Origin of the sequence: Xanthomonas sontii (genome assembly GCF_040529055.1) — a bacterium.
Lineage (GTDB): Bacteria > Pseudomonadota > Gammaproteobacteria > Xanthomonadales > Xanthomonadaceae > Xanthomonas_A > Xanthomonas_A sontii.
This window is the reverse complement of the sequence record NZ_CP132342.1, coordinates 448,679-505,315: the sequence shown is the minus strand read 5'-3', so window position 1 is coordinate 505,315 and position 56,637 is coordinate 448,679. Positions and strand designations below refer to the sequence as shown.

The window sequence follows — 56,637 nt, the reverse complement described above, 5'->3', positions numbered from 1 at the left end:
ACGGGGTGATCGCGGTCGACGCGCGGGTGGCGGTGGCGCCGTCGCGGCGCCTGCACAAGGGCCGCGGCCATCCGCGCTTCGCGATCTTCCCGTATCCCAAGGAGTGGGAACGGCGCATCGTGCTCAACGACGGCAGCGCCGCGTTCGTGCGCCCGGTGCGGCCGGAGGACGACGCGCTGTTCCGCAGCTTCTTCGCCCGCGTCACCGACGAGGACCTGCGCCTGCGCTTCTTTCAGGCGGTGAAGCATTTCAGTCACGAATTCATTGCGCGCCTGACCCAGCTCGACTACGCGCGCTCGATCGCGCTGGTGGCGATCGAGCCGCGCAGCGGCGACATGCTCGGCGCGGTGCGCCTGCATGCCGATGCCGATTACGACCGCGGCGAATACGGCATCCTGATCCGCTCCGACCTCAAGGGCCACGGCATCGGCTGGCAGTTGATGCGGATCATGATCGAGTACGCCGGCTGGCTCGGCCTCAAGGTGGTCGAAGGCCAGGTGTTGCGCGAGAACCGCACCATGCTGGCGATGTGCCGGCAGCTCGGCTTCAAGGCCACGCCGGATCCGGACGACGCCACGCTGATGGACGTGGTGTTGCCGGTGGCGCAGCACTGAGGACGGCGCCGCGATGTCGACGTTCTCGCCCAGCGCATTGAAGCCGCGCCACGCGATCCTGTCCGGCCTCCCGGGCGCCGCCTCGCTGGAGATCCTGCTGCGCCCGTTCCTGCACGCCGGCGAGATCGTGGACACCGCGATCCGCCTGGGCGGCATCGCGCTGCCATCGCTCAGGCTCGGCGAGCTGGCCGGCCAGCGCTTCGACTTTCCACGCAACCCGCAGGACGGTTACATCGACGGCGCACTTTACCTGGCCGGCGCGCACCACCCGGTCGATGTCGACACGCTGACCTTCAACCTCTCGCGCGACGGGCAACTGACGCTCGTGGCCAGGGGCGTGTATGCGTTCGATGTCGAAGGCCTGGACGACTTGGGCACGGTCCCCTTTACCCTGGCCGCGCGGCTCAGCACGTGCGCGCTGTGAGCGCGGCGGCACGCCGCGGCGCAGTGGCCTTTTGGCATCGCCGCACGTTGCATGAGGCGCTTCACCACCGCACACGTCGACCTGCCTGCGACACTCGACCCTCGGGAGTTCTTCATGTCGTTCAAGCCAGAGCGCTACACCTCGGTCTCGCCGTATCTCATTGTCGATGGCGCGCAGCGGACCATCGCGTTCCTGGTCGCGGTGTTCGACGCCGAACCCTTGCGGCAGATTCCCGGCGAGGGTGGCCTGCTCGCCCACGGCGAGGTGCGCATCGACGACACCGTGGTGATGTTCTGCGATGCGGTCGAGGGCTGGCCGGCGGTGCCGGCGCATGTGCACGTCTACGTGCGCGATGTGGATGCGACCTACCAGCGGGCACTGGCTGCCGGTGCCACGGCGGTGCAGGCGCCGGTGCAGAAGGACGATCCGGACCGGCGTGGCGGCTTTCGCGACCCAGGCGGCACGACCTGGTGGGTCGGTCAGCAGATCGGCTGAGCGAGCGCAGGCGGCAACACGTCTGACGCCGCTCATCCCTGCGCCTTGCGCCGCACTCGGCACAGGCCGTGCCTGCCGGCGCCGTCGGACGGCACGCGGCAGGCACGGTGTTGCGGTGCTTACTCCAGCTCCTGGTTGCTCACCCCACGCTCGACCGGGTACACGGTCGGCGGTGGCGTGGTGGAGCGCATCAGCTTCAGCGAGGTCTTGCTCTGCTCGCACAGGTTGCCGCCGCTGACGAACACGCCATCCTGGGTGCACTTCCAGTCGTAGAAGTTGGCGATGCCGCCGGCCAGCTGCAGGCTGTAGTCGGTGCTCTTGGCCGCGGCGTCGAACGGCTGTCCGGCCGGGATGTTCTGGAACCAGCGCATCCATTCCTTGGAACCGACCGGCGGCACCTTGTCCGGCGCCTGGAAGGTGGGGTTCATCGGCGAGAGCTGCGGCGATTCGGCGGTCATGTGGCAGCTCATGCAGGAGCTGATCGGATTGTCCACCGGGCCGTTGAGGCGGCCGTTCCAGCCCAGGTGGGTCGGCGGCAGTTCCGGCCTGGCGTTGATCGCCGACTGCAGGATGCGCGGATTGATCCGGGTCTGGGTCGGCTGCTTGTTGGTGTAGTCGTCGCCGGTGTTCTGCGGATCGTTGCCGAACATCACGCCCACCGGCACCAGGTTCTGCCAGCCGGGCTTGCCGCTGACCGCGCCGTTGTACTGGAAGGTGCCGAAGATCCAGCCGGTGCCGGGCACGCGGCTGTCGCGCACGGCGAAATCCATCTGGATCAGCGCCACCTGCTTGAACGCGCGGTCGGCGGACTTGAAGCTGTTGGTGACCCAGGCGTTCCACAGCACCGGGTTCTGCAGGAACGGCACCTGGCTCAGGTCCACGTCGGCGAACAGCGCCTTGCACACCACGGTGCCGTCGCGGAAGGTGTTGGGCTTGGTGGTGAAGCTCGGATCCGGGTTCTGCGGATCCTTCCACACCTGGCCGAAGGTGTAGGCGCCGACATCGTTGTAGATGCCGACCGCGAAGGTCTGACCGGTGGTGAGCTGGGTCGGCGCCAGTTGCTTGACCTGGATTTGCGCTTCCTTGGTCAGCCCATGCACGCCTTCGCGTCCGAGCGGGCCGTAGTGCTGCCAGGGCGCGTGATACCAGCGCCGCACCTTGTTGTTCTGCACGTACCAGTCGCTTTCGACGTTGCCTTCCAGGCAGTAGGCCTTCACGGCATCGGCGTAGCCGCGCCAGGCTTCGAAGTTGTTGCTCAGCGGCTTGGGCAGCTTCTGGAAGAACGCCGGCAACGGGCCGCTGGGCGGTTGCTGCGGATAGTCCTGGCTGAGCTGGAACAGCGGCCCCTTGTACGTAGAGGGCGGCGCGTAGCCGAAATCCGGAAAGCGCCCGGCGGAGGCGGCGCCGCTGGCAAGGGTCAGCACGGTGGCGATGGCGAGAATGCGCGGATGAGGCAGTTGCATGATGGACCTCCGGTCGTGTGCGTCGGTGCGTGCGGGCGATGCCGCGTCCTGTGTCCGGACATCCCCTGGCCCCGGACCGGCCGCACGCCCGCGCTGCTGCGCGGCCGCGGTGAAAGGAGCCCCGTCGCACCAGGGCCGCGCGCAGGCACGGGCGTACGCATCCGCCTGCGCGCGCAGACGAAGCGAGAGACGCGATGGGAAGTGCAGCATCCACCGCCACCGTGGAGACGCGGCGGCGCTGCTGTGGATGCGTGAAACGGCCTAGCGGACCGAAGACATGTCCATGTCGCTCTCCTGACCCCGTGTGGAAGGCAACTGCGTTGAAGACGGTTGTCGCGTCGAGCGTGGGGGAAACGCGCGGGCCCGGCAGGGCAGCATCGGGGGACGAATGCTGCGGGGGCGGCGCCCTGCGGCGGCCGCGATGCCGGGTTGCGCGTCGATCGCCAACCGCGCGTGGGAGCGGGCGTCGGCGTTGCTCGACGCTTCGGACTCTAGCGAGCGCCGCGCCGCCGGTGGTAGACAGTTGCGACCGCCGGCGTCGCCGCGGCGCGTGGCTGACCGGCCGTCGCGCGAACGCGCCTGCAGCAGGTGGCCGCTCGGCACGCAGGCCACAGCCATGGCATGCTGCACGCGGGGCCGCGCCTGGCGGGAGCAGGCGCGGTGGGGACGGTGGACGCACCGGGCACGGCGGCGTCCACCGCGGCGATGCACTTTCTTGCGGTGACGCCATGCGCACGCACGGGACCTTGATTCAGTGGAGCGAGGAGCGCGGCTGCGGCCGGGTGCGCCTTGCCCATCGTGAGACCGAAGCCGAGGTGCAACGCGCGGCGTTTCCTGCCGACGGCATTCCCCCGCGGGTGGGCGAACTGATCTCCTTCGACCTGGAGCACGACGCGCAGGGACGGCCGCGGGCCATGCGGGTGATGCGTCCCGGTCGGGCGCCTGCATCGCCCGCGCGTGCGGCACCGCGTCCGCGTCGCGGTCTCTGGCTCGGCGTGTTGATGCTGCTGGCGGTGCTCGCGATCGCGGCCTACGCGGCGCTGCGCTTCGTGGCGGCACCGCAGGCAAGCCCTGCGGTACCCTCGGCGCCGGTGTCGTCAGCGCCCACCGCGCCCACGACGGCGCCTGCCTTCCACTGCGACGGCCGCACGCACTGCGCGCAGATGACCTCGTGCGACGAAGCGGTGTACTTCCTGCAGCACTGCCCGGGTGTGGAGATGGACGGCAACCACGACGGCGTGCCGTGCGAACGGCAGTGGTGCCATTAGGGGGCATGGTCGGCTTGCGTAAGCCGCTATCCTTTCCAATGAGGCTCAGACTGGGTGCCAATCCAACGTGCGATATCTTGCAGCGATCGATATTCCCGCGGCGTTTCGTCGTGGAAAGTCAGTGGAGCAGTTCCTTGGCCGCAGTGACCAGGGCAAGCAGTGCATTCGTCACCTCGAGCTGCGCCCCTGCAAAGGAGCGATACAGATCTGGGTGCACGACGTCGAGGATATCGGCAGCGAGCTCTATCTGGATCTGTACGACTTCCCGTGCCTCGAACCAGACGGGCCGGAAGCGCCGGTAGCCACATTCGCCGATCCGCAAGGCGCGCTTGCCTATGCACATGCAGCACTGGCGGCCGATACCGGCCGCTGGGTGAATGCAGGCGTCGTACAGTCCGAATACCTCGATTACATCCGGGCAGGCCGGCCGGCCAAATGGCCGCATGCCAGTTGACGTTTTCATCGAACACCGGTGTGGCCTGGCGGGTCGACTTCGATGTCTTTCTCCGCACGCGGCTGCATGCGCCAAGTTAGCTAGTGACTTATGCGGTCGATGCCACACCTCGGGGGTGCGTAGGCGCGATTTCAGCCATCTTCGTCGCGGGTGAACGGCGCCAACCGCAGTTTCACCCGGTGCTCCACGCCGGCCGGGCACTGCCCCGGCGCCGGTCCGCGGAAATAGCTGCGCTGCCAGCCTTCGCGGCTGGCGTCGGAATCGGGCTGTTCCAGGTCGTGCAGGAACTGGCCACGGCTGCGCATCCACGCCTGGTGCTCGCGCTCCAGCTCCGGCGTCTGCGACAACGGCTGCCAGCGCGGTTCGGTCTCGGCCAGCACCCGTCGCTGCACCGGGAAGAAGTGGCAGAACGGCTCGCCGGCCTCGAACCGGACCCGGCCGGGCCGGGTGAACTGCCAGTTCATGGTGAAGGTGTACGGACTCCAGTCGGTCTCGATCAGCCCGGTGAGCCCGGCGATGCCGTCCTTGGGCCGATTCACCGGTGCAGTGACGTACAGGTCCACGCCGGCCTCGGTGCGGAACAGGCACGGCACGTGGAAGGTGAGCACGCCATAGCCGAAGTGGCTGACCGCCGGCGCGTGCGTCCCAGGTGCCGGCTGCACGCGCAGGTCGTCGAGCGCGTTGCCGCCGTTCCACTCGGCCTCGAACGCGCTCTGGCACAGCAGTTCCCAGCCATGCGCGTTGGCGATGTCCAGCGGCAGGCAGCGGTAGGCGTAGCGCTCGGCGGTCTGGTCCATCCACGGCCGCTCGCGCGGCGCAGGGCGCACGTCGAGGGTGTGGCCGTCGAGAACGTGGGCGGTGAGTTTCATGGCGCGTGCAGGACGATGGACCAGCGCCGAGTGTGACGCCAAGCCGCGGCCTTGGCGACCGCGGCTTGGCGGGCGGCGACGCTCAGGCCGCTTCGAAGTCCAGCAGCGCCACGCCGTCGCCGACCAGCTCGCCCTCGCGCACGCGAAAGCTCTGCACGGTGCCATCGGCCGGCGCCTGCAGGGTGTGCTCCATCTTCATCGCCTCCAGCACCAGCAGCGGCGTGCCGCGGCGCACCTGGGTGCCGGGCGCGACCAGCAGGGCGACGATGCGCCCCGGCATCGGCGCGGTCAGGCCGCCGCCTTCCACCGCCGGCTGGTCGGCCTCGGCCACCGGGTCGTGGCGTTCGAACAGGTAGCCGTGGCCGTCGACGAACAGGTGCAGCTGCGTGCCGGCGAACACCGCATCGGCCTGCACCCGCTGTGTGCCGAGAAACGCGGACAGGCGCCCGTCGCGCAACTGGCCGCTCGCCTCGAGCGGCTCCTGCGCCGGCGCGGCGTGGATCCGCCAGCCGCCGGCATGCGCGGTCAGCTGCAACGTGCGTTGCGTTTCGCCGTGCTGCAGGGTCAGCGCACGCGGCGCCGGCGCGCCCAGCCGCCAGCCGTCGCGCAGGTCCCACGGCGAGTGCGGATCGGCAGCCTCGGCCGCTGGCGCGTGCTCGTGCAGTTGCCAGGCCAGCGCCGCCAGGCTCCACAGCGCGTCGGTGGTCGGGACGGGGGTGTCGAACAAGGCGGCGTGCTCGCGTTCGATCAGTGCGGTGTCCAGGTCCGCCTGCGCGAACGCGCTGGTGCCGACCAGGCGCTGCAGGAACGCGGCATTGGTCGACACGCCGACCACCTGGCACGCCGCCAGCGCCGCCTGCATGCGCCGCAGCGCGCGCTCGCGGGTCACATCCCAGACGATCAGCTTGGCGATCATCGGATCGTAGTGCGGGCCGATCACATCGCCCTGCTCGACGCCGGCATCGACCCGCGTATGCGCGTCGGCGGCGGGCAGGCGCAGATGCTGCAGCGTGCCGATCGAGGGCAGGAAACCGCGCGCCGGGTCTTCGGCGTACAGCCGCGCTTCCAGCGCGTGGCCGTGGATCGCCAGTTCGTGCTGGCGCTGCGGCAGCGGCTGCCCGGCGGCCACGCGCAACTGCCACTCCACCAGGTCGGTGCCGGTGATGCACTCGGTGACCGGATGCTCCACTTGCAGGCGGGTGTTCATTTCCATGAAGTAGAACGCGCCATCGGGCGCGACGATGAACTCCACGGTGCCGGCGCCGACGTAGCCCACCGCACGCGCCGCCTCCACCGCGGCCTGGCCCATCGCCGCACGCCGCGTCGCGTCCATGCCTGGCGCGGGGGCTTCCTCCAGCACCTTCTGGTGGCGGCGCTGCACCGAGCAGTCGCGTTCGAACAGGTAGACCAGTTCGCCGTGGCTGTCGCCGAACACCTGGATCTCGATGTGCCGCGGCCGCAGCACGTACTTCTCCACCAGCACGTGCGCATTGCCGAACGCGGCCTGCGCCTCGCGCTGGCAGGCGGCGAGCGCGGCGGCAAAGTCCTCATCGCGATCGACCCGACGCATGCCCTTGCCGCCACCACCGGCGCTGGCCTTGATCAGCACCGGGTAGCCGATGGCCGCGGCCTGCGCGCGCAGGAAGTCCGCATCCTGCTGCTCGCCGTGGTAACCCGGCGTCAGCGGCACCCCGGCCGCCTGCATCAGCGCCTTGGCCGCGCTCTTGTCGCCCATGGCGCGGATCGCCGCCGGCGGCGGCCCGATGAACACCAGCCCGCGCGCGGCGCAGGCTTCGGCGAACTCGGCGTTCTCGGACAGGAAGCCGTACCCGGGGTGGATGGCCTGCGCGCCGCTGCGTTGCGCGGCCTCGAGGATGCGCTCGCCGAGCAGGTAGCTCTCGCGTGCCGGCGCGGCACCGATGTACACGGCCTCGTCGGCCAGGCGCACGTGGCGCGCGTCGCGATCGGCATCGGAGTACACGGCCACGGTGGCGATGCCGAGCTTGCGGCAGGTGGCGATCACCCGGCAGGCGATCTCGCCGCGATTGGCGATGAGGATCTTGTCGAAGGTCGGCAGGTCGGGGGTGGCCATGGTCGGGTGCCTGGAAATGAGGTCAGGGGTGCTGCGGTTGCTGAGCGAGCAGTTGTGCGAAACGCACGTAGCTGTGCGCGATGCTTCTGCCGTTGCCGTTGCCGTTGCCGTTGCCGTTGCCGTTGCCGTTGCTTGGCTCTGGCCTTGGCTGTCGCTTTGGCTTTTGATTTACCGGGTTCCCTTCCGAAGCGGCGGCCATCGCGGGGAAAAACCCCGAAGGGGCGGCGCACAGGGACGTGCGCCGTCCGCGGCAGGGGCAGGATGCCCCTTCCGCGGATCCCTGTGATGGACGCGGACCCGGAGCGCGCAGCGCGGAGGGCGCGAGGCAGGGCGCGCTTTCTTTTGGTTACCTTTTCTTTGCGCGAGCAAAGAAAAGTAACTCGCCCGCAAGGGCGAAAGCCTTTAAAGCTTTTGCTGTTGCTACTGCTGTTGCTTGAAGCTTGTCTATCGGACGAGAACGGCTGTAGGAGCGGCTTCAGCCGCGACACACATGATCGGTTTTGCCTGTCGCGGCTAAAGCCGCTCCTACGATTCAGCGGCCGCCACCCTGGCAGCAAGTGCAAGAGCAAAGCTTTCGCCTGGCGGCGAGTCACTTTTCTTTGCTTGTGCAAAGAAAAGTAACCAAAAGAAAGCACACCCCGCAGCGCGCCCTCCGCGCTGCGCGCTCCGGGTCCGCAGCCACGGCGGGGATTCGCGGAAGGGGCATCCTGCCCCTGCCGCGAACGGCGCACATCCATGTGCGCCGCCCTTCGGGTTTTTCCCCGCCGCGGCTGCCGCGCCGAGGGGACCCGGTAAGTCAAAGGCAGAGCAAGAGCAAATGCAGGAGCAAGAGCAGCAGCAAAAGCGGAGGCCGTCGCAGCGAGCGCGTCCGCGGAGCCGGTCGTGGAGTCCACCGCCGGGCACACTAGCGCCGGCATCGCCAGCGACCACCTGCGTGACCACCGCCGATCCCCGCGCGAACGCGCCTTCCACCCTGAGCGCATGCGCCCGCTCACATCCGGAACACCCCGAACCGGCTCGGCTCCGCCGGCGCGTTCAACGCCGCCGACAAGCCCAACCCCAATACCCGCCGCGTCTGCGCCGGATCGATCACCCCGTCGTCCCACAACCGCGCACTGGCGTAGTACGGATGGCCCTGGCGCTCGAACTGCTCGCGGATCGGCGCCTTGAACGCCGTCTCCTCGGCGTCCGACCACTGCCCACCCTTGGCCGCGATGCCGTCGCGACGCACGGTCGCCAGCACGCTGGCCGCCTGCTCGCCGCCCATCACCCCGATGCGCGCGTTCGGCCACATCCACAGGAAGTTCGGCGAATAGGCGCGGCCGCACATGCCGTAGTTGCCGGCGCCGAACGAGCCGCCGATCACCACCGTGAACTTGGGCACCTTGGCGCAGGCCACCGCCATCACCAGCTTGGCGCCGTCCTTGGCGATGCCGCCGTGCTCGTACTTGCGGCCGACCATGAAGCCGGTGATGTTCTGCAGGAACACCAGCGGAATGCCGCGCTGCGCGCACAGCTCGATGAAGTGCGCGCCCTTCAGCGCCGACTCGGAGAACAGGATGCCGTTGTTGGCGACGATGCCCACCGGATAGCCATGGATGTGCGCGAAGCCGGTGACCAAGGTGGTGCCGTAGCGCGCCTTGAACTCGTCGAAGCGCGAGCCGTCGACCACCCGCGCGATCACCTCGCGCACGTCGAACGGCTTGCGCGGGTCGGCCGGGATCACCCCGTACAGCTCCTCGGCCGGATACAGCGGCGGCTCCGGCGTGCGCAGCGTCAGGGCGGGGGGCGGCTTGCGCCAGTTGAGCTGGGCGACGATCGCGCGCACCCGCGCCAGCGCCTGCAGGTCGTTGTCGGCGAAGTGGTCGGCCACGCCGGAGATGCGTGTGTGCACGTCGGCGCCGCCCAGGTCCTCGGCGCTGACGTCCTCGCCGGTGGCGGCCTTCACCAGCGGCGGGCCGCCGAGGAAGATGGTGCCCTGTTCGCGCACGATCACCGTCTCGTCGCTCATCGCCGGCACGTAGGCGCCGCCGGCGGTGCACGAGCCCATCACGCAGGCGATCTGGGCGATGCCCTGCGCCGACAGGTTGGCCTGGTTGTAGAAGATCCGGCCGAAGTGGTCGCGGTCGGGAAACACCTCGTCCTGCAGCGGCAGGAACGCGCCGCCGGAATCGACCAGGTAGATGCACGGCAGCCGGTTCTGCTGGGCGATCTCCTGCGCGCGCAGGTGCTTCTTCACCGTGATCGGGTAGTAGGTGCCGCCCTTGACCGTGGCGTCGTTGGCGACGATCACGCATTCCACGCCGGAGACGCGGCCGATGCCGGCGACCACGCCGGCGCACGGCACCTCGTCGTCGTACAGGCCCAGCGCGGCCAGCGGCGCGATCTCCAGGAACGCGCTGCCCGGGTCGAGCAGGGCATCGATGCGTTCGCGTACCAGCAGCTTGCCGCGGGCCTGGTGTTTGGCGCGGGCGGCCTCGCTGCCGCCCAGGGCGATGCGCGCCTGGGTGGCGTGCAGGTCGTCGACCACCGCGCGCAGCGCGGCGGCATTGGCGGCGAAGGCGTCGCTGCCGGGTTGCAACTGGGTCTGGATCGCGCTCATGGCAGAACCGTGGAAAGAAGGAAAGGGCAGGCGGCCGATGTGGGAGGGGCTCTTGTCCCCTTTTGCGGGATCAGCCCCGACGCGCTGACGTCGGAACGGCCTTACGGCCGATGCGCGTCCTGCGCGGCATCACTTGGTCCGCTCGAACAACTCGCGGCCGATCAGCATGCGACGGATCTCCGAGGTGCCCGCGCCGATCTCGTAGAGCTTGGCGTCGCGCCACAGGCGCCCGGTCGGATAGTCGTTGATGTAGCCGTTGCCGCCCAGCACCTGGATCGCCTGGCCGGTCAGCCAGGTCGCCTTCTCGGCGGCGTAGAGGATCGCGCCGGCGGCGTCCTGGCGGGTGGTGCGGCCGGCGTCGCAGGCGCGCGCCACCGCGTACACGTAGGCGCGGCAGGCGTTGAGGCCCACGTACATGTCGGCCAGCTTGCCCTGCATCAGCTGGAAGCTGCCGATCGGTTCGCCGAACTGGCGGCGCTCGTGCACGTAGGGCAGCACCACGTCCAGCGCCGCGGCCATCAGCCCCAGCGGGCCGCCGGACAGCACCACCCGCTCGTAGTCCAGGCCGGACATCAGCACGCGCACGCCGCCGCCGACCTCGCCCAGCACGTTTTCGGCCGGCACTTCGCAGTCCTGGAACACCAGTTCGCAGGTGTTGGAGCCGCGCATGCCGAGCTTGTCCAGCTTCTGCGCGGTACTGAAGCCGGGCATGCCCTTCTCGACCACGAATGCGGTGATGCCGCGCGCGCCGCCGCTCGGGTCGGTCTTGGCATAGACCACCAGCACGTCGGCGTCGGGGCCGTTGGTGATCCACATCTTGTTGCCGTTGAGCACGTAGCGGTCGCCGCGCGCCTCGGCGCGCAGCTTCATCGACACCACGTCCGAGCCGGCGCCGGGCTCGCTCATCGCCAGCGCGCCGACGTGCTCGCCGCTGCACAGCTTCGGCAGGTAGCGCGCCTTCTGCGCCGGGCTGGCGTTCTTGCGCAACTGGTTCACGCACAGGTTCGAATGCGCGCCGTAGGACAGGCCGATCGCGCCGCAGGCGCGGGAGATCTCCTCCATCGCCACCACGTGTGCCAGGTAGCCCATCGCGCTGCCGCCGTACTCTTCCTCGACGGTGAGGCCGAGCAGGCCCTGTTCGCCGAGCTTGCGCCACAGCGGCGCGGGGAAGGCGTTGTCGCGGTCGGCCTGCTCGGCCAGCGGCGCGATCTCGCGCGCGGCGAAGGCGGCGACGCTGTCGCGCAGCAGGTCGACCTCCTCGCCCAACTCGAAATTCAACGACGGCATCAGCATGGCGGCAACTCCGGGAATGGCGGGTGGCCGGCGGCGCCTAGAATCGACCCGCGCCGGGCAAGAGCGCCCAGCGTAGCCGGGAACGGCAAAGAAGTGAACAGAAATTCATTAATTGAACTTAGAATCACGCCATGGCCTACAAACGCTCCGCCCTGATGGAAGAACGCCTCGCCGGCAACCGCCAGCGGATCCTGCTGGCGGCGCGCCGGCTGATCGCCGCCGACGGCTTCCGCGGCGCCCCGGTGACCGCGGTGGCGGCCGAGGCCGGGGTCTCCACCGGGCTGATCTACCGGCATTTCCCGTCCAAGGCCGAGCTGTTCGTGGAGGTGCTGACCGCCGCCGTGGAGCACGAGCTGACCATCCTGCGCGCCATCGCCGCCGCACCGGCGCCGGCCGCGCAGCGCCTGCGCGATGCCATCGCCTCGTTCGTGCGCCGCGCCCTGGCCGGCCCCGGGCTGGCCTACGCCTTCATCGCCGAGCCGGTGGAGCCGGAGGTGGACGCCGAGCGCATCCGCTGCCGGCGCCTGCTCGGCGACGTGTTCAAGGGCATCCTGGCCGAGGGCGTGGCCGCGGGGGAGTTTCCCGCGCAGGACCTGGAGGCGGCCGCGGCGTGCCTGGTCGGCGCCTACACCGAGGCCCTGGTCGGCCCGACCGCGCCCAGCCGCGACGGCCCGCGCGACAGCGAGCGCCTGGTCGAGGCGGTCTGCGGGTTCTGCCTGCGCGCGGTGGGCAGCGCCTGAGCGCGACCGGGCGCGCCGCCTGCGCCGAACTGCTGCGATGCAGCACGCATCGCCTGCGATTCCGTGTGCTCCCGGCGTGCCGCGCGGCGCAAACGCTGGCTATACTCGGTCGCGTAGCGGTGGTCCGGATTACCACGTGCCAAAGGGGTGTGATGTGCGGAATTACGACCTCGAATTTCTCAAGCGCTTCTCGATGGTGATCGGCCTGCTGGTGCTGATCACCCTCGGCCTGATCGTGTTCGCGCATTACCTGCAGCGGGCCATCCCGCCGGAGGTGTCGCCGGTGGCGCTCAAGCGCACCGAGGAGCGCATCGCCCCGGTCGGCGCGGTCTACGCCGGCAGCACCGGTGCCGCGGCGCAGGCGGCGGCACAGGCGGCGGCGCTGGCCAAGGCCTCGGCGCAGGCGGCCTACGGCGGCACCACCGACGGCAAGACCATCTTCAACAACCTGTGCACCGCTTGCCACACCACCGGCGTGGGCAAGGCGCCGACGCTGGACCACGCGCATTGGGACAAGCGCATCGCGCAGGGCAAGGAGACGCTCTACAAGCACGCCATCGAGGGCTACACCGGCCCCGACGGCGGCATCATGCCGCCCAAGGGCGGCAATCCCGGGCTGACCGAGGAGCAGATCCACGCCACCGTGGACTGGATGCTGGCCAACCTGAAGTAACCTTGCGCCTCCCGCACGCCACTGCGCCGCCTTCGGGCGGCGCATTCGTTTCCGCGCCCGTCGCGTGCCGGCGCAAACAAGGAGAGTGATCGCATGCGCATGCCGCCGCCATCGTTGTTGTCGTTGCTGCTGCTGGTCGCAGCCCCCGCCGCGCAGGCGCTGACGCCGCCGACCCTGCTGCCGATCGGGCAGTTGCGCCCGGGGCCGCAGGCGCAGGGCGTGGTGTTCGAGGGCGTGGTCACCGCGCGGGTGGAAGCCGGCGGCAGCGGCTACCTGGTGCAGGATGCCGGCGACGACGATCCGTTGACCGCCGACGCGCTGCTGGTGCGCGGCGATGCCGAGCGCAGCCTGGCACCGGGCGATCGCGTGCGGGTGTGGGGCGAACTGGCGCCGCAGGCCGCCGCGTCGGCCAAGGCCGGCACGGCTTTCGTCGGGCGCAGCGTGCTGGAGCAGGGGCATACCGTGCTGGCACGGGCGCAGCCCTTGCCGCTGCAGGTGCTCGATGCGGCGCCGGCCGACTGGTCGGCGCTGGCCGGCATGCGCGTGCGCATCGCCGCGCCGCTGACCGTGGTCGACAACGATGCGCTGGGCAAGACCGGCGAACTGGGCGTGGCCTTCGGCGGACGCCTGTGGCAGCCCAGCGAAGTGGCCGCGCCCGGCAGCGCCGAGCAGGCGGCGGTGGTGGCCGACAACGCGCGGCGCGGGCTGCGCCTGGGCACGCTCGGTGCGCCGACGCCGACGCCGACGCCGACATCAACATCGGCAACGGCAACGGCAACGGCAACGGCAAAACTTCCGGACTATCTGGGCAGCGCCGCTGCACCGCCGCGCGCGGGCAGCACGGTCCAGGACGTGGAGGGCATCGTCGGCGGGGTGATCGATGGCGTGGCGCGGCTGTACCCGATCGCCGCGCTGCAGCTGACGCCGCCGCCGGAACCGGCGCCGCCGCAGGTCGACGGCACCTTGCGCATCGCCGCCTTCAACCTGGAGAACTTCTTCAACGGCGACGGCCGTGGCGGCGGGTTTCCGACCCTGCGCGGCGCGCGCACGGCGGCCGAGTTCCAGGCGCAGCTGCGCAAGCTGGTGGCGACGATCCGCCCGCTGCAGGCCGACGTCGCCGCACTGATGGAACTGGAGAACGACGGCTATGGCCCGACCTCGGCGATCGCCAGCCTGGTCGACGCGCTCAACGCAGGCGGCGGCGACTGGCGCTTCGTCGACGCCGGGCGCGGCCCCGGCGACAACCCGATCCGGGTCGGGCTGATCTACCGCGCCTCGCGGGTGAGCCCGGTCGGCAAGCCGGCGATGCTGGAAGGCGGGCCGTTCGCCGAGCACAGCCGGGTGCCGCTGGCGCAGGCGTTCCGTCACGGCAACGGCGCGCCGTTCGTGGTGGTGGCCAACCACTTCAAGTCGAAGGGTTGCGGCGAAGCCGGTGGCGCCGATGCCGACCGCGGCGACGGCCAGGGCTGCTGGAACGCGACCCGCACCGAGTCGGCGCGCCGCCTGGACGCCTGGCTGCGCAGCGACCCCACCGGCACCGGCAGTACGTCCAGCGTGCTGCTCGGCGATTTCAACGCCTATGCGATGGAAGATCCGTTGCGCCTGCTGCGCGACGCCGGCTGGCGCGATGCGCTGCAGGAGGCGCATGTCGCGCAGCCCTACAGCTTCGTCTACCGCGGCCTCAGCGGCCGGCTGGACCATGCCTTGCTGAGTCCGGCGCTGGCAGCGCGGTTGCGCGGCGCCGCCGAATGGCACGTCAACGCCGACCTGCCCGACAGCGATGGCTACCGCGAGCGCGATCTGCCCGGCCCGTGGCGCAGTTCGGATCACGATCCGTTGTTGCTGGGGTTTGATCTGTAGGCTGGGAGTGGGGAACTGGGAATGGGGAATCGGAAAAGCCGATTGTCGGCCTTCCTTTCCCCGTCCTTGATGTGTGGGACATTCCTGCTGGAGGCTCACGTCCTTCGCGAGGCGCACGACCGCCTGTTGTGAGTAGATGTGCTGTGTTTCAGGCCGGTTGCAGTGAGTGTCCGGTCTTACGCTTCACTGCTATCTCTTGAACGTTGCTTCTGTCCATTGTGCGCTGGTCGCACATGTGGCTTGGTGCTGGCCGAAGCTGTGAGATGGGGGTGTTCTCGCGCTAAGAAAGGCGACAGCCTTGTTGCTGTTGCTGTTGCTGTTGCTGTTGCTGTTGCTTTGGCATTTGCCGTTGTTTCTGCTGTTGCCGTTGCTTTGGCTTTTGACTTACCGGGTTCCCTTCCGCAGCGGCGGATGGACCGGGGAAACACCCGAAGGGCGGCGCACATGGATGTGCGCCGTTCGCGGCAGGGGCAGGATGCCCCTTCCGCGAATCCCCGGTGCATCCGCGGACCCGGAGCGCGCAGCGCGGAGGGCGCAAGGCAGGGCGCGCTTTCTTTTGGTTACCTTTTCTTTGCGCGAGCAAAGAAAAGTAACTCGCCCGAAAGGGCGAAAGCCTTTGCTGTTGCTTCAATCTTGAGTGTCAAACGAGAAGATCTGTAGGAGCGGCGTCAGCCGCGACAAACGTAATTGATCATGGCTGTCGCGGCTGAAGCCGCTCTTACGATCCAGCGGTCGTCACCGTAGCAGCAAGTGCAAGAGCAAAGCTTTCGCCTTGCGGCGAGTTACTTTTCTTTGCTTGTGCAAAGAAAAGTAACCAAAAGAAAGCACACCCTGCCTCGCGCCCTCCGCGCTAACGCGCTCCGGGTCCGCGTCCATCCCGGGGATCCGCGGAAGGGGCATCCTGCCCCTGCCGCGGACGGCGTACATCCATGTACGCCGCCCCTTCGGGGTTTTTCCCCGCGATGGCCGCCGCTTCGGAAGGGAACCCGGTAAATCAAAAACAAGAGCCAAAGCTAAGCAACAACAACGGCAACCGCCAAGGCACAGCAACAGCAGAAGCGACGGCAACTGCCAAGGCGACAGCCACAGCAAACCGCGCCTTGATCATGTTGCCGTTCGGCGACCGCACGCCATGCGTCGCAGCGTGCGCGTGCACCCGGGCTCAATGCCCGCAACGCCGCCGATGCCTGCGCCAGTTCCACAGGTGCGCACCGGCCAGGGCCAGGCTGCCGCTCACCGTCATCGCGGTCTCGCTGGCCTCGTCGGGAATGCCGAAAGCGCCGGCCAGCAGACCGAGCAGGCCCAGCGCCGCCAGCGTCCACAGCGGCCAGGGCAGCGCGTCGCGCTGGTGCCCGCGCCACAGCGCCAGCCCCGCCAACGGCGCGGCGATTGCCACGAACACCACGTGCACCCACTCGGCCTCGGCCCAGACGCCGAACAACGGCAGCGCCGCGGCCAGCAACGGCAACGCCAGGCAGTGCAGCAGGCACAGCCCGGACAACACCATCGCCGAGGCGTCGAAGAAGGATTGCGGCAGGGATTTCATGGACGTCCACTCCAATGCTTCAAATGTTATATAGTAACATTTCTAGCCCGCCACGCCTCCGCGCCGATGCCCGCCATGTCCAATGCCGCCATTTCCGATCGCCGCCTCCCCGTCACCGTCCTGTCTGGCTTCCTGGGTGCCGGCAAGACCACCCTGCTCAACCGCGTGCTGCACAACCGCGATGGGCGCCGGGTGGCGGTGATCGTCAACGACATGAGCGAGGTCAACATCGACGCGGCGCTGATCCGCGACGGCGGCGCCGCGCTCAGTCGCACCGAAGAGACCCTGGTCGAGTTCAGCAACGGCTGCATCTGCTGCACCTTGCGCGACGACCTGCGCCAGGAGGTGCAGCGCCTGGCCGAGAGCGGGCGCTACGACTACCTGCTGATCGAATCCACCGGCATCTCCGAGCCGATGCCGGTGGCGGCGACCTTCGCCGTGCGCGATGCCGACGGCCGCGGCCTGGCCGACCTCGCGCGCCTGGACACCATGCTCACCGTGGTCGACGGGGTCAGCTTCCTGCGCGACTTCGGCTCGGCCGAGCGCCTGGCCGACCGCGGCCTGCAGGCCGGGGACGACGACGATCGCGGGTTGGTCAACCTGCTGGTGGAGCAGATCGAGTTCGCCGATGTGATCGTCATCAGCAAGGCCGACCTGACCGATACGGTCACGCTCGACCGCACCCGCGCGGTGCTGCGCGCGCTCAACCGCGATGCGCGCATCGTCGAGGCCAGCCGCGGCGACGTACCGCTGGAGCTGGTGCTGGACACCGGCCGCTTCGACTTCGTGCGCGCGCAGCTGGCGCCGGGCTGGATGCAGGCGCTGCGCGGCGAGCACGCGCCGGAGACCGAGCAGTTCGGCATCGAAAGCTTCGTCTATCGCGCGCGCCGGCCGTTCCATCCGCTGCGCTTCGCGCGGCTGGCGCAACGCGGCCTGCGCGACGTGATCCGCAGCAAGGGCTTCTTCTGGCTGGCCAGCCGCATGGACTGGGTCGGCGAACTATCCATCGTCGGCGCGGCCACCCAGACCCAGGCGGCCGGCTTCTGGTACGCGGCACGCGAGCGCGTGGACCGCGGCCTGCTGGACACGCCGCTGGCGCTGCCGCCATCGCCGCTGCCGTACACCGAGCTCGGCTGGCAGCGCCAGCAGACCTCGTGCTGGAACGCGCCGCCGCCGCAGGCCGAGGAGGTCGGCGACGCCCGCGAGTACGCGGCGCTGCGCGCGATGTGGCATCCGCTGTGGGGCGATCGCCGCCAGGAACTGGCGGTGATCGGCGTCGGCCTGGACGAGGCGCGGGTGCGTGCCGAACTCGATGCCTGCCTGCTCGACGATGCCGAACTGCGGCAGGGGCCGGTGGTGTGGCAGGGCTTGGAAGATCCGTTTCCGGTGTGGAGGCGCTGAAGGGCCGGGAATGGGGAATCGGGAGTGGGGAATCGTAAGAGCGGGGTGCGGGTGGTGATGGTTAGCTGCCTGCGCCCATCGCGATCAGGACGATCGCCGGCACCGCCAGCAGCAGGCCGAGGCGGTTCCAGCGGTTGGTGCGTTCGCCGAACACGGCGATGCCGAGCAGGGTGCCCAGGCCGATCACACCCAGGTTCATCGCCGCGAACACGCTGGCCGGGCTGTCCGGCAGGGCCTGGTGCGCGCGCACGTAGAACAGGATGTTGCCGAAGTTGAGCGCGCCCAGCAGCAGGCCGGCGCCGAGGTTGCGCCAGGACAACGGGGCGGTGCCGCGCAGGTGGCGCCACAGTTGCACGCCCAGCAGCAGCACGAAAGCCAGCGCGAAGGCGACCAGCAGCGAGGCGGCGAACGGCGTGCCGGCCTGGGCGATGCGCTTGAGCAGCACGTCGATCGCGGCGAAGCCGACCCATACCAGCAGCAGCCACGGCGCGGTGCGTGCGGTGCTGTGCGCGGCCGCCTGCGGTCGCTGCACGATGCCGACGATCGCCAGCAGGCCCAGCGCCAGGCCGGCCAGCTTGGCGCCATTGGCGCGTTCGCCGAACCAGAGGAAGGCCGCCGCCAGCGACAGCAGCAGCGACAGCCGCTGCGCCGCGTCGGTGCGCACGATGCCGGCGTTGGCCACCGCGCGGCCCAGCACCAGGAACAGGCTCGGCAGCAACACGCCCAGCGCCAGCAGCGACACCCACGGCGTGTGCGCATCGCCCAGTGCGGCCAGCGGCGGCTGCAGCAGGGCGGCGCACAGCAGCAGCGCCGCCAGGTAGTTCCAGGTCACCGCCTGGGCCAGGTCGATGCGCCGCTGCGGCGCCAGCTTCAGCAGCGCCGAGACCAGCACGCTGCACACCACACTCAACAGGACGAAGACCACACGCAGGATCCGGATCGGGAGGAAAAAGAACGCTGCGTGCACCGCTTCGGCATGTGGCCGCGACCCAGCCCCGGTATTATGACCGCATGACCTCTCCCGCTTTCCCCACCGCTTCCGGCGCACTGACGCTGCAAGGCCCCGCCGGCCCGATCGAGGCCGCGGTCGATCTGCCCGACGCCGACGTCGCCGCGCTGCCGGTCACCGCCATCGTCTGCCATCCGCTGTCCACCGAGGGCGGCAGCATGCACAACAAGGTGGTGACCATGGTCGCGCGCGCGCTGCGCGAGCTGGGCGTGCGCGTGGTGCGCTTCAACTTCCGCAGCGTCGGCGCGTCTGCCGGCAGCTTCGACCACGGCGACGGCGAGCAGCAGGACCTGGCCGCGGTGGCCGCCTGGGTGCGCGATCAGCGTCCGCACGACGCGCTGTGGCTCGCAGGTTTCAGCTTCGGCGCCTACGTCTCGCTGCGCGCCAGCGCCGCGTTGCAGCCGCAGGTGCTGATCTCGATCGCGCCGCCGGCCGGGCGCTGGGATTTTTCCGGCATGGCGCCGCCGCCGCAGTGGCTGGTGATCCAGGGCGAGGCCGACGAGATCGTCGATCCGCAGGCCGTGTACGACTGGCTGGAGACCCTGGAGGCACAGCCGCAACTGGTGCGCATGCCCGACACCAGCCACTTCTTCCATCGCAAGCTGATCGACCTGCGCGGCGCGTTGCAGCACGCGGTCAAGGCCTGGCTGCCGGCGGCACAAGCGTGAGCGCGGCGGCATTGCCGTCGCAGCGCTACGCCGAAGGCGTGGCGCGCGGCGACTGGCGCGACGATCCGGCGCAGCACGCGGCGCTGGCCGAACTGGACCGCATCCATACCGCGATCGTGGACGGCGACCAGGAGGGCTGGCTGGACCGGCTGTCGGCGTTCTGGAAAAAGCCCGAGCCGGTGCGCGGGCTGTACTTCTGGGGCGGGGTCGGCCGCGGCAAGACCTTCCTGGTCGATCTGTTCTACGACGGCCTGCCGATCGCGCGGAAGTACCGCACGCATTTCCACCGCTTCATGCGCGGCGTGCACGAGCGCCTGCGCGAGCACGCCGGGCAGAGCGATCCGCTGGCGAAGATCGCGCAGGAGTGGCGCAGCCGGCTGCGCGTGCTGGTGCTGGACGAGTTCTTCGTCACCGACATCGGCGATGCGATGCTGCTGTCGCGCCTGCTCGAGCGCCTGTTCGCCGAGGGCGTGACCCTGGTCACCACCTCCAACACCGCGCCGCAGAACCTGTACCTCAACGGCCTGCAGCGCGAGAGCTTCCTGCCGGCGATCGGCTTGCTGCAGACCTATTGCGTGGAGCTTTACGCCGAAGGCACCGAGGACTACCGCATGCGCGCGCTGACCCGCTCGCCGGTGTACCGCGCGCCGCTGGCCGAGGACAGCGACGCCTGGCTGGGCGAGCGCTGGAGTGCGCTGACCGGCAATGCCGAGGCACGCCGCGGCAACATCGAACTGGAAGGGCGCAAGATCCCGGTGCGCGCGCGCGGCAAGAGCATCGTCTGGTTCGATTTCGTCGCCTTGTGCGAAGGCCCGCGCGGTCCCAGCGACTACATCGAGATCGCGCACGAGTTCACCACCGTGCTGCTCGGCGGCATCCCGCACTTCGACCGCATGAACGAGGACGCGGCGCGGCGCTTCGTCAACCTGATCGACGAACTGTACGACCGCCACGTCAACCTGGTCTGCACCGCGCAGGATCCGCCGCCGCTGCTGTACACCGGCGAGCGCCTGGCCGGTGCGTTCGAGCGCACCGCCTCGCGCCTGATCGAAATGCAGAGCGCCGAGTACCTGGCGGCAGCGCACCGGGTCTGAGCGCAGACCGATGCCCGCGGTGCGGGTTCAGCGCACCGCGCCGGGCGCACACAGCCCGGCGACGAAGCGCGGCATCAGGCCTGCGCCAGCGATCTCTTCCAGATAGGCGGCCGCCGGGCAACCGGCGCCGCCTGCGCTGTGCGCGCAGCGGGCCGGCCCGGACGCGCCGTCCTGCGGCAACTGCCGATCCATGGCCTGGCGCTGCGCCGCGGACAGCCCCTCGCGAAACGTCTCCTCGGCATCGAGCAGATCGGCCGGGGTGAGCCGGTCGGTCGGCACGCCGGGGCACTGGCGACGGGTTTCCCGGGCCAACGCGTCGGCGCCGGCACCGACCAGCACCGGGCCGTCGGGCAGGGTGTTGGGCACGGCCTTGGACACCATGGGGGCAGCGCCGAGCGCGGCCAGCAGCAGGAACGATGCGCGCATGCGGAAGCTCCTCAAGTTGCGCGCAGCGTAGTCCTGCGTCGCTGTCAGCACGAGGGGAAGGGCGGCGCCCGCTTCAGCCAGGAGTCGGCAGGGCATAAATATCGCTTGCTATTGAATCGCGCGCTATGTAATGTAGTGCCCATGGACCGTACCTCTGCCCCCGACGCCATCTCCCTGCTGAAGCTGGATACCCAGCTGTGCTTCGCGCTGTATTCGGCCAACCTGGCCATGCACAAGCTCTACCGCGGGCTGCTGCGCGACCTCGGCCTGACCTATCCGCAGTACTTGGTGATGCTGGTGCTGTGGGAGCAGGACCAGCGCAGCGTCTCGGACATCGGCGAGAAGCTGTTCCTGGATTCGGCCACGCTGACCCCGTTGCTCAAACGCCTGGAGGCGATCGGTCTGCTGACCCGCAGCCGCGCGGCCGAGGACGAGCGCCGTGTGCTGATCGCGCTGACCGCCGACGGCCAGGCGCTGCGCGCGCGCGCGCAGGCGGTGCCGGAAGGCGTGCTGTGCGCGGTCGCCTGCGACCTGCAGCAACTGACCCGGCTCAAGCACGACCTGGAAGAGGTCCGCGGCAAGCTGCAGGCCGCGGCCTGACCGATTCCCGTCCCGATCGCGCATTTCCCTCTACGCATTTCCCTCTACCCCATGGCGCCGCGGCGCCGCCCTCGAAGGAGAACCACCATGGCTTCACCGACCACCATCGCCTACACCGCCACTGCCACCGCCACCGGGGGCCGCGACGGCCGCGCCGCCACCCCGGACAAGGCGCTGGACGTCAAGCTGTCGACCCCGCGCGAGCTGGGCGGCGCTGGCGGCGACGGCACTAACCCGGAGCAGCTGTTCGCGGCCGGCTACTCGGCCTGCTTCATCGGTGCGCTGAAGTTCGTCGCCGGGCAGGAGAAGGTGGCGCTGCCGGCCGAGACGAGCATCGAGGGCCACGTCGGCATCGGCCAGATCCCGGGCGGCTTCGGCATCGCCGTGGAACTGCGCATCGCCGCGCCGGGCCTGGAGCGTGCGACGCTGGAATCGCTGGTGGAGAAGGCGCACCAGGTGTGCCCGTACTCCAACGCCACCCGCGGCAACATCGACGTCAAGCTGGTCGTGCTCGACTGAGCCAGCGCGATGTCCGGGCCGGCGCCTGCGCCGGTCCAGGGCGACACACGACGGGCGGCCACTGGCCGCCCGTTCGCGTTGTGGGCGCCGCGCGTGTTGCCACGCACATTGAGGCCACCCCGCGGGGGTGCAATAGTGTGAGCTTGATCAAATCGGGCGCGCCATGCTCAGTTCCGCCTACAACGCCGAGACCGTCGCCGCCTTCATCCAGGGCGCACGCCGTCTGCTGGTGCTGACCGGTGCCGGCATGTCCGCCGAGAGCGGGGTACCGACCTTCCGTGGCCAGGACGACAGCCTGTGGTCGCGCTTCGATCCCGAGCAACTGGCCACTGAGGACGCCTGGCGTGCCGACCCCGCCCTGGTATGGGGCTGGTACCGCTGGCGCATGGCGATCGTGGCGCAGGCCCAGCCGCACGCCGGGCACCTGGCGCTGGCGCGCCTGGCCGAGGTCCGCCACACCACCCTGGTGACCCAGAACGTGGACGACCTGCACCAGCGCGCCGGCAGCGAGGTCGCCGCGCACGTGCACGGCCGGCTGTCGGCGCTGCGCTGCAGCGACTGCGGCCAGCCCTGGCGCGGCTTGCTGCCGCCGATCGACGTGCACACGCCCAGCCAGCGCCTGGTGCCGCCGGTGTGCGCGGCCTGCGGCGGCACGGTGCGCCCGGGCGTGGTGTGGTTCGGCGAGGCGCTGCCGGCGGCGGAATGGGCGCGCGCGCAGAGCGCCGCCGACGCCGCCGACCTGGTGCTGGTGATCGGCAGTTCCGGCCTGGTCTATCCGGCCGCCAGCCTGCCGCTGCAGGCCAAGGAGCGTGGCGCCTGCGTGGTCGAGATCAATCCCGAACCCAGCGCGCTGTCGGCGCGCGCCGACCTGCACTGGCGCGACAGCGCCGCGGTGGCGCTGCCGTTGCTGCTGCAGCAGTGCATGGTGACCTGAGCCCGGTTGTCGTGGGGGCCGTGCGCGGTGCTCAGCGCAGCGTGTGCAGGAACGCGTCCACCGCCGCGGTGTAGGCCGAGGGCAGGCCCAGGTCGCGGTTGATCTCCGCGTGGCTGGCATCCTGCGGCAGCACCTCGACGCGGATGCCGCGGGCGCCGGCCTTGCTGGCCAAGTGGCGCGCCTGCGCGCAGGCGTCGGCGCGGCGGCTGGAGCACACCGCCAGCAGCGGCGGCGCGCTGGCGCCCATGACGTGGTACGGCGAGGCGGCGATCCAGTCGCTGCGCACGCTGCCGAAGGCGCGGTCGTACAGCGGCAGATGCCGTTGCTGCATCACCTGCTCCACGTCCATCGCTGCACTGTCCAGCGCCACCGTGCCCAGCGGTCGGCGCGCCCCGGCCTGCGCCAGCAGATTCGGCGACAGGTCCAGCAGGCTCACCAGATGCGCGCCGGCCGAGTGGCCCATCAGCACCAGCCGTGCCGGATCGGCGCCCCACTGCGGCGCCAGTTGCTGGATCCGCGCGACCGCGCGCGCCACGTCTTCTGCCTGCGCAAGCGGCGTGGCCTGCGGCAGCAGGCGGTAGTTCACCGACACCAGCACATGGCCCTGCGGCAGCCAGTGCGCGACCTTGTTGGCGGCCACGCCGGGGTTGTCCTTGTCGCCGTCGGCCCAGCCGCCGCCGTGCACCATCACCAGCAGCGGCGCCTGACGTGCGCCGGCCGGCAGGTACACGTCCATGCGCTGCGCCGGGTCCGGGCCGTAGGCGACGTCGCGTAGCACCTGCGCGCCGGCGGGCAAGGGCGCGCGTGCGCCGTCGGCGCCGTCGCGCGTGGCCAGGCGCTGCAGCAGGCGGGCGCGCAGGCGCCCGTCCTGGGCGTGGACGGGGGCGGCGAGCAACGGCAGCAGCAACATCAGGGCGAGCAGGCCGTGGGTGGGCGAGGGGCGGGACAGGCGCATGAGCAGATCACTCCATGAGGACGGCGAGGAGGGGCGTGGCGCGGCCGACGCGTGCGGGCGTCGGCGCGCGCCGGGTTCAGGCCGGGCGCAGATGCAGGGTGGCGCACAGGCCGTGTGGGGCGATGGGTTGCAGCAGCAACGCGCCGCGATGCTGGCGCGCGACGCGCTCGACGATCGCCAGGCCCAGTCCGCTGCCGCCATGGCCGCCGTGCACGAACGGCTGCAACGCGCGCGCGGCCAGCGCCGGGTCCAGGCCGGGGCCGTGGTCGCGCACCTCGATGCACCAGCCATCGCCGCCGTCGCTGTGCAGGCGCAGCTGGAACGGCGCCGCGCCGTGCCGTTCGGCATTGCCGACGAGGTTGCCGAGCGCGCGCTGCAGCGCCAGCGGCCGCCCGTGCAGCGGTGCCTGCGCGGGCAGGACGGCCTCCCAGCCGGGTTGCGCCGCGCCCAGCGCCTGCCGGCAGAGGTCGGCCAGGTCCAGGGCGACGGCCGGTTCGTCGCGGCCGTCGCGGGCGTAGGCGATGAACTGCGCCAGGATCGCGTCGATCTCGCCGATGTCGCGCTCCATGCCTTCGCGCAGTTCCGGCTCCACCTGCGGCAGCAGCGCCAGCGCGTACTGCAGCCGGGTCAGCGGGGTGCGCAGGTCGTGGGAGATGCCGGCCAGCAGCAGCGCACGCTCGGCCGCGGCGTGGCGCACGTCGGCGCTGGCCGCGGTGAGCGCTTGCGCCAGCGCGGCGACCTCGCGCGGACCGCCGGTGGCGATCGGTGCGGCCTGTTCGCCGCGGACCAGGTGCGGCGCGGCCTGCGCCAGTTGCCGCAGCGGCCGCACCAGGCGCCGCGCGACCAGCGCAGCGGCGAGCCAGACCAGCAGCGCGCAACCGGCCAGCATCGCCACCGAGAACCGGCGCAGGCCGTGCTCGCGCGGCTGGCTGGAGAACGCCACCCACAGCGGGGTCGGCGTGGCCAGGTGCAGCCACAGGGTGCCGTCGGCATCGCGGCGCAACGCGCGCCCGGGGCCGAGCTGGTCGGCCGCGCGGCGCTGCATCGCGTCGGCCAGCGGGCCGGCGGCGCTGGCGGTGGGCGGCGCGCTGCGCAGTTGCAGCCCGGCTTCGCGCAACGCCGGCGTCAGCGCCGCAGCGGCCGGCGAGCGCTGCAGCGCCTCGGCGACATTGGCGAAGCCGTGCAGCATGCGCAGTTGCTGCTGCGCTGCCGGCCGCACAGCCAGTTCGCGGCCGAGCAGCAGCGCCAGCAGGCCGGCGCCGGCCAGCACCAGCGCGATCACCAGGACCAACTGCCCGAACAGGCTGCGCGGCCAGCCGCTGGCGCGGGAAGCCGGCGCGCTCATGCCTGCGGCTCCGGCGGCACGTACACGTAGCCCACGCCCCACACGGTCTGGATCAGCCGCGGCGTGCGCACGTCGTCCTCCAGCAGCTTGCGCAGCCGCGCCACGATCACGTCGATGCTGCGCCCCAACGGCTCGTGTTCGCGGCCGTGCGCCAGGCTGGAGAGGCGGTCGCGGCTCAGCGGCTGCTGCGGGTGCCGCAGCAGCACCGACAGCACCGCGAACTCGGCGGTGGTGAGTTTCAGCGGTTCGCCATCGCGGCGCAGCTCGCGCCGGCCCAGGTGCAGGCGGAAGCGGCCGAAGCCGATCTCGCCGCCCTCCGGTTGCGGTGCGCCGGCGCCGCCCGGGCGGGTACGGCGCAGCACCGCGCGGATCCGCGCCAGCAGCTCGCGCGGGTTGACCGGCTTGGGCAGGTAGTCGTCGGCGCCGATCTCCAGGCCGACGATGCGGTCGATCTCGTCGCCCTTGGCGGTCAGCATCACGATCGGGGTGGCGTCGCCCTGGCCGCGCAGGCGCCGGCAGATCTCCAGGCCGTTCTCGCCGGGCAGCATCAGGTCCAGCACCACCAGGTCGTAGTGGCCGCGCGCCAGCGCCTGCTGCAGCTGCACGCCGTCGGCCACCGCCTTGACCGCGAAGCCCTGGCTCTCCAGGTAGCGGCACAGCAGGGCGCGCAGGCGGTCGTCGTCGTCGACCAGCAGCAGGCGGGGAGCGGGCGCGGCATCGTCCATGGACGCCACTATCGGTTGCGCCGCGGCCCCGCGGCAACGGCCGCCGCGACGCAACTGTAAGCGGATGTTTCCGCTGCGGCGTTCGGCAACATTTGCTGGCCGATGCGGCGCCCGCGGCGCCGGCGCCATGGCTACGGTGACACTCGGCAGCACGCCGCTGCCGTCATCGGAGAACGCCATGTCGCTGTCCCGTCGCATCACTCCCTTGCTGCTGGCGCTGGCCGCCGGCGTCCTGGTCGCGCCCAGTGCACCGGCACGCGAACACACCCGCACGCGCACCGCCGGCGGCGCCGAGGGCGCCCGCCACGCCGCCGTGCAGGCCAGCGCCAGCGGCGCGCACGGCAGCGTGCAACGCGCCCGCCAATGGCAGGCCGACGGCCAGGGCAACGCCAGCGCGCGCAGCGCCGCTACCCGCACGACCGCCGCCGGCGGCAGCGCCACGCGCCAAGGCAGCGCCGAGCGCAACGCCGACGGCAGCGCCAGCCGCCAGGGCAGTGCCAGCGTCCAGCGCGCCGACGGCGCCAGCGCGAGCAGCAGTGGCAGCCTGGCCCGGGCCGCCGACGGTACGCTCAGCGGCAGCCGCCAGAGCAGCGTCGATGGCACGCAGGGCAGCTACCAGGGCAGCACCAGCGTGCAGGACGGCAGCATCGTCCACACCGGCACCTGCACCGATGCGAGCGGCACCGTGGTGCCTTGCCGGCCGTAGGACAGGCGGCGGTGTCGGGGCCGTCCGGGGGCGCCAAACGCCCCTGTCCGCGGCCGGCTTCACGGCCCCGTCACGGCCACGAACGGCCGTCGCGGCCGGGCCGGAATCGGCCGTCGGCGGCAAACCGTTGCCAGGCTTAGGTTTTCGTAATTTCACCCATATTTAGCGTTGACGTCGTCGACCGACCCCACTATCTTGGGGTGGTCGGTTCCGGCGGCCCCAAGCCGCAGGATCAAAAGGGAAGCCGGTGCGGCGTGCCAACGCCAACTCCGGCGCTGCCCCGCAGCGGTAATTGGGAACGAACCCGTCATCCGCACTGAGGCGCCCGCCTTGGGAAGCGACGGGCTAGGAACCGGCCACGGCCGTTGCCCATCAGCCCGAAGACCTGCCGACAGCCGCGCGAAGCACACCGCGCGGCGCCGACCGCGCGCTCTCCGGGGGGAGAGGGTCGGTGCAGCGTTGACCGCCCGCAGGCCCGGTGCCTGCGCCGTTTGCAGTCTTCGCGACACCGCCTGCCCACCATTGAACCCGGTCGGACCGCTGCCTGCGAGGGTCGGGCGGCCGCGTGCACTACGCTTGGAGACCTTCATGAGCCAGACCCACAGCCTGCCGGCCACCGCATCCGTCGACGCCGCCGTCGACCCCACGACCGCTGCCGCCACTGCCCAGCCGGAGCCGACGGCCAGCAGCGAGCCGAGCAACGACCAGCGCGCCGTGACCTGGATCGTCAAGGACGGCGGCAACCGCCGCATGGCCTTCGACCGCTCGCGCCTGCAGCGCACCCTGGACCGGATCCACGCCGAGTTCCCGCAGCTGGACGTGAGCGACTACGAGCGCAAGGCCTTCGCCTTCATCGAGAAGAAGGAAAGCCTGTCGGCCGACGACATGGTCGACTACCTGATCCGCGAGGCCGAGTCGCGCGTGGACATCGCCACGCCGGAGTGGGAGTACTTCGCCGCGCGCCTGTACCTGGACCGCCTGTACAAGCGCGCCAGCAAGAACCGTTTCTACGATGCCGGCGAGAAGTACGGCTCCTACGTCGGCCTCCAGGAAAGCCTGGCCGACCGCGGCGTGTACTCGATCGACATCCTCAAGAACTACTCCAAGGACGAACTGGCCGAAGCCGGCCGCATGATCGATCCGGAGCGCGACAAGCTGTTCGCCTACAACGGCCTGTACCTGCTGGCCACGCGTTACCTGGCCACCGACAACTCGCGCAAGGTCTACGAACTGCCGCAGGAGCGCTGGCTGACCATCGCCCTGTACCTGATGCAGGACGAGAAGCCGCGCGAGCGCCGCATGCAGCTGGTCGGCGAGGCCTACTGGGCGCTGTCCAACCTGTACATGACCGTGGCCACGCCGACCCTGGCCAACGCCGGCAAGATCGGCGGGCAGCTGTCGAGCTGCTTCATCGACACCGTCGACGACAGCCTGCAGGGCATCTACGACTCCAACACCGACGTGGCGCGCGTGTCCAAGCACGGCGGCGGCGTCGGCGCCTACCTGGGCTACGTGCGTTCGTCCGGTTCGGCGATCCGCGGGGTGAAGAACTCCAGCGGCGGCGTGGTGCCGTGGATCAAGCAGCTCAACAACACCGCCGTGTCGGTGGACCAGCTCGGCCAGCGCAAGGGCGCCATCGCCGTGTACCTGGACATCTGGCACCGCGACATCGAGGCGTTCCTGGACCTGCGCCTGAACAACGGCGACCAGCGCCTGCGCGCGCACGACGTGTTCACCGCGGTGTGCGTGCCGGACATCTTCATGGAAGCGGTGGAGCGCCGCGGCGAGTGGTACCTGTTCGACCCGCACGAGGTGAAGGAGGTCAAGGGCTGGTATCTGCAGGACTTCTTCGACGAGAAGCGCGGCGAAGGCAGCTTCCGCGCCCGCTACGAGGAAGTGGTGGCCGACGAGCGCATCGGCCGCAAGGTGGTCAAGGCCATCGACATGTTCAAGCGGATCATGGTCAGCCAGCTGGAGACCGGCAACCCGTTCATGTTCTATCGCGACGAAGTCAATCGCATGAACCCGAACAAGCACCAGGGCATGGTGTATTCCAGCAACCTGTGCACCGAGATCCTGCAGAACATGAGCCCGACGCGGGTCATCCAGGAGATGATCAGCGGCGACCAGATCGTCACCACCAAGCAGGCCGGCGACTTCGTCGTGTGCAACCTGTCCTCGGTGAACCTGGGCCGCGCGGTCACCGCGCAGCCGGACCTGCTGTCGCCGGACATCCTGGAGCGGCTGATCCGCGTCCAGGTGCGCATGCTCGACAACGTCATCGACCTCAACGAGCTGCCGGTGCCGCAGGCCACCATCACCAACCAGAAGTACCGCGCGATCGGCCTGGGCACCTTCGGCTGGCACCACCTGCTGGCGCAGAAGGGCATCGACTGGAACTCGCCGGACGCCGAGGCGTACAGCGATTCGCTGTACGAGCGCATCAACTACCTGACCATCCAGGCGAGCCTGGCGCTGGCCAAGGAGAAGGGCGCGTACAAGGTGTTCAAGGGCAGCGACTGGCAGAACGGCGAGTACTTCACCAAGCGCGGCTACGACAGCGCCGAATGGCAGGAACTGGCCGCGCAGGTGAGCGTGCACGGCGTGCGCAACGCCTGGATGGTGGCGGTGGCGCCGAACATGAGCACCGCGCAGATCGCCGGCTCCACCGCCTCGATCGATCCGATCTACAGCGCGTTCTACTACGAGGAGAAGAAGGACTTCCGCCGTCCGGTGGTGGCGCCGGGGCTGACCGTGGATACCTATCCGTACTACGAGAAGGGCGCCTACAAGGTCGACCAGTTCGCCAGCGTGCGCCAGAACGCGCGCCGCCAGCGCCACGTCGACCAGTCGATCAGCTTCAACTTCTACGTGCCCAGCGGCATCCGCGCCAGCACCCTGCTGGACCTGCACATGACCGCGTGGAAGGAAGGCCTGAAGACCACGTACTACGTGCGTTCCAACGACATCGACATCAGCGAGTGCGAGTGGTGCTCGAGCTGATCGCCGGCGTCTGACGCCCGCGCCGCGCGGCAGGCCGGTCCTGCCGCGCGCGTCCCGCATTCCCGCGCCGTCCGCCGGCGCCGTTCACCCGACTACCGAAGCACATCCATGGCCATCGCGCTCGACCGCATCAAGATCCTCGAACCGCTGCACCCCAACCGTTCCACCGGCATCATCAACGGCACGACCAGCGGCATCCTCAACTGGAACGACATCCCGTACCCGTCCTTCTACCGGGCGTACAAGGAGCTGTCGACCAACTTCTGGATCCCCGACGAAGTGGACATGAAGGGCGATGCCAAGCAGTACGGGGAGCTGTCGGCGCGCGAGAAGAACGCCTACGACTCGATCATCGGCCTGCTGGCCACGCTGGATTCGCCGCAGACGCGCTTCATCTACAACGTCGCCGAATACATCACCGACCCGGCCGCGCACGCCAACGCCGCGATCATCGGCCAGCAGGAAGTGATCCACAACGAGAGCTACTCGTACGTGCTCGCCTCGATCGCCGGGCTGGCCGACCAGAACCGCGTGTTCGAGATCGCGCGCACGCATCCGACCATCATCGCGCGCAACCAGCCGATCATGCAGGCCTACGACGACTTCATGCGCGAGAAGACCGCAGAGACCCTGCTGCGCTCGCTGATCCAGTCCTCGATCCTGGAAGGCATCAACTTCTATTCCGGCTTCGCGTACTTCTACAACCTGGTGCGGCAGAACCGCATGACCGGCACCGGCAAGATCATCAGCTTCATCAACCGCGACGAGCTGGCCCACACCAAGTTCATCAGCGAGCTGATCCGCGCCATCATCGGCGAGAACGCCGAGCTGCAGACCAACGAGCTGACCGACTACGTGCACCAGGCCTTCGAGCATGCGATCCGCCTGGAGACCGAGTGGTCCTCGGAAGTGCTCGACGGCATCGAGGGCATCGACGTGGACGAGATGATCCAGTACGTGAAGTACCGCGCCAACAAGATGTCCGGCATGCTCGGCATCGAGAAGCTGTACAGCGGCGCCAGCGACAACGTGATGCCGTGGATCAAGGCCTACGCCGACAACTTCACCGAGACCAAGACCGACTTCTTCGAGATGCGCAACGCCAGCTACAAGAAGACCAACTCGGACAACGGCTTCGACGATCTGTGAGGAGCCGGGATTGGGGAATCGGGATTGGGGATTGGCAAAAGCAAACCCCGCCCTGACGAATCCCGAATCCCCATTCCCGAATCCCCGCCCCATGCACATCCTGCTCGCCTACGCTTCGCTCAGCGGCAACACCCGCGACGTCGCCCGCCGCGTGCATGCGCAGTGCGAGGCGGCGGGGCACGCGGTCACCTGGATCCACACCGACCTGCAGACGCTGCAGGGCGCGCTCGGCGATGCCGCGCGCGCGGCGGACTTCGACCTGCATCTGCTCGGCAGTTGGAGCGACAACGCCGGGCGCACGCCGGCGGAGATGAAGCGCTATATCGCCGAGTTGGTCGAGGCGGCCGGCAAGACGATCGAGGTGGCGGCGTTCGGCACCGGCGAAACGCAGTGGGGGCTGGAGTACTACTGCGGGGCGGTCAAGCGCATCGCGCGGTTCTTCGACAGCGCTTATCCGTTGCTGGAGATCGAGCAGATGCCGCACGGCGACCGCGACAACGCGGCCATCGACGCGTGGTGCGCGCAGGTGCTGGCGTTCCGCGCGGCGCGCGCGTCGTTGGCAGGCGACGTGCCGGTGGCCGCTGCCGAGTCCGCTCCCGCGGGCGCGGCTGGCTTCGCTGCGAGGGTGTTGCCCTTGCATGGCAGCGGCTGACGCCGTCGTCGTTCATCCGTTTTCCTGGCATCGCCGGCGTCCCCATCGCACGCCGGGCTTCTTCCGACATCAGACAAGGTTTCGTTCCATGCTCACCACCATCACCGTTTCCAGTGCCGAACAGTTCGCCGATGCGCTCGCCGCGCATCCGCGCGTGCTGGCCGATTTCAACAAAGACAACTGCCCTGGTTGCCGCATGCTCGACAAGTCGCTGGAGCGTTTCGCCGAGGGCGAGAGCGCGCAGGGCGTGACCCTGCTCAAGGTGAAGATGGAAGACGTGGGTGAGGACTTCTTCCGTGCCCAGGGCCTGCGCCAGACCCCGACGCTGATGCTGTTCCGCCAGGGCGAGGAGGTGGCGCGGGTGCCCGGGTTCGTGCCGCCGGCCAAGATCGACGAAGCGGTGCGCACGCATCTGGGTTGAGCGCGTCGCGTTCCTCGTACCTCGTATCTCATAGGAGCGGCTTCAGCCGCGACGGGCTTCACCGATAGAGCTTATCGCTGCCAAAGCTCACTCTTGCGGTTGTGCTTGTCCGACGCGTAAATCAAGCAGCAACATCAACATCAACAGCAACGGCTTTCGCCTTGCGGCGAGTTACTTTGATCAGCCTTCGGCTGCTGAGAAGCGCTTCTTTGCTTGTGCAAAGAAAAGTAACCAAAAGAAAGCACACCCTGCCTCGCGCCCTCCGCGCTAACGCGCTCCGGGTCCGCGGATGCACCGGGGATTCGCGGAAGGGGCATCCTGCCCCTGCCGCGAACGGCGCACATCCATGTGCGCCGCCCTTCGGGTGTTTCCCCGGGCCATCCGCCGCTGCGGAAGGGAACCCAGTAAGTCAAAAGCCAACGCAACATCAATAGCCAACGCAACATCAATAGCAAAAGCTATTGCGGATACAGCGCATACATACGGCATTGCAATGGTGATGCGCCTGAGCTGGGTACACGCCGGCACAGCCACCTGTACGCCACGCACAACCGCTCCTGCAGCTTCTTCGAAAACCATCGTCGTTGCGCGTCCACCACAATCAACAGCCGACATGGGCTACCACGCGAAGTGCATTCGCTGGCGGCCGCTGGAATGACGGGGGTGTGCGCTGCAGCGGCAATCGCTTCGGTCTTTGCTGTTGCTTCGGCTTTTGACTTACCGGGTTCCCTTCCGAAGCGGCGGCCAGCACGGGGAAAAACCCCGAAGGGGCGGCGCACAAGGATGTGCGCCGTCCGCGGCAGGGGCAGGATGCCCCTTCCGCGGATCCCCGTGCTGGACGCGGACCCGGAGCGCGTAGCGCGGAGGGCGCGTAGGCAGGGTGTGCTTTCTTTTGGTTACTTTTCTTTGCACAAGCAAAGAAAAGTGACTCGCCGCAAGGCGAAAGCCTTTGCTGTTGCTGTTGCTGCTGCTTGATTTACACGTCGGACAAACACAGCCGCACGAGTGAGCTTTAGCAGCGATAAGCTCTATCGGTAAAGCCCTTCGGGGCTAAAGCCGTTCCTGCATTGCTGCTAGGGGAGTGCAGCCCCCTACCCGCGCCTGCCCGCCGCATGCCCCTGCGCCAACTGCCACAGGTGGCGCACGATCGGCATCGCCTGCGCGGTGGCCGGCAGCGCGGCCAAGGCCAGTCGCGCCATCGGCACGCGGCCTTCGATGTCCAGATAGCGCACGCCGGGCAACTGCACCTGCGCGGTCGAGGCCGGGACCACCGACACGCCCAGTTCGGCGGCCACCAGGTTGACGATGGACGACATCTGCGGCGCTTCCTGTTCGATCTTCAGTTCGAAGCCGGCCTGGCGGCAGGCATCGAGGATCTCGTCGTACAGGCTGGTGCCGAAGCTGCGCGGGAACAGGATGAAGGGTTCGCCGGCCAGCGCCGACAGCGGTGCGCGGCGGCGCTTGGCCAGACGGTGCGCCGCCGGCACCGCGATCTTCATCGGTTCGTCGGGCAGCTTGAGCAACTGCAGTTCCGAGGGTGTGGCCACGCTGTAGCGGATGAAGGCCGCATCCAGCCGTCCCTGCAGCAGTGCGGCGAGCAGGCCGGCGGTGTTGGTCTCTTCCAGCGCCAGCGTCACCGCCGGCCAGCCGCGGCGGAAGCCGCGCACCAGGGTCGGCACGATCGGGTTGAACGCGGCCGAGGCGGTGAAGCCGAGCCGCAGCACACCGCTCTCGCCGCGTGCGGCGCGGCGTGCGGCATCGCCGGCGCGTTCCAGGTCGGCGAGCACGCGCCGGGCTTCGGTGCGGAAGGCGCGGCCGGCATCGGTGAGTTCGGCGCCGCGCGGCGTGCGCACGAACAACGGCGTGCCCAGTTCCTCCTCCAGTGCGCGGATCTGCTGGCTCAGCGGCGGTTGCTGGATGCCCAACTGCGCGGCGGCGCGGGTGAAGTGCCCGGCCTCGGCCACGGCCAGGAAGTAGCGCAGGTGGCGCAGTTCCATGTCATATCCAGAACATATGGAGAGTGGGCAAATCATATATTGGACGCCGGGTGACGGCAGGCGAATACTGGCCATCCGTTTTCCGCCGCGACCCACACCGTGAACGCCTCCAGCCAATGCCCGCCGGTGCACGCCGTGGACGATGCGCCGCTGTTGCGCATCCGCCTGGCGCTGTTCCTGGCCGGCTTCGCCACCTTCTCGCTGCTGTACAGCGTGCAGCCGCTGCTGCCCGAGTTCGCCCGCGAGTTCGGCCTCAGCGCGGCGGCCAGCTCGCTGCCGCTGTCGCTGGCCACAGGCGGCCTGGCGATCGCGATCTTCTGCGCCGGCGCGGTGTCGGAAACGCTGGGCCGGCGCGGGCTGATGTTCGTGTCGATCGCGTTGGCGGCGCTGCTCAACCTGCTCGCCTCCTACCTGCCGCACTGGGGCGCGCTGGTGGTGGTGCGCGCGCTGTCCGGCATCGCCCTGGGCGGCGTGCCGGCGGTGGCGATGGTGTACCTGGCCGAGGAACTACCGGCGAGCCGGCTCGGCGCGGCGACCGGGCTGTACGTGGCCGGCAATGCGTTCGGCGGCATGGTCGGTCGCATCGGCATGAGCATGCTCACCGACCACTTCGACTGGCGCACCGCGCTTGCCACGCTGAGCGCGGTGGATCTGCTGGCTGCGGTCGGCTTCGTGTGGCTGCTGCCGCCGTCGCGGCACTTCGTGCGCCGCCAGGGAGTGAATCTGCGCTTCCACCTGCGCGCCTGGGGCGGGCATCTGCGCGATCGCCACCTGCCGTGGCTGTTCGCGATCCCGTTCCTGGCGATGGGCGTGTTCGTCAGCGTCTACAACTACGCCGGCTTCCGCCTGGGCGGACCGGAGTTCGGGCTGAGCCAGAGCCAGCTCGGCATGATCTTCAGCGCCTACGTGTTCGGCATCGTGTCGTCCTCGGTCGCCGGCGCAGCCTCGGACCGGTTCGGCCGCGGCCCGGTGGTGCTGGCCGGCATCGCCACCGCGGCGCTCGGCGTGGCGCTGACCCTGGCGCATGCGCTGGTGCCGGTCATCGCCGGCATCGTGCTGCTGACCATCGGCTTCTTCGTCGCGCATTCGGCGGCCAGCGCCTGGGTCGGGCGCCTGGGCGGGCAGTTCAAGGGCCATGCCGCCTCGCTGTACCTGCTGGCGTACTACGCCGGCGCCAGCGTGATCGGCTCGCTCAGCGGTGCGGCGTGGCAACACGGCGGCTGGAACGCACTGGTCGCCTGCTGCCTGGTGTTGCTGGGCATCGGCCTGATCGCCGCGCAGGTGCTGCGCCGCGGCGCCGACGACAGCCGCCCCTACGGCCGCTTCGGGCCGCATCCGCCGCGCGGCGAGTGAACCGCGCTGCCGTCATCCAACGAGGGTTCCGCAATGCAGATCGACCATCTCGACCATCTGGTCCTCACCGTCGCCGACATTGAGGCGACCTGCGCGTTCTATGCGCGGGTGCTGGGCATGCGCGTGGTGACCTTCGGCGAAGGCCGCAAGGCGCTGGCGTTCGGCGAGCAGAAGATCAACCTGCATCGGCATGGTCACGCGTTCGACCCGAAGGCGCAGGTGCCTACGCCGGGCTCGGCCGATCTGTGCTTTCTCACCGCCACGCCGCTGGCGCAGGTGGCCGAGGAACTGCGCGCTGCCGCCGTGCGGATCGAGGACGGGCCGGTGCAACGCACCGGCGCCCGCGGCCCGATCCTGTCGCTGTACTTCCGCGATCCGGACGGCAACCTGATCGAGGTCGCCAACCCGTTGTGAACAGGGGCACCGCCGCGGCAGCGCCCGTGGCGTTCGGTCACTCCGTGTAGCTCACCGACAGGGTCACGTTGGCGTAGCCGCCGCTGCCGCCGACCAGGCGGAAGAAGTAGCTGCCGGTCGCCGGCAGCGCCATCTGCACGTTCTGCGTGGTGCCGTTGCGCACCGAGCTGTAGTCGGCATTGCCGCCGTCGGCGCTGGGTGCGCGCACCGCACGTACGTACAGCCGCAGCTGGCCGCTACCGCCCAAGGTGCGCAGTTGCAGGTTGCGTGCGTTGGCCGGGACATCCAGGCGGTACAGCGGCCCCTGGCCCGTAGCGGCGGACAGCCGGTTCTGCGTGCCGCGCGCGATGGTGGTGGCGGTGGCTTCCTCGCCGCCGCCGCTGGCGCCTGCAGCGCGCGCGACCGCCTTGCCGGCATTGAGGATGCCGCCGCCGATGCGCAGCGTCGGCTTCACCGGGAACACGTTGGAGGTCTGGGTCAGGATGTCGCGCATCTGCGCGGTCGTCGGCACCGGCCGGCCGGCGTTGATTGCCGCGCTGATCGCCAGGGCGACCACGCCGGCCACGTGCGGAGAGGCCATGGACGTGCCCTCGTAGCCGGCGTAGGCCGGCTGGTCCGGACCATGGGTGCCGTTGTTGAGGGTGGACCAGACCAGGCCGGTGCGCACCGATCCCGCACCGCTGGATGCATCGTTGGCGTACACGCCGCCGCCGGGCGCGGACAGGGTGATGGTATTGCCGAAGTTGGAATAGTAGGCGCGACCGCCGGTGATGCCGGTGGCGGCGACGTTGATGACGCCCGGGCAACTGGCCGGCGAATAGCCCCCGGCGTCGGCGTTGTCGTTGCCTGCGGCCACCACCACCACGCTGCCGCGCGCGATGGCGCTGGCGATGGCATTGGCGGTGACCGAATCCTGCGCGCAGGCGCCGCCGCCGCCCAGGCTCATGTTGATCACCTCGGCGGGGTTGGCATTGTCGGGCACGCCGTCGACGTGGCCGCCCGAGGCCCACACGATGGCATCGGCGATATCGGCGGTGGTGCCGCCGCAATGGCCGAGCGCGCGGATCGGCAGGATCTTCGCGTCCGGCGCGATCCCGGCCATGCCGATGCCGTTGTTGGTGCGCATTGCGATGGTGCCGGCGACGTGGGTGCCGTGCCAGGAACTGTCGGTCTGTTCCTGCGGTTGCGCACAGCCGCCGTTGGCGACCAGGTACTTGTCGTCGGTGGTCCAGTCGCCGGTGTCCCAGCCGCCCGCGATGCGTCCGTTGCTGGCGCGGCCGGACATCAGCGCATCGCTGATGAAGTCGTAGCCGGCGCTGGCCAGCGAGGTGTCCAGGTCCGGATGCGCGGTGATGCCGGTATCGATCACCGCCACCACCACGCCCTGGCCGGTGCCGTACTGCCAGGCCGGCAACAGATCGATGCCGCCACGGTTGGGATAGCCGGTGGTCTCCGGCGCCAACGTTTCCAGGTGGCCATCGGGCGTGCGCAGGTGCCACTGCAGGGCGTAGCCGGGATCGTTCGGTGCGCTTGCCGCGCTTGCCGCGCTGGCCGTGGCCTGCGCGGCGCTGCGTATCGGCTTGAGCACCAGGTTGGGCTCCACGTGCGCGATTGCGGGGTCGGCCTTCAGGCTGGCGATCAGCGTCTGCAACTGCGATGGCGTCAGCGCGCGGCTGGGCCGCACCAGGTCGGCGCCGATGGCGAGGCGACGCACCCGGTTCAAGGCCGGGGCGGTCTGCCGGTAGGTGCTGGTCCAGGTGCTGGCGGTGCTGCGCGCGGCCATGATCTGGTTCAGCGTGGCGCTGGCGGCGCGCGTGTCGCGGACGGCGCTGCTGCCGTCGCGATAGGTCACGATCAGGCCGTCGTAGACGGTGGATTGCCCGGGCGCAGCCTGGGCCAGGACCGAGAAGCGCGGGGCGGTCTGCGCCTGCGCGGTGCCGGCGAGGGCCAGGCCCAGCGACAGGGCGAGCAGGTTGCGGGAAAGCGGGGTGGCATGGGTCATGGCGGTGTCTCTGCGAAGATCGACGAAGGCGTGGAAATCAAGGAAGGGCGGCACCTACGGTCGTGTCACCAGCTGAAGCCGGCACCGGCGGACACGCTCTTCTCGCTGCCGGAGAAGGCGCCGCCGAGCGAGACGCTGGCGCGGTTGCCGATCGCGCGCTGGTAGCCCAACGCCAGGGCGTTCTCGCCGCCTTGCGAGCCGATTCCGACGCCGACGCGGTTGAGTCCGGCCAACCCTGACAGGTTGACCGCCATGCCGGCATAGGCGGCGCTGACCGCGCCCATCCGGTCGATGCGCCGGTCCAGGTGCTGGAAGCGCTGGTCGGTGTCGGTGCGCAGGCGGGTCAGGTTGTCGTCCCAGCCGGCCATGCGTCTGTCGGTGTAGGCGTTGGCGCTGCTCAGGGTGGCGCTGTCGCCGGCCTGCATCTGCGCGACGTTGACCGCATCGGTGGCCGCGCTGCCGGCGGCGACGTTGCTGATCTGGCGTTCGTTGCCGGCGCTGCCGACCGAGACGGTATTGGCGCGCGTGGCGGAGGAGCCGCGGCCGATCGCCACGGCATTGTTCGCCGAGACCGACGCGCCCTGGCCGACGGCGGTGCCGGAGGCGGACGTGACCGTGGCGCTTTCGCCGACCGCCACCGCGTTGGTGGCATTGGCGCTGATGCTGGCATTGGCGCCGACCGCGGTACTGCCGTCGGCATTGACCTGCGCGTTGCCGCCCAACGCGGTGTCGTTGGGGCCGTAGGCCAGCGCGCTGGAACCGATCGCCGTGCCGTTCTGGCCGTTGGCGGTGGCCTGTGCGCCCACGGCCACGGCATTGGTGCCGGCACCGACGCTGGGGCCGCCGGTGCCGCCGCTACCCACCGCGACGCCCTGGTCGATATGGATAGGCGCGTCGACGCGATGATCCAGCGAGGACAGTGCGCCATCCAAGGCGGACAGGGCTGAGCCGACGTTGCCGTAACTGCGGCCCTGGATCAGGTAAGCGCCACCGCCGATTGTGCCGTCGCTGCCGACACCGGCACCGTTGCCGAGTACGCTGGCGATGCTGCGCAGTTGCACGACGTTGACCGCGTCGGTATCGGCGGTGCCAGCGGCGACATAGGCGAGTTGCCGTAGCGCGGTCGCATTGCCGAACGCAACCGTGCTGTCGCGATCGGCCACCGAACCGGCACCGATGGCCACACTGTTGGCGCCGGTCGCGATGCTGTTGTAGCCAAGCGCCACGGTTGTCGCGCCGAGTGCAGTGGCGCTGCTGCCCAGTGCAAGGGCGCCGGCGCCGTTGGCGCTGGCGATGCCGCCGAACGCGCTGGCGTCTTTGCCGTTGGCGTATGCCTGCGACCCGACTGCCGTGGCGTTCTCGCCGCCTGCCAAGGCCTGCGTGCCCAGCGCGACGTCGTTGTCCGCCTGGGCATTGCTGTCGACGCCGAGCGCGATGCCGTGGTCGGATCTGGCACCGCTGCCGGCCCCGATGGCAATGGCGTCCTCGCCAGCCGCGACCGAGCCGAAGCCCAGCGCACTGGCGTTGCCGCCGCTGGCGAGCGCGCGTTCGCCGATGGCAATGCTGGAGTCGGCCTGTGCACTGCTGAGTGCGCCGAGGGCCAGTGCACCGATGCCATCGGTGTTCGACTGCGCACCGAGCGCGATGCTCGAGTCGGAGTGCGCAACGCTTTCTCTGCCGATGGCGATGGCGCTTTCGCTGCTGGCTCGTGCGCTGTCGCCTATGGCCACACTGGTCCTGGCCTGTGCGTTGCTTGATGGGCCGATCGCCAGCGCGGCTGCCCCGTCGGCGCTCGCGTTCGCGCCCAGCGCGATGCCGACGGCGGCTCGAGCACTGCTCGCAGGGCCAATCGCCACTGCGCCATCGGCCTCGGCGCTCGACTCCGAGCCGATTGCGACGCTGTAGTTCGACCATGCAGCGCTCTTGCTACCGATCGCCACACTCCGATAGCCATCGGCGAAAGCCTCCGTTCCCAGGACGACGGCCTCTTGCGTATCCACCGGCTGCTCGTCCGCGCCTTCGTCGGATGGCCCTGCTGCCTCTTCCGTTGTGGCTGTGGCGACAGGGAGAGGGGGCGGTCCATCGCCATCAACAATGGCCGAAGCCGCTGCACCCAGCGGGACCGCGGCGAGCATGAGCATCGAGAACAGTGGAGTGCGGTCCATGCGCGACATGAAGGCGCACGGATGCGATGCAGGCCGCTCAGAGCGCAGCTGCAGCGCAGGCATGACAAGGGAAAGAAGCGCAGCGCCGAAGGTCCGCCGCTGCGTATGAAGAGTGGTCAAGTAAAAGCTCCTGGTGGTGAGTCCGGGTGGTCTACGCTGTCGCTGCTGCCGCAACCGATCGCAACGCAGGCCGATGGCGCCTTGTCAAGGAAACCTCGGGGCGCGGCCGCCATCCGGGCGCGGCATGGGCCGTTGCGGGGAGTGCGACTGCATCCGCATGGTGTCTGCATCCGTCGAAAGTCGGGGATGGGTGCTGGCCCAAAGCACCATGGGCGATGGCTCGAAGACATGCGGCGGACGCGGAAATCGCCAGGCCCGCCATGCATCGGTCCGCAGCTGGCCAGCGTCTGGTGTCGTAATGCAGACAGACGCGCGGACGAGGGTTGTCGAGAGCGCAATTCGCCGACAGATGCGTGGCTCCAGCCGCATCGTGTGCGTGGGACGGGAGGGATGCGGCGAACCGCGTACGCCGCTGGCAAGAAGAAGCTGAGCCGTACCACGGGAGTGCCGCCGGCGCAGGCACGCTCGGGCTACCGCTGCTGCCCGGCAGGGTGCTCCATTCAACGCTTGGCGGGCCTTGCGCTGCCGGCCTGGGTCCCTTACATAAGAAGCGGCCGATGTTCCCGTCGCGCTCTCCCATCCACCAACCTTGGAGTCGTACGATGTCGCGGTCGCTGCAGGATCAGCCGGCTTTCCTGTATCCGGCGGCGGATGCGCTGGAAGCGTTCGTCGACCGCCATCGGCGCCTGTTCGTGCTGACCGGTGCCGGCTGCAGCACCGACTCGGGCATTCCCGACTACCGCGACGCCGCCGGCGACTGGAAACGTGCGCAGCCGGTGACCTACCAGGCTTTCATGGGCGAGTTGGCGACGCGGCAACGCTACTGGGCGCGCAGCCTGCTCGGCTGGCCGCGCTTCGGCCATGCGCGGCCCAATGCCACCCATGCCGCGCTGGCGCAGCTGGAAGCGCGCGGCCAGGTCGAACTGCTGCTGACCCAGAACGTGGATGGCCTGCACCAGGTCGCCGGCAGCCGCGCCACCATCGACCTGCACGGGCGCCTGGACGTGGTGCGCTGCATGGGCTGCGAGCGGCGCATGCCGCGCGAGGCGTTCCAGCAGCACCTGCTGCAGCACAACCCGCAGTGGGCGACGCTGCAGGCCGCGCCGGCGCCCGACGGCGATGCCGACCTGGAGGGCGAGGATTTCGCCAGCTTCGTGGTGCCGGCCTGCGCGCACTGCGGCGGCGTGCTGAAGCCGGATGTGGTGTTCTTCGGCGAGAACGTGCCGCGCGAGCGCGTGGCCAGTGCCTTCGCGCATCTGCAGCGCGCCGACGCGGTGCTGGTGGTGGGCTCGTCGCTGATGGTCTATTCCGGCTTCCGCTTCGTGCAGGCCGCGGCCAAGGCCGGCCTGCCGATCGCCGCGGTCAACCTGGGCCGCACCCGCGGCGACGATCTGCTGAGCCTGAAAGTGAAGCAGTCGTGCGCGCAGGCGCTGGCCTTCCTGCTGCCGGCAGCGGCGCGCGTTCCGAATCCCGGCACGAACTGATCCACCGGCAGTGGTTGATCGCGCTGTACGGCAGGAGTGCAATGGCCGCTTCCCGCGCCGTGCGCGGCGTTTCCATGGATCCATATCGTGAGTCACTTGTTCTCGCCCCTCGCGCTGGGGCCGCTGTCGTTGTCCAACCGCATCGTGATCGCGCCGATGTGCCAGTACTCGGCCGAGGACGGCCGTGCCAGCGACTGGCATGTGCAGCATCTGGGCCAACTGGCGCAGTCCGGCGCCGGGCTGCTGATCCTGGAGGCGACCGCGGTAGAGCCGCGTGGGCGCATCAGCTACGCCGATCTGGGCCTATGGGACGACGCCACAGAGGCGGCGCTGGACACGGTGCTGCGCTCCGTGCGGCGCTGGTCGCCGATGCCGTTGGGCATCCAGCTCGCGCATGCCGGGCGCAAGGCGTCCACGCACAAGCCCTGGGACGGCGGCGGAGCGATCGCGCCCGAGCAGCCGAACGGTTGGCAGACGGTGGCGCCGTCGGCGCAGGCATTCGCCGACGACGGCCCGTCGCCGCAGGCGCTGGACCTGGCCGGCATCGACGCCATCGTCGAGGCGTTCGTGGCGTCGGCGCGGCGCGCCGAGCGACTCGGCTTCGAGCTGATCGAATTGCATGCCGCACACGGCTACCTGCTGCACCAGTTCCTGTCGCCGCTGAGCAACCAGCGCACCGATGCCTACGGTGGCAGCCTGGAGAACCGCATGCGCCTGCTGCTGCGCGTGCATGCAGCGGTACGCGCCGCCGTGGCGCCGAGCATTGCGGTGGGCGTGCGCATCTCCGCCACTGACTGGGTCGACGGCGGCTGGGATCTGGCGCAGAGCCAGGCGCTGGCGCAGGCATTGCAGGCGCAGGGCTGCGATTATCTGCACGTATCCAGCGGCGGGCTGGACCGGCGTCAGCGCATTCCGGTGGCGCCCGGCTACCAGGTGCCGCTGGCCGAGGCGCTGCACCGCGCGGTGCGCATGCCGGTGATCGCGGTGGGCCTGATCACCGAGCCGCAGCAGGCCGAGGCCATCCTCGCCGAGGGCCGTGCCGATGCCATCGCGCTGGCCCGCGGCATCCTCTACGATCCGCGCTGGCCGTGGCACGCGGCCGCCGCGCTGGGCGCGCGGGTACGCCCGTCGCCGCAATACCTGCGTTGCGAGCCGCATGCGGCGCGCGGCGTGTTCGACGCCTGACCGGCGCGCCGCGCGCGCTGGTGGCGTCCTCCATTTCGATTCCTTCAGGGAGCCTGCAATGACGACGATTGGATTTCTCGGCCTGGGCACGATGGGCCAGCCGATCGCGCTCAACCTGCTGCGCGCCGGCCATGCGTTGACGGTCTGGAACCGCAGCGCCGCGGCGGCGCAGCCCCTGCTCGAGGCCGGCGCGCAGCAGGCCGCGCAACCGGCCGATGCGGTGCGCGGGCCGGTGCTGTTCTCGATGCTGGCTGACGACACTGCGGTGCGCGAAACCCTGCTCGATCGCGGCGCGCTGGACGCGCTCACCGCCGGCAGCGTGCACGTCAACATGGCCACGATCTCGGTGACGCTGGCGCGCGAACTGCACGCGTTGCATGCCGAGCGCGGCGTCGCCTACCTGGCGATGCCGGTGCTGGGGCGGGTGGAGGTGGCCGCGGCCGGCCAGCTCAACTTGCTCGCCGCCGGCGACGCCGCGGCGCTGGCGCGTGTGCAGCCCTTGCTCGATGTCATCGGGCGCAAGACCTGGTACTTCGGCACCGCGCCGGAACAGGCCAACGCGGTCAAGCTGGCCGCCAACCTGTGCCTGGCCAGCGCCATCGGCACCATGGCCGAGGCGTCGGCGCTGGTGCGCGGGCACGGCGTGGAAGCGGCCGATTTCCTCGACATGCTCACCAGCACCGTGTTCGCCGCACCGGCCTACCAGACCTACGGCGGCATGATCGCCGAACAGCGCTACAGCCCGGCCGGCTTCAAGGCCACGCTGGGCCTGAAGGACGTGCGCCTGGCCCTGAACGCCGGCGAGACCCGGCACGTGCCGATGCCGCTGGCCGCGGTGCTGCGCGATGCCTTCATCGAGGCGATCGCGCACGGCGACGGCGACCTCGACTGGGCGGCGCTGGCCAAGGTCGCCGCGCGCCGCGCCGGCCAGGCCTGAAGCGCCGACGGATCTTCAGCGGACCTTGGCGGCGCATGCCGCACACTGCGCACCCGCTTGAGCCTGGCGCGCGCTTGCCGCTAAGGTGCGGCGATTTGCTGGCGCATCACAGGAGGATGCCATGAGTCCGAATTCGTCCGATCCCGGCGACAGAGCCCCGATCCAGCCACCGCGCGCGGTGGTGCGCGAGCCCGTGCCCGGACCCGATCACCCGGAGCATCCGGACCATCTCCTGTACGCGCAGATCCGCGAGGGCGTGCACGCGCTGGACGCCGCCTGTGGGCGCGCGCCGGATGCGATCAGCGAGCGCATGGTGGCGCGGCTGCTGCCGCTGGCCAAGGAATACGGTTTCGACCAGGTCGACCACGTGGTGCTCAGCCGCGAGATCGGCGACGTGGAGGATGGCGAGAACGTGTTCCTGGTGCGCGGCGACCTGGACGACCCGGCGCACCTGCGCGCGCACATCACCACCCACGAAGCGGTCGGCATGTCGGTGGAGGACTCGCTGGCGCGCCTGGAAAAGGTCAACCGCCGCCTGGCGCTGCGCCTGCGCCCGGAGTGAGCGCAGGCGAGTGAGCAGCGTCCTGGGTGCGATGTCAGCCGCGACCGGATTTCAGGATAAGGATGCCTAAGCCCCTCTCCCCCGGGAGAGGGGTTGGGGTGAGGGTACGGGGCGCGCAGCGCAAGCGGAGTTCAAGTTGCACGAAGCTTCGCCCGGACCCTCATCCGCCCCTTCGGGGCACCTTCTCCCGGAGGGAGAAGGAAAAGCCGGCCTCGACTGGATGGCTCTTAGCCCCTCTCCCTCCGGGAGAGGGGTTGGGGTGAGGGTCCGGGCGCGCAGCGCATGCGGTGTTTCGACTGCACGAGGCTGCGCCCGAACCCTCATCCGCCCCTTCGGGGCACCTTCCCCCAAAAAGGGGGCCATGGTCCCGGAGGGAGAAGGAAAAGCCGGCTCCGGCTGGATGGCGAGGCCTCTTCCCACGGTCCTGGCTGAAGCCGCTCCCACACCGCGGCACCGGCACCGTCATGGACTGCACTGTGGGAGGGACTTCAGTCCCGACGCCGTGCAAGATCGGATGCACAGCGGACTTCGTCCGCCGTCGCTGCATGACAGTTGCCTCACCACGTTCCAGAGACGGACTGTCCCGATTCCCGATTCCCGAATCCCGATTCCCGATTCCCGAATCCCGAATCCCGAATCCCGAATCCCGAATCCCCGCCTTTCCCCTATCATCGACAGATGCGCCCCGACTACATCCTGACCCTGTCCTGCCCGGACCGTACCGGCATCGTCTTCCGCGTCAGCGGCCTGCTGTTCGAGCACGGCTGCAACATCCTCGACGCGCAGCAGTTCGGCGACGAGGAAAGCGGCCGCTTCTTCCTGCGCGTGCACTTCGACGTGCCGGCCGACGGCGTCGTCGCCGCGGTGAAGCTGCAATTGGAGCCGCTGGCCGCCGACTACGCGATGGACTGGCAACTGCACGACGCGCGCCGCCGTGCGCGCCTGCTGGTGCTGGTCAGCAAGCAGGGTCACTGCCTCAACGACCTGCTGTTCCGCGCGCACAGCCGGCAGTTGCGGGTGGACATCGCCGCGGTGGCCTCCAACCATCCCGACTTCGCCGCGCTGGCCGGGTCCTACGGCGTGCCGTTCCACCACCTGCCGGTGAGTGCCGCCAACCGCGCCGAACAGGAGGCGCAGCTGCTGGCGCTGGTCGAACGCGAACGCATCGATCTGGTGGTGCTGGCCCGCTACATGCAGATCCTGTCGCCGACGCTGTGCGCGGCGCTGGCCGGACGCGCGATCAACATCCACCACAGCTTCCTGCCCAGCTTCAAGGGCGCGCAGCCGTACCACCAGGCGCACGCGCGCGGGGTCAAGATCATCGGTGCCACCGCGCACTACGTCACCGGCGATCTGGACGAAGGCCCGATCATCGAGCAGGACGTGGCCCGCGTGGACCACGCCATGACCCCGCGCGAACTGGTGCGCCTGGGCAGCGACACCGAGTCGCAGGTGCTGGCCCGCGCCGTGCGCCGCCACGTCGAGCATCGCATCCTGCTCAACGGGCATCGCACGGTGGTATTTCGCTGAGGCGGGGAGTGGAGATTCGGGAATCGGGAATGGGGAGCAGCAACAGCAACAGCAACAGCGGCTAAGCACCCGCTTGCCCTAATCCATGGTCGCGGTGCCGACCGTCTGCATCGACGATCATCCCCGCTCTCCAGTCACTGCACGGTGGCATTTCCGATGAAGCAGGGAATGGGGCCGGGAATAGGGAAGGGGACCATCAGCAGCCGCAGCGCGGCGTTCGCTCTGCCGATTCCCCATTCCCGATTCCCTATTCCCAGCCCTCAACGCGCCGCGTTGGCGTTCATCGTCGCGTTGCGGCTGGCGTCCAGGTACTGCGCCGGATCGCGCATGCCGGTGGTGTGGCACTGGCCGGTGGTGTGGCCGCGGTTGACGCCGCCGGGCAGCTGGCCGTTGACCTGCTCCACGGTGCCGTCCTCCGGGTCGCTCAGCACCAGGTCCGAGGCCGCGTTGCAGTAGTCGTTGGTGTACCAGTTGGTCTTGGCGAAGGAGGTGGTGTAGTAGTTCACCAGCGCCCGCGCCGAGTTGGGGATGCCGGCCAGCCAGGCCTTGGCGCCGTCGTAGGTGAGGTCGTTGTTGGTGCCGCAGCCCACACCGAACCACGAGCCCACCGTGGCCAGGATGCCGGCCAGGTTGGTGCCCTGGTAGGGCGTGCCCACCGACTGCATCACCCGCCCGCCGCTGGCATTGTCCAGGCCGCTCCAGTAATACACGTACAGGTGCAACGCGGCCATGCCGCCCTGGCTGTGCGCCACCGTGCCGAACGAGTTCCACTGGCTGCCGAACTGCGCCAGGCGCTGCGCGAACTGGTCGTTGCTGCGGTTCTGGTTGACGTCCAGGAACGCGGAGGCATTGGTGAACTGCGCCACCGGCCACACCCCGCCTGAGCAATAGCCGTGCACCAGCACCAGGCGCTTGCCGGTGGCCTGTGCCTGCATGTCGGTGGCGGCGGTGCTCAGCTGTGCCGGGCGCTCGCCCATGCGCATGCTCTCGTCGATCGCGCCGGTGCTGCGCGCCACGCTGCTGCGGCGCAGTGCCGGCAGGGTCAGCGGCAACGTCGCGCGCGTGGCCAGCGGCACGAAGTTGTCCGGATCTTCCACGCGCAGGTTGCGCAGGGTGAACGGCGCACGCGCGCCGGCGCGGACGATCCAGCGCTCGTCCACGCTCAGCGGCAGGCGTCCGTCCTGCGGCGCGAGCATGCCGCCGAGCCAGGCCACCGGCACCGCGCTGCCGTCGCGGCCGGTGCCCCACAGTTCGCCGAGCACGCGGTAGTGCGCCGGCGCCTGGCCGCCGCCGATGCGCACCGGAATCGGCAGGGTCAGCCGGGTGCCGGACTGTGCGCTGGCGGCGACGGCATCGGCGGTGATGCGCAAGGTGGTGTCCAGCACCGGCAGCACGTGCTCGCTGGTGCGCACGAAGGCCTGGCCGCCGGCGTCGTGGCCGTGCACCACCACCTGCGCGATGTAGGTGCCGGTGGCCGTCGCCGGGAAGTCGCCGGCATACACGCCGTCGCCCGCGGCGCCGTCGCCGTGGCGGCCGTCGTCGGCCATCGGCCACTGGCTGACGGAGCCGTCCGGCGCGATCACCCGCAGCCGTGCGGTGTCGATGCGGCCGCTGCCGGCGCTGCGCGCCAGCGACACGCCGCCTTGCGCATCGATGCCGCCGAGCAGGGCGGTCAGGCCGACGCGCTGGCCGCGCTGCAGTTGCGCGCGGTCGCTGGGATAGGACGCCAGTTGCGTGCGTGGATCGCCCTCCATCAGCACGTAGCCACGCTGCGCCGTGTTGCTGCCGTCGGCCTGCAGGGTCAGGGTCCAGTCGCCGTTGGCGGCGCTGTCCACGCGGTACTCGCGAGCCGGCAGCGCGGCGCCGCCGGCGCCCAGTTGGGTGGTCTTGGCGCTGGGCGCGAGCATCGGCGTGGCGGCGGCGCTGCCCATGCGTGCGCTGGCCGTGGCCGGTGCGCTCAAGCGTGGTTGCCAGTCTTGCTCGCCGGACAGCACCACGAAGCGCAGCTTGCCGTTCTCCACCGGCAGGGTGGTGTGCCATTGCGCCGGGCCGCCACTGCGCGCGGCGGAGAATTCCACCGGCAGCAACGCGCTCTTGGACAGGATCGCCGCTTCCGCCGGGGCGGGTGCGCGCATCTGCGCGAACTCCTCGGGCGGTCCGGCCAGTTGTTTGGGAATCAGTTCGGCCGCGTGCAGCGCGGCGGCGGGGACGACGAGACACAGGACGCAGACGGCGGACAGGTTCGACAGCTTCGGCATGACGCGCTCTCCCTGGCGGTGCTGAGAAGCAGACGCACATGCCGGAGCCGCGACGCACCGCGCCGCCGGCAGCACGTCGGCGAGGACGCAGCGCCCCCTCGCCACGCGTTCGCCTGCGGTTATAGCCAGCGCACATTGCCGGACAAAGACGCAATGCAGCAATGCACGCCGAACTGGGATGCCGGACATGCTGCAACCATCGCGATGCCCGGCGCACGTGGCGCCGGGCATCGCCAGGTCACGCCGCCTGCGCGTGCTGGCTGCGCAACTGCTGCGCCGCCGCCACCATCGCCTGCAGCGCGTTGCGGGTTTCCGCCCAGCCGCGGGTCTTCAGCCCGCAATCCGGATTGACCCACAGTTGCTGCGGATCCAGCACCGCACGCGCCTTCTCCAGCAACGCCACTATCTCCTGCGTGCTTGGCACGCGCGGCGAGTGGATGTCGTACACGCCCGGCCCGATCGCGTTCGGGTAGCGGAAGCGCACGAAGGCATCGAGCAGTTCCATGCGCGAACGCGAGGTCTCGATCGAGATCACGTCCGCGTCCATCGCCGCCACCGCCTCGATGATGTCGTTGAACTCCGAGTAGCACATGTGGGTGTGGATCTGCGTGGCATCGCGCACCCCGGCCGCGGCGATGCGGAAGCACTGCACCGCCCAGTCCAGGTACGCCTGCCAATCGGCGCGGCGCAGCGGCAGGCCTTCGCGGATCGCCGGCTCGTCGATCTGGATCACGCCGATGCCGGCCGCCTCCAGGTCGCGCACCTCGTCGCGCAGCGCCAGCGCGATCTGCCGGCAGGTCTGCGCGCGCTCCTGGTCGTCGCGCACGAACGACCACTGCAGCACCGTCACCGGCCCGGTCAGCATGCCCTTCATCGGCCGCTCGGTCAGCGACTGCGCGTATTGGGTCCAGCGCAGCGTCATCGGCGCCGGGCGCTGCACGTCGCCGTAGATGATCGGCGGCTTCACGCAGCGCGAGCCGTAGCTCTGCACCCAGCCATGACGGGTGAAGGCGAAGCCGTCCAGCTGCTCGCCGAAGTATTCGACCATGTCGTTGCGCTCGAACTCGCCGTGCACCAGCACGTCCAGGCCCAGTTGCTCCTGCGCACGCACGCAGCGTTCGGTCTCGGCGGCCAGGAACGCGTCGTACGCGGCATCGTCGAGTTTGCCGGCCTTGTGCTGCGCACGCGCCTGCCGCACCTGCTCGGTCTGCGGGAACGAGCCGATGGTGGTGGTCGGATACAGCGGCAGCCGCAGCGCCGCCTGCTGCGCCTGCCGGCGCTGCGCGTACGGCGACTGCCGGCGGCCGGCGTCGTCGGTCAGCGCGTCCACCCGCCGCGCCACCTCGGCGCGATGCACGCGCGCAGAGGCGCGACGGCTGGCCAACGCATCGCGCGCCGCGTCCAGCCCCGCCTGCGCCTGCGGCTGGTCGTCCAGCGCATCGGCCAGGGTGCGCAGTTCCTGCAGCTTCTGCCTGGCGAAGGCCAGCCAGCCGACCAGTTCGCGGTCCAGCCTGGTCTCCTGCTGCAGATCCACCGGCACGTGCAGCAGCGAGCACGAGGGCGCCAGCCACAGCCGCTCGCGGCCGACATGGCCGGCGGCGTAGCGGGCCAGGGTCAGCGCGTTGTCCAGCGGCGTGCGCCACACGTTGCGGCCGTTGACCAGGCCGGCCGAGAGCACGCGCCCGGCCGGCAGCGCCTGCAGCACGGCGTCCAACTGCGCCACGCCACGCACCAGGTCCACGTGGATGCCGTCCACCGGCAACGCCATCGCCAGTTCCAGGTTGTCGCCCAGTTCGCCGAAGTAGCTGGTCAGCAGCAGCTTCGGCCGCGGCGCTTGCGCCAGGAAGGCGTAGGCACGCTCATAGGCGGCGCGTGCGGCCTCGTCCAGGTCCAGCACCAGCGCCGGTTCGTCGAGTTGCACCCAGCCGGCGCCGGCCGCATGCAGGCGTTGCAGCAGTTCGGCGTACACCGGCAGCAGGCTGTCCAGCAGCGCCCAGCGGTCGCTGCCGTCCACGGTCTTGGACAGCGCCAGGAAGGTCACCGGCCCGATCAGCACCGGCCGGGTCTGGATGCCCTGCGCCTTGGCTTCCAGGAACTCCACCACCGGCTTGTCGCCGCGCAGGCGGAAGTGCTGGCGCCGCGCCAGCTCTGGCACCAGGTAGTGGTAGTTGGTGTCGAACCACTTGGTCATTTCCAACGCGTGCAGATCCAGGCCGTTTTCCTGGGTGCCGCGCGCCATCGCGAAGTAGCCGGCCAACGGATCGGCATCGGCCAGCGCGCGGTAGCGTTGCGGGATCGCATCGAACAGGAACGCGGTGTCGAGCATCGCGTCGTACAGGCTGAAGTCGTTGCTGGGCGGCACGTCCACCCCGGCCTCGCGTTGCAGTTGCCAGTGACGCTGGCGCAGTTCGCGTGCGGTGTCCTGCAGTTGCGCGCCGTCGATGTCGCGGCGCCAGTAGCGTTCCAGCGCCTGCTTGAGCTCGCGCCGCGCACCGATGCGCGGAAAGCCCAGGTTGGTCACGATCGTCATGTTGCGTTTCCTCATTGCGTTCAAGGGCATTGAGGAACGAAGGAACCGCGCGCCGCGCGTCCCGTTTGCACGGACCGCCCGCCACGCCAGCGACCTTCGCCCCCGCGGGCGAACCGGTACCGCGCGGGCAGGCGGACGGCGCGGCGCGGCGCAAGGCCGGGTCGCGGTCCGGCCACCTCCCCGCGGAGGCGCCAGGTCGAATCGGAGGACGCAGGGTCCTCCGGCCGGGGCCGGTATTCGGGCTGATGGACACACGCACCGTGCCGGCTGCGCACCTACTGTCCGTCGCTTCCCAGGCCGGCATGCGCCGGCCCAGTGCCATTGACGGAGGTCGTTTCCATTCACCGCTGCGGGGCAGCTCCGGAATGGGCAGGCGCTTGCGGCGCCGGCCGTCACCGGATTCCCGTTTAAATCCATCCCTTCATCCGAATGAAGCGATGAATACCTTCGGCGAGCGCACGATAGGCTGGATGCGGCGTGCGGTCAAGCGTCGGTGCCACGTGATGCGTTGGGTTTCACATCATGGATGAGTCGTTGCCCCTGATCGCAGGCATCGCCAGATACGCATACGCCTGATTACGGCGTAACGGGGTAGTGCAGCAGTCCAGATCCCACTCTCATCCAGCCTAGGAAATCGTCATGCCGATCTGTGCACACAACAGCGCGCCAGGCCAATGTTGCGCGCGAATGTTTCCCGGACGAAAGTCACTCGCTGTCCTCAATACGCTGCGACCGCACTCCAGACCGACAGCGTCTTTGCAACGCGGGCATGCCGCTCGCAACCTCGTGGGCTCCGAGCAACTCCGCCTGTCCGTTGTCCGGATGAAGGGCAAAATTCGCGCTGTAACCGTTGTGGTTAAGTTTTAGGAAGTTGCCTATGCAGTGACTTTGCCTAACTCGCGTTTGATGTAAGCCTCGCTCAGCCTGTGCGTGAGCTCGATCAGATTGATGATGCGACCTTCTTGGTCTTCATCCGACCAAGGAAGAACCATGTCGCCATGCATCGAGGAATTACGGATGCGACTCCATGCATCGACTTGGTCAGAAGTAACAATTCCTTGTTCAACCAGCGATTTCAGAACTTTGGCGATGCCCTTTTTCTTGAATCCATTGAGGTAGTCCAGGACTCTGCTGCGAAGGTTGCTATCGCCTTTCCAGTCCTTGACAATCTGCTTCAGGCTATCGACTTCGCTGGTTGCCCAGTCGGCCTTCCACTCTGTCTCAGAGAACATCGCTTTTGCGATGCCTTCGACCGTGCTGGCCAACGTCATGCAAAGGACCCAGTTGGAGCCCCCGCTTGCTTGGACGATCTCCCAGTAGTATTGAGTCAGTGGATGCGCCTCGAAGTTTGGGTGACCATCGGCGTCTCGAGCTGTGGCAACTATCGTCAGGATGTCGCAGTACAGGTTCCAAAAGCGCTCGTCGGCTACAAGCGGATCTTCGCGCAAGATGCTGGCAGTCAGCGTGGTTGCTGGTTTCCACGGTGATGGGCGGAACCTGATAAAGGCCCTGCCGTCGCCGAAATTCCGGGCACATAGGCTCGGCACGACAATTTCACCAAGCAGTAGATTCAGGGGTTCGCTGAGCCAGTTTTCCAGATGCGGATGTGGGAAATTTTGGGTGGTATTCGCCACGGCCCAGACATGTTCGTGCTCAGGTGAAAGGAAGAACTCAATCTCTGCATCCAGCACATTGATGGTTTTAGTGCCTGAGCTTCGTGCCCAAAAGACCTGCTTGTCGCCCCGAAGCACGGTCTTGACCATGTTCATGGGTATCGGTAGCCGCAAAGATCGATCAAATACCAGCTCAACACCGCTCTTCTTGGCGACCCCGAACCCTGTGGAGTCTGTGTGAAGGCTGTGTATGGGGCCGGATAGCTGCCAGATATTTGCTGCCTCTTCGCCCAAAGTCAGCTTAGTCCACCCTCCCGACCACTCTGTTCCATCGTATGCAGTCGCATTGATCCTGAATTGGTGCCGGATGTCATGCGGATACTTCTGGGCTAGGACTATCCTTTTAAAGGCATCGGATCCGTCACGTGGAGTGCCGTGCATGACAAAACGGATACGCTTGTCCTGGCCGACCTTGATGTGCCCTGGTCCAGTAAAGACGGGTGGCTCGTGATCACGTCCTAGGATCTCCATGCGCGGGCATTCGATCATGACCGAACCCTTCAGTAGGCGATCGACCCATCTGGAGAGGGTGCGCACTGTCATTGGTGTCGATCAGGCAGCGTCAAGCTCGACGTGGACTTGCCGGCCCAGGGAAGCAGCGATGTTCACCAAGGCGTCGAGCGAGAATCGAGAGATGCGACCACGCAACAGGTCATTGATGCGTGGCTGAGTGATGCCGCATCTTTCAGCCGCAGCAGCCTGGGTCCAACCGTTTTCCTGGATCAGGGAGGCGATCTTCCTCATCAGCTCGGCGCGGACCTTGAGGTTGGCCGCTTCTTGGGCGGTGTCGGCAAGCGCATCCCAGACACTGGCGAATCGTTCGGTCTTGTTTTTGTTCATGTCACTTCCTGTCCAGCAGGGCGAAGCGTTGCTTTGCAAGGTCGATGTCCTGCTTCGATGTAGCCTGCGTCTTCTTCTGGAACGCATGAAGCACGTAGATCGCATCGGCCAACCTGGCTGTGTAGATGACGCGGTAGGCGCCGTTGTTGTCCCGTATCCGAATTTCCTCAACGCCTTGGCCGATCGTCGGCATGGGCTTGAAGTCGTCGGGCTGCAATCCGTGCTGCACGCGATCCAACTGATATCCGGCCTCCCGCTTCGCGTCATCTGGAAAATCCCGCAGATTGCGCAGGGAGTCTCCAAGGAATTCGATCGGTTTGATGAGCATGATTATATCCGTATCGATATAAACAGCAAGTGCGTCCGGAAGAGCCCTGGTCGGGCTTTCCCCGACTTGCCTAGTCTTGATAGGTGTATCACCTCCCGCGCCGATGGACGCGGATCTGAGCCGTGTACCCTAGCGCTACGTCCTCGCGGAGACGACCGGCGATGATTTATGTGGCCCGAGCGACATGGCCAACTGACACGCAGCGTAGTAGCGAGGCCCGAGAACTCGAAGTCGACCAATCATGAGCGGAACTGAAGATCACGAAAAACAAGGCAAGCCATTGGGACTGCGAAAAAAATTTCGCTATGCGGCCTCCCTGCGCCTGTCCGTCGCCCCGATGATGGACTGGACCGACCGCCATTGCCGGGTCTTCCACCGGCTGCTGGCGCCGTCGGCGCGGCTGTATACCGAGATGGTCCACGCCAATGCGGTGGTGCTGGGCGATCGCGCGCGGTTGCTGGATTTCGATGCGTCCGAGCATCCGCTGGCCCTGCAGCTCGGCGGCAGCGAGCCGGCGCTGCTGGCGCAAGCGGCGCGGATCGGCCAGGACTGGGGCTACGACGAGATCAACCTCAATTGCGGCTGCCCGTCCGACCGGGTGCAGGCCGGGCGCTTCGGTGCCTGCCTGATGCGCGAGCCGGCGCTGGTCGCCGAGTGCGTGGCGGCGATGGTCGCGGCAGTGGACATCCCGGTGACGGTGAAATGCCGGCTGGGCGTGGACCAGGACGACGACTACGCGGTGTTCCTGGCCTTCGTCGACCAGGTCGCCGCGGCCGGCTGCGGGCTGTTCGTGGTGCACGCGCGCAATGCCTGGCTGCAGGGCCTGTCGCCGAAGGAGAACCGCGAGGTGCCGCCGCTGCGCTACGACTGGGCGCACCGGCTCAAGCGCGAGCGGCCGCAGTTGCAGGTCGTGCTCAACGGCGGCCTGGCCGCGGTGGAGACGGCACAGGCGCAGTTGCAGGCGGTGGATGGGGTGATGCTGGGCCGCGCCGCCTACCACGATCCCTACGTCCTGCACCGGCTGGACGCGGCCCTGACCGGCGCCGCACTGCGCCCGCGCGCGGAGTTGCTGCGCGCGCTGCGTCCCTACGTCGAGGCGCGTCTGGCCGAGGGCCTGCCGCTCAAGCACATCACCCGGCACCTGCTCGGTCTGTTCCACGGCCAGCCCGGTGGCCGCGCCTTCCGCCAAGTGCTCAGCGAAGGTGCGCACCGGCCGGGCGCGGACTGGGCGCTGCTGGAGCGGGCGCTGGCGGTCACCGACGGGGCGGCACGCGCGGCGGCGTGATCCGACGGGCGCCGCCGCGCGGTGCGGGGCACCGTTCGCATCGATGACCTGATCGCTCTCATCGCCAAGCGGTCGCCGACCCATGCGGCGTCTCGATCGACGACTGCCACGCCGCCGTCTTCTGTGCGTCGTTCAGGGATTCCGTTCAGGTTTCTGGGGCTAATCTCTGGTCCTGCGGAGACGCCGCGAAGCACCTGCCGAAGGGCCTCTCCAGACCCCTGGCGCGGCCCTTGCATCGGCCTTCGGCAGGTTCATTTGACTGAATGCTACCGGGGGCGTCCGGAAAAGTTCAGACCGGATTCACCCCGAAAAATCAAGAATTTGCCTCGATTTCTCGAGGTCGTCTTCGTTCCCGCGAGGTGTCGCGCTTCACAAGTTTTGAACGTTTCCGATCAGTCCGTTAGGATGCCCGTCGTGACTTCTTCCGCTTCCCGCCACTACCGCTTTGCCGCTGTCTTCGCGCTCGCGCTGGCGTCGGTCGCGGCTGGGCACGGCCGTGCGCAGCAGCCGCCCATGCCGGGTGTGATGGCGCCGCCGGAGCGCGATGCGGGGCGCAATCGTGACTATGGCGGTAGTTCGCTGTCCGACGCGGTGCGCCGGGTGCAGCGCTCCACCGGCGGGCAGATCCTCGGCGCCGAGCGCGTGCCGTTCGATGGCCGCGACATCAACCGCGTCAAGTACATGGACGGCCGTGGGCGGGTACGCTACATGGACGATCCGCAACCTGGCCGTGCGGCGCCGCCGCGGGCGCCGCGGTCGGGCGAGCCTCCCGAGCCACCACGCGACGATCACCCGTGAGTCCGGATAGTTCGGTTCAGGTTCCACACACCGCCCCGGCCACCGGCCACCTGTAAGTTACTAGGGAGAGTTCATGCGTATCCTTCTGGTCGAAGACGAAGCTCCGCTGCGAGAGACCCTGGCCGCTCGCCTGAAGCGCGAAGGCTTTGCGGTGGATGCGGCGCAGGACGGCGAGGAAGGCCTGTACATGGGCCGCGAAGTGCCCTTCGACGTGGGCATCATCGATCTGGGCCTGCCGAAGATGTCGGGCATGGAGTTGATCAAGGCGCTGCGCGACGAAGGCAAGAAGTTCCCGGTGCTGATCCTCACCGCGCGTTCCAGCTGGCAGGACAAGGTCGAAGGCCTCAAGCAGGGCGCCGACGACTACCTCGTCAAGCCGTTCCACGTCGAAGAGCTGCTGGCGCGCGTCAATGCGCTGCTGCGCCGCGCCGCCGGCTGGAGCAAGCCGACCCTGGAATGCGGTCCGGTCGCGCTGGACCTGGCGGCGCAGACCGTCAGCGTCAGTGGCAGCAACGTCGACCTGACCAGCTACGAGTACAAGGTGCTTGAGTACCTGATGATGCATGCCGGCGAACTGGTCTCCAAGGCCGACCTGACCGAGCACATCTATCAGCAGGATTTCGACCGCGACTCCAATGTGCTGGAAGTCTTCATCGGCCGCCTGCGCAAGAAGCTGGACCCGGACGGCGAGTTGAAGCCGATCGAGACCGTGCGCGGCCGCGGCTACCGGTTCGCGATTCCGCGTACCGAAGGCTGATCGCAGGCGCCGGCGAGCACACCGAGGAAGCGACCGCGTGGCGGCACGACCCAGGTGGTACAAGCGCTGGCGCCCGCGTTCGTTGCAGGCGCGCCAGCTGCTCGCCGCCAGCCTCAGCCTGCTGGCGTTCCTTGCCGCGGCAGGTTACGCGCTGGACCAGGCGTTCGCCGATACCGCGCTGAGCAACCTGCGCGAGCGCCTGAAGAGCTACGCCACCGCGTACGCCAACAACATCGACGTCGCCCGCGACGGTTCGCTGTACATCAACAACGACAAGTCGTCGCCGGACCCGCATTTCGACCGGCCCGGCAGCGGCCTGTACGCGCAGATCGAGTTGCCCAACGAGCGCTGGATCTCGATGTCCAGTGAGGGGCCGCTGCCGCCCAAGGGCGGCATGCTCGAACCGCGTCAGGAAACCT

49 protein-coding genes and 2 riboswitches (2 of these 51 only partly in view) are annotated in these 56,637 nt (G+C 69.1%); of the genes, 30 read left to right on the top strand and 19 right to left on the bottom strand.

Annotated features, from left to right (window positions below; all coding sequences use genetic code 11):
- The 3 genes from RAB70_RS02275 to RAB70_RS02265 all read left to right on the top strand — a co-directional run.
- Positions 1-614: the 3' portion of a bifunctional acetate--CoA ligase family protein/GNAT family N-acetyltransferase gene (locus RAB70_RS02275; protein ID WP_148830421.1), read on the top strand. The gene continues 2,083 nt to the left of window position 1, outside the view; 614 of the gene's 2,697 nt are visible here — the last part of the coding sequence; its start codon lies beyond the left edge, outside the window; its stop codon occupies positions 612-614.
- A gap of 13 nt (positions 615-627) precedes the next feature.
- Positions 628-1,038: a hypothetical protein gene (locus RAB70_RS02270; protein WP_148830420.1), complete on the top strand. Its 411-nt coding sequence runs from the start codon at positions 628-630 to the stop codon at positions 1,036-1,038.
- A 114-nt stretch (positions 1,039-1,152) separates the two neighbouring features.
- The gene (locus RAB70_RS02265; protein ID WP_017909307.1) at positions 1,153-1,533 is read left to right on the top strand and encodes a VOC family protein; all 381 of its coding nucleotides are present in this window, start codon (positions 1,153-1,155) and stop codon (positions 1,531-1,533) included.
- Between the two features lie 119 nt (positions 1,534-1,652).
- Here RAB70_RS02265 and RAB70_RS02260 read toward each other — a convergent pair whose 3' ends face one another.
- Positions 1,653-2,996, bottom strand: a complete 1,344-nt coding sequence (locus RAB70_RS02260) for a hypothetical protein (RefSeq protein ID WP_148830419.1) — start codon at positions 2,994-2,996, stop codon at positions 1,653-1,655.
- Positions 2,997-3,724: 728 nt separating this feature from the next.
- Between RAB70_RS02260 and RAB70_RS02255 the strand changes: the two genes are divergently transcribed.
- Both RAB70_RS02255 and RAB70_RS02250 read left to right on the top strand, forming a co-directional pair.
- On the top strand, positions 3,725-4,264 hold the full coding sequence (locus RAB70_RS02255) for an excalibur calcium-binding domain-containing protein (RefSeq protein ID WP_148830418.1): 540 nt from the start codon (positions 3,725-3,727) through the stop codon (positions 4,262-4,264).
- A gap of 121 nt (positions 4,265-4,385) precedes the next feature.
- A complete protein-coding gene (locus RAB70_RS02250) occupies positions 4,386-4,718 on the top strand; it encodes a hypothetical protein (RefSeq protein ID WP_223875510.1) in 333 nt (110 codons plus the stop codon).
- A gap of 131 nt (positions 4,719-4,849) precedes the next feature.
- On the opposite strand, the gene RAB70_RS02245 is transcribed toward RAB70_RS02250, so the two are convergent.
- The 4 genes from RAB70_RS02245 to RAB70_RS02230 all read right to left on the bottom strand — a co-directional run bounded on the left by RAB70_RS02245 (position 4,850) and on the right by RAB70_RS02230 (position 11,574).
- Positions 4,850-5,587 carry a DUF6065 family protein gene (locus RAB70_RS02245; protein WP_148830416.1) on the bottom strand — a complete coding sequence of 246 codons (738 nt, stop codon included), beginning with the start codon at positions 5,585-5,587 and terminating at the stop codon, positions 4,850-4,852.
- An 82-nt stretch (positions 5,588-5,669) separates the two neighbouring features.
- Positions 5,670-7,679, bottom strand: coding sequence for an acetyl-CoA carboxylase biotin carboxylase subunit (locus tag RAB70_RS02240; protein WP_148830415.1), 2,010 nt, complete (start codon positions 7,677-7,679; stop codon positions 5,670-5,672).
- Between the two features lie 991 nt (positions 7,680-8,670).
- The gene (locus RAB70_RS02235; protein WP_148829677.1) at positions 8,671-10,281 is read right to left on the bottom strand and encodes a carboxyl transferase domain-containing protein; all 1,611 of its coding nucleotides are present in this window, start codon (positions 10,279-10,281) and stop codon (positions 8,671-8,673) included.
- 129 nt (positions 10,282-10,410) lie between these two features.
- Positions 10,411-11,574, bottom strand: a complete 1,164-nt coding sequence (locus tag RAB70_RS02230; RefSeq protein WP_010341368.1) for an isovaleryl-CoA dehydrogenase — start codon at positions 11,572-11,574, stop codon at positions 10,411-10,413.
- A gap of 131 nt (positions 11,575-11,705) precedes the next feature.
- On the opposite strand from RAB70_RS02230, the gene RAB70_RS02225 reads away from it, so the two are divergent.
- From RAB70_RS02225 to RAB70_RS02215, 3 genes are all read left to right on the top strand, one after another.
- On the top strand, positions 11,706-12,314 hold the full coding sequence (locus RAB70_RS02225; protein WP_148829676.1) for a TetR/AcrR family transcriptional regulator: 609 nt from the start codon (positions 11,706-11,708) through the stop codon (positions 12,312-12,314).
- Between the two features lie 154 nt (positions 12,315-12,468).
- Positions 12,469-12,987, top strand: coding sequence for a cytochrome c5 family protein (locus tag RAB70_RS02220; RefSeq protein WP_017915253.1), 519 nt, complete (start codon positions 12,469-12,471; stop codon positions 12,985-12,987).
- Between the two features lie 93 nt (positions 12,988-13,080).
- Positions 13,081-14,847 carry an ExeM/NucH family extracellular endonuclease gene (locus tag RAB70_RS02215; protein WP_148829675.1) on the top strand — a complete coding sequence of 589 codons (1,767 nt, stop codon included), beginning with the start codon at positions 13,081-13,083 and terminating at the stop codon, positions 14,845-14,847.
- A 1,162-nt stretch (positions 14,848-16,009) separates the two neighbouring features.
- Here RAB70_RS02215 and RAB70_RS02210 read toward each other — a convergent pair.
- Complete coding sequence (locus tag RAB70_RS02210; protein WP_148827215.1) at positions 16,010-16,393, bottom strand: MerC domain-containing protein; 384 nt, start codon at positions 16,391-16,393, stop codon at positions 16,010-16,012.
- 75 nt (positions 16,394-16,468) lie between these two features.
- On the opposite strand from RAB70_RS02210, the gene RAB70_RS02205 reads away from it, so the two are divergent.
- Positions 16,469-17,794: a GTP-binding protein gene (locus RAB70_RS02205; protein WP_148827217.1), complete on the top strand. Its 1,326-nt coding sequence runs from the start codon at positions 16,469-16,471 to the stop codon at positions 17,792-17,794.
- A gap of 61 nt (positions 17,795-17,855) precedes the next feature.
- Here RAB70_RS02205 and RAB70_RS02200 read toward each other — a convergent pair whose 3' ends face one another.
- Positions 17,856-18,719 carry an EamA/RhaT family transporter gene (locus RAB70_RS02200; protein WP_148827219.1) on the bottom strand — a complete coding sequence of 288 codons (864 nt, stop codon included), beginning with the start codon at positions 18,717-18,719 and terminating at the stop codon, positions 17,856-17,858.
- Positions 18,720-18,805: 86 nt separating this feature from the next.
- On the opposite strand from RAB70_RS02200, the gene RAB70_RS02195 reads away from it, so the two are divergent.
- Positions 18,806-19,471: an alpha/beta hydrolase gene (locus tag RAB70_RS02195; protein WP_148827221.1), complete on the top strand. Its 666-nt coding sequence runs from the start codon at positions 18,806-18,808 to the stop codon at positions 19,469-19,471.
- Positions 19,468-20,565: a cell division protein ZapE gene (zapE, locus tag RAB70_RS02190; RefSeq protein ID WP_017911914.1), complete on the top strand. Its 1,098-nt coding sequence runs from the start codon at positions 19,468-19,470 to the stop codon at positions 20,563-20,565. Before RAB70_RS02195 ends, zapE begins: the two co-directional genes overlap by 4 nt.
- A 27-nt stretch (positions 20,566-20,592) precedes the next feature.
- On the opposite strand, the gene RAB70_RS02185 is transcribed toward zapE, so the two are convergent.
- On the bottom strand, positions 20,593-20,991 hold the full coding sequence (locus RAB70_RS02185; protein WP_148827223.1) for a hypothetical protein: 399 nt from the start codon (positions 20,989-20,991) through the stop codon (positions 20,593-20,595).
- A 141-nt stretch (positions 20,992-21,132) separates the two neighbouring features.
- Between RAB70_RS02185 and RAB70_RS02180 the strand changes: the two genes are divergently transcribed.
- The 3 genes from RAB70_RS02180 to RAB70_RS02170 all read left to right on the top strand — a co-directional run bounded on the left by RAB70_RS02180 (position 21,133) and on the right by RAB70_RS02170 (position 23,044).
- Positions 21,133-21,591, top strand: a complete 459-nt coding sequence (locus RAB70_RS02180; protein ID WP_148827225.1) for a MarR family winged helix-turn-helix transcriptional regulator — start codon at positions 21,133-21,135, stop codon at positions 21,589-21,591.
- An 87-nt stretch (positions 21,592-21,678) separates the two neighbouring features.
- Complete coding sequence (locus RAB70_RS02175) at positions 21,679-22,110, top strand: organic hydroperoxide resistance protein (protein ID WP_017908249.1); 432 nt, start codon at positions 21,679-21,681, stop codon at positions 22,108-22,110.
- Positions 22,111-22,273: 163 nt separating this feature from the next.
- The gene (locus tag RAB70_RS02170; RefSeq protein WP_148827227.1) at positions 22,274-23,044 is read left to right on the top strand and encodes an NAD-dependent deacylase; all 771 of its coding nucleotides are present in this window, start codon (positions 22,274-22,276) and stop codon (positions 23,042-23,044) included.
- A 31-nt stretch (positions 23,045-23,075) separates the two neighbouring features.
- Here RAB70_RS02170 and RAB70_RS02165 read toward each other — a convergent pair whose 3' ends face one another.
- The 3 genes from RAB70_RS02165 to ompR all read right to left on the bottom strand — a co-directional run bounded on the left by RAB70_RS02165 (position 23,076) and on the right by ompR (position 26,069).
- The gene (locus RAB70_RS02165; RefSeq protein ID WP_148827229.1) at positions 23,076-23,999 is read right to left on the bottom strand and encodes an alpha/beta hydrolase; all 924 of its coding nucleotides are present in this window, start codon (positions 23,997-23,999) and stop codon (positions 23,076-23,078) included.
- Positions 24,000-24,075: 76 nt separating this feature from the next.
- The gene (locus RAB70_RS02160) at positions 24,076-25,344 is read right to left on the bottom strand and encodes an ATP-binding protein (protein ID WP_148827231.1); all 1,269 of its coding nucleotides are present in this window, start codon (positions 25,342-25,344) and stop codon (positions 24,076-24,078) included.
- Complete coding sequence (gene ompR, locus RAB70_RS02155) at positions 25,341-26,069, bottom strand: two-component system response regulator OmpR (protein WP_043093664.1); 729 nt, start codon at positions 26,067-26,069, stop codon at positions 25,341-25,343. The genes RAB70_RS02160 and ompR overlap by 4 nt, the downstream gene beginning before the upstream one ends.
- A 178-nt stretch (positions 26,070-26,247) precedes the next feature.
- Here ompR and RAB70_RS02150 point away from each other — a divergent pair, with 178 nt between their 5' ends.
- From RAB70_RS02150 to RAB70_RS02130, 5 genes are all read left to right on the top strand, one after another.
- On the top strand, positions 26,248-26,775 hold the full coding sequence (locus tag RAB70_RS02150; RefSeq protein ID WP_148827233.1) for a hypothetical protein: 528 nt from the start codon (positions 26,248-26,250) through the stop codon (positions 26,773-26,775).
- A gap of 188 nt (positions 26,776-26,963) precedes the next feature.
- Positions 26,964-27,183, top strand: a riboswitch (cobalamin riboswitch).
- A gap of 180 nt (positions 27,184-27,363) precedes the next feature.
- Positions 27,364-29,778 (top strand): ribonucleoside-diphosphate reductase subunit alpha, encoded by a 2,415-nt coding sequence (locus RAB70_RS02145; protein WP_017908331.1) that lies wholly within the window; start codon positions 27,364-27,366, stop codon positions 29,776-29,778.
- A 108-nt stretch (positions 29,779-29,886) separates the two neighbouring features.
- Positions 29,887-30,927, top strand: a complete 1,041-nt coding sequence (locus RAB70_RS02140; protein ID WP_010340146.1) for a ribonucleotide-diphosphate reductase subunit beta — start codon at positions 29,887-29,889, stop codon at positions 30,925-30,927.
- 91 nt (positions 30,928-31,018) lie between these two features.
- Positions 31,019-31,579, top strand: a complete 561-nt coding sequence (locus tag RAB70_RS02135; protein WP_148827235.1) for a flavodoxin — start codon at positions 31,019-31,021, stop codon at positions 31,577-31,579.
- An 88-nt stretch (positions 31,580-31,667) separates the two neighbouring features.
- Positions 31,668-32,000, top strand: coding sequence for a thioredoxin family protein (locus tag RAB70_RS02130; protein WP_148827238.1), 333 nt, complete (start codon positions 31,668-31,670; stop codon positions 31,998-32,000).
- A 1,091-nt stretch (positions 32,001-33,091) separates the two neighbouring features.
- On the opposite strand, the gene RAB70_RS02125 is transcribed toward RAB70_RS02130, so the two are convergent.
- Complete coding sequence (locus RAB70_RS02125) at positions 33,092-33,997, bottom strand: LysR family transcriptional regulator (RefSeq protein ID WP_017912252.1); 906 nt, start codon at positions 33,995-33,997, stop codon at positions 33,092-33,094.
- Between the two features lie 99 nt (positions 33,998-34,096).
- Here RAB70_RS02125 and RAB70_RS02120 point away from each other — a divergent pair, with 99 nt between their 5' ends.
- Together RAB70_RS02120 and RAB70_RS02115 are read left to right on the top strand one after the other, a co-directional pair.
- Positions 34,097-35,350, top strand: coding sequence for an MFS transporter (locus RAB70_RS02120; protein ID WP_148827240.1), 1,254 nt, complete (start codon positions 34,097-34,099; stop codon positions 35,348-35,350).
- A 33-nt stretch (positions 35,351-35,383) separates the two neighbouring features.
- Positions 35,384-35,764 carry a VOC family protein gene (locus RAB70_RS02115; protein WP_148827242.1) on the top strand — a complete coding sequence of 127 codons (381 nt, stop codon included), beginning with the start codon at positions 35,384-35,386 and terminating at the stop codon, positions 35,762-35,764.
- Positions 35,765-35,801: 37 nt separating this feature from the next.
- Here the strand turns inward: RAB70_RS02115 and RAB70_RS02110 are convergent, their stop codons facing one another.
- Positions 35,802-37,766: a S8 family serine peptidase gene (locus RAB70_RS02110; protein ID WP_148827244.1), complete on the bottom strand. Its 1,965-nt coding sequence runs from the start codon at positions 37,764-37,766 to the stop codon at positions 35,802-35,804.
- 65 nt (positions 37,767-37,831) lie between these two features.
- Positions 37,832-39,931 (bottom strand): YadA family autotransporter adhesin, encoded by a 2,100-nt coding sequence (locus RAB70_RS02105; protein ID WP_408068851.1) that lies wholly within the window; start codon positions 39,929-39,931, stop codon positions 37,832-37,834.
- A 722-nt stretch (positions 39,932-40,653) separates the two neighbouring features.
- Here RAB70_RS02105 and RAB70_RS02100 point away from each other — a divergent pair.
- From RAB70_RS02100 to purU, 5 genes are all read left to right on the top strand, one after another.
- Positions 40,654-41,535: an NAD-dependent protein deacetylase gene (locus RAB70_RS02100; protein ID WP_148827246.1), complete on the top strand. Its 882-nt coding sequence runs from the start codon at positions 40,654-40,656 to the stop codon at positions 41,533-41,535.
- Between the two features lie 87 nt (positions 41,536-41,622).
- A complete protein-coding gene (locus RAB70_RS02095; protein ID WP_148827248.1) occupies positions 41,623-42,720 on the top strand; it encodes an NADH:flavin oxidoreductase/NADH oxidase in 1,098 nt (365 codons plus the stop codon).
- Between the two features lie 91 nt (positions 42,721-42,811).
- Positions 42,812-43,657, top strand: a complete 846-nt coding sequence (locus RAB70_RS02090; protein WP_017908684.1) for an NAD(P)-dependent oxidoreductase — start codon at positions 42,812-42,814, stop codon at positions 43,655-43,657.
- Between the two features lie 121 nt (positions 43,658-43,778).
- The gene (locus RAB70_RS02085) at positions 43,779-44,219 is read left to right on the top strand and encodes an XVIPCD domain-containing protein (RefSeq protein WP_017908683.1); all 441 of its coding nucleotides are present in this window, start codon (positions 43,779-43,781) and stop codon (positions 44,217-44,219) included.
- 678 nt (positions 44,220-44,897) lie between these two features.
- A complete protein-coding gene (gene purU, locus RAB70_RS02080; protein WP_148827252.1) occupies positions 44,898-45,749 on the top strand; it encodes a formyltetrahydrofolate deformylase in 852 nt (283 codons plus the stop codon).
- A gap of 260 nt (positions 45,750-46,009) precedes the next feature.
- On the opposite strand, the gene RAB70_RS02075 is transcribed toward purU, so the two are convergent.
- The 5 genes from RAB70_RS02075 to RAB70_RS02055 form a co-directional block, all read right to left on the bottom strand.
- On the bottom strand, positions 46,010-48,007 hold the full coding sequence (locus tag RAB70_RS02075; protein ID WP_148827255.1) for a choice-of-anchor X domain-containing protein: 1,998 nt from the start codon (positions 48,005-48,007) through the stop codon (positions 46,010-46,012).
- A gap of 238 nt (positions 48,008-48,245) precedes the next feature.
- Entirely contained in the window at positions 48,246-50,537 is a 2,292-nt protein-coding gene (metE, locus tag RAB70_RS02070; protein ID WP_148827257.1) for a 5-methyltetrahydropteroyltriglutamate--homocysteine S-methyltransferase, read from the bottom strand.
- 210 nt (positions 50,538-50,747) lie between these two features.
- Positions 50,748-51,001: riboswitch (cobalamin riboswitch) on the bottom strand.
- Positions 51,002-51,412: 411 nt separating this feature from the next.
- Positions 51,413-52,753, bottom strand: a complete 1,341-nt coding sequence (locus tag RAB70_RS02065; protein ID WP_148827259.1) for a hypothetical protein — start codon at positions 52,751-52,753, stop codon at positions 51,413-51,415.
- A 9-nt stretch (positions 52,754-52,762) separates the two neighbouring features.
- On the bottom strand, positions 52,763-53,050 hold the full coding sequence (locus RAB70_RS02060; RefSeq protein ID WP_148827261.1) for a helix-turn-helix domain-containing protein: 288 nt from the start codon (positions 53,048-53,050) through the stop codon (positions 52,763-52,765).
- Between the two features lies 1 nt (position 53,051).
- Entirely contained in the window at positions 53,052-53,378 is a 327-nt protein-coding gene (locus tag RAB70_RS02055) for a type II toxin-antitoxin system RelE/ParE family toxin (RefSeq protein WP_408068850.1), read from the bottom strand.
- A gap of 241 nt (positions 53,379-53,619) precedes the next feature.
- Between RAB70_RS02055 and dusA the strand changes: the two genes are divergently transcribed.
- From dusA to RAB70_RS02035, 4 genes are all read left to right on the top strand, one after another.
- The gene (dusA, locus tag RAB70_RS02050) at positions 53,620-54,663 is read left to right on the top strand and encodes a tRNA dihydrouridine(20/20a) synthase DusA (RefSeq protein WP_148827262.1); all 1,044 of its coding nucleotides are present in this window, start codon (positions 53,620-53,622) and stop codon (positions 54,661-54,663) included.
- Positions 54,664-55,077: 414 nt separating this feature from the next.
- Positions 55,078-55,461 (top strand): hypothetical protein, encoded by a 384-nt coding sequence (locus tag RAB70_RS02045; RefSeq protein WP_039726258.1) that lies wholly within the window; start codon positions 55,078-55,080, stop codon positions 55,459-55,461.
- A gap of 73 nt (positions 55,462-55,534) precedes the next feature.
- Entirely contained in the window at positions 55,535-56,218 is a 684-nt protein-coding gene (locus tag RAB70_RS02040) for a response regulator transcription factor (protein ID WP_003469280.1), read from the top strand.
- 82 nt (positions 56,219-56,300) lie between these two features.
- Positions 56,301-56,637 carry the beginning of a sensor histidine kinase gene (locus RAB70_RS02035; RefSeq protein WP_017908164.1) on the top strand. Its footprint extends 1,034 nt past the window's final position, so the window shows 337 of its 1,371 coding nt (coding positions 1-337); its start codon is at positions 56,301-56,303; its stop codon lies beyond the right edge, outside the window.

Coding starts and splice junctions, on each gene's coding strand:
- RAB70_RS02270 (WP_148830420.1), top strand. CDS start 628: ATGTCGACGTTCTCGCCCAGCGCATTGAAGCCGCGCCACGCGATCCTG.
- RAB70_RS02265 (WP_017909307.1), top strand. CDS start 1,153: ATGTCGTTCAAGCCAGAGCGCTACACCTCGGTCTCGCCGTATCTCATT.
- RAB70_RS02260 (WP_148830419.1), bottom strand. CDS start 2,996: ATGCAACTGCCTCATCCGCGCATTCTCGCCATCGCCACCGTGCTGACC.
- RAB70_RS02255 (WP_148830418.1), top strand. CDS start 3,725: ATGCGCACGCACGGGACCTTGATTCAGTGGAGCGAGGAGCGCGGCTGC.
- RAB70_RS02245 (WP_148830416.1), bottom strand. CDS start 5,587: ATGAAACTCACCGCCCACGTTCTCGACGGCCACACCCTCGACGTGCGC.
- RAB70_RS02240 (WP_148830415.1), bottom strand. CDS start 7,679: ATGGCCACCCCCGACCTGCCGACCTTCGACAAGATCCTCATCGCCAAT.
- RAB70_RS02235 (WP_148829677.1), bottom strand. CDS start 10,281: ATGAGCGCGATCCAGACCCAGTTGCAACCCGGCAGCGACGCCTTCGCC.
- RAB70_RS02230 (WP_010341368.1), bottom strand. CDS start 11,574: ATGCTGATGCCGTCGTTGAATTTCGAGTTGGGCGAGGAGGTCGACCTG.
- RAB70_RS02225 (WP_148829676.1), top strand. CDS start 11,706: ATGGCCTACAAACGCTCCGCCCTGATGGAAGAACGCCTCGCCGGCAAC.
- RAB70_RS02215 (WP_148829675.1), top strand. CDS start 13,081: ATGCGCATGCCGCCGCCATCGTTGTTGTCGTTGCTGCTGCTGGTCGCA.
- RAB70_RS02210 (WP_148827215.1), bottom strand. CDS start 16,393: ATGAAATCCCTGCCGCAATCCTTCTTCGACGCCTCGGCGATGGTGTTG.
- RAB70_RS02205 (WP_148827217.1), top strand. CDS start 16,469: ATGTCCAATGCCGCCATTTCCGATCGCCGCCTCCCCGTCACCGTCCTG.
- RAB70_RS02195 (WP_148827221.1), top strand. CDS start 18,806: ATGACCTCTCCCGCTTTCCCCACCGCTTCCGGCGCACTGACGCTGCAA.
- RAB70_RS02185 (WP_148827223.1), bottom strand. CDS start 20,991: ATGCGCGCATCGTTCCTGCTGCTGGCCGCGCTCGGCGCTGCCCCCATG.
- RAB70_RS02180 (WP_148827225.1), top strand. CDS start 21,133: ATGGACCGTACCTCTGCCCCCGACGCCATCTCCCTGCTGAAGCTGGAT.
- RAB70_RS02175 (WP_017908249.1), top strand. CDS start 21,679: ATGGCTTCACCGACCACCATCGCCTACACCGCCACTGCCACCGCCACC.
- RAB70_RS02170 (WP_148827227.1), top strand. CDS start 22,274: ATGCTCAGTTCCGCCTACAACGCCGAGACCGTCGCCGCCTTCATCCAG.
- RAB70_RS02165 (WP_148827229.1), bottom strand. CDS start 23,999: ATGCGCCTGTCCCGCCCCTCGCCCACCCACGGCCTGCTCGCCCTGATG.
- RAB70_RS02160 (WP_148827231.1), bottom strand. CDS start 25,344: ATGAGCGCGCCGGCTTCCCGCGCCAGCGGCTGGCCGCGCAGCCTGTTC.
- ompR (WP_043093664.1), bottom strand. CDS start 26,069: ATGGACGATGCCGCGCCCGCTCCCCGCCTGCTGCTGGTCGACGACGAC.
- RAB70_RS02150 (WP_148827233.1), top strand. CDS start 26,248: ATGTCGCTGTCCCGTCGCATCACTCCCTTGCTGCTGGCGCTGGCCGCC.
- RAB70_RS02145 (WP_017908331.1), top strand. CDS start 27,364: ATGAGCCAGACCCACAGCCTGCCGGCCACCGCATCCGTCGACGCCGCC.
- RAB70_RS02140 (WP_010340146.1), top strand. CDS start 29,887: ATGGCCATCGCGCTCGACCGCATCAAGATCCTCGAACCGCTGCACCCC.
- RAB70_RS02135 (WP_148827235.1), top strand. CDS start 31,019: ATGCACATCCTGCTCGCCTACGCTTCGCTCAGCGGCAACACCCGCGAC.
- RAB70_RS02130 (WP_148827238.1), top strand. CDS start 31,668: ATGCTCACCACCATCACCGTTTCCAGTGCCGAACAGTTCGCCGATGCG.
- RAB70_RS02125 (WP_017912252.1), bottom strand. CDS start 33,997: ATGGAACTGCGCCACCTGCGCTACTTCCTGGCCGTGGCCGAGGCCGGG.
- RAB70_RS02115 (WP_148827242.1), top strand. CDS start 35,384: ATGCAGATCGACCATCTCGACCATCTGGTCCTCACCGTCGCCGACATT.
- RAB70_RS02110 (WP_148827244.1), bottom strand. CDS start 37,766: ATGACCCATGCCACCCCGCTTTCCCGCAACCTGCTCGCCCTGTCGCTG.
- RAB70_RS02105 (WP_408068851.1), bottom strand. CDS start 39,931: ATGGACCGCACTCCACTGTTCTCGATGCTCATGCTCGCCGCGGTCCCG.
- RAB70_RS02100 (WP_148827246.1), top strand. CDS start 40,654: ATGTCGCGGTCGCTGCAGGATCAGCCGGCTTTCCTGTATCCGGCGGCG.
- RAB70_RS02090 (WP_017908684.1), top strand. CDS start 42,812: ATGGGCCAGCCGATCGCGCTCAACCTGCTGCGCGCCGGCCATGCGTTG.
- RAB70_RS02085 (WP_017908683.1), top strand. CDS start 43,779: ATGAGTCCGAATTCGTCCGATCCCGGCGACAGAGCCCCGATCCAGCCA.
- purU (WP_148827252.1), top strand. CDS start 44,898: ATGCGCCCCGACTACATCCTGACCCTGTCCTGCCCGGACCGTACCGGC.
- RAB70_RS02075 (WP_148827255.1), bottom strand. CDS start 48,007: ATGCCGAAGCTGTCGAACCTGTCCGCCGTCTGCGTCCTGTGTCTCGTC.
- metE (WP_148827257.1), bottom strand. CDS start 50,537: ATGACGATCGTGACCAACCTGGGCTTTCCGCGCATCGGTGCGCGGCGC.
- RAB70_RS02065 (WP_148827259.1), bottom strand. CDS start 52,753: ATGACAGTGCGCACCCTCTCCAGATGGGTCGATCGCCTACTGAAGGGT.
- RAB70_RS02060 (WP_148827261.1), bottom strand. CDS start 53,050: ATGAACAAAAACAAGACCGAACGATTCGCCAGTGTCTGGGATGCGCTT.
- RAB70_RS02055 (WP_408068850.1), bottom strand. CDS start 53,378: ATGCTCATCAAACCGATCGAATTCCTTGGAGACTCCCTGCGCAATCTG.
- dusA (WP_148827262.1), top strand. CDS start 53,620: ATGAGCGGAACTGAAGATCACGAAAAACAAGGCAAGCCATTGGGACTG.
- RAB70_RS02040 (WP_003469280.1), top strand. CDS start 55,535: ATGCGTATCCTTCTGGTCGAAGACGAAGCTCCGCTGCGAGAGACCCTG.